Raw genomic sequence first — 49362 nt, 5'->3', positions numbered from 1 at the left:
AACAAGGACCTCGACAATCCTCATTCTTGCTGGTCAGAGGCGCTTTTCGTTTGTCTGACCACCCGTCGGACACCACGCTTCATGAAAGCGCGAGGTTAAGGACCCAGGCCGAACCGGCCAGGCACCGATAAGGCCATAGCCCGTTGCGCGCCCGTTTTCAACAGATTTCGGCCAACCCCGCCGGTACCGGAGGGCCCCCTACTCGGGCCGCCGTCTTGTGCTTGACTGACACTCATGGCCCGAGACGAAGAGATCATCGAATTCGCATCGGCGGCGGAGCTGCAGGATTGGCTCTCCCGCAATTACGCCGCATCCGGCGGGTTCTGGCTGAAGCTTAAGAATGACGCAGCGGGCAAAGGCGCCCTGACGTATGCCCAGGCCCTCGACGTGGCATTGTGCTACGGCTGGATCGACGGCCAGAAAGGCAAGCTCGACGACGCCCACTGGCTCCAGCGGTTCACGCCGCGGTCGGCCCGCAGCCGGTGGTCCAAGGTCAACCGGGAGAAGGTCGCCGCCCTCATCGAGCAGGGCCGGATGCAACCGCCGGGGATCGCCGAGGTCGAGCGGGCCAAGAAGGACGGGCGCTGGGAAGCGGCCTACGCGGGGGCGAAGACCGCCACCGTCCCGGACGACCTGGCGAAGGCGCTGGAGGCCAACCCGGCCGCCGCGGAGTTCTTCAAGACCCTCGACAGCCAGAATCGCTACTCCATCCTCTACCGGGTGCAGGACGCCAAGAAGCCCGAGACCAGGGCCCGGCGCATCGAGAAGTACGTCGGCATGCTGGCCAACCAGGAGAAGATCCACACGTGACCGCACGGCGGCACCCTGCCGCCCAGGCGGCTTAGCCGGCGCCCGGGTTCCCTATCGCAGGCCAGTGACCTGGCAGCGCTCGCGGAACTCGGCTCCGGCGGCCACCGCGCCGTCGGCCAGGACCTGGTCGAGGAGGTGTCGCCGGGGGGCGTAGGCCGCCGAGACTTCCTCGATCGCGCGGCAGCAGCCCTCGATGCGCACGTCGCCGAGCTCGTAGACGACGCGGTCGAGCGGCGGGCAACCGGTCGCCCTGACCGCGTCGAGCAAGCCTCAGCGGCGCAGCCGGTCCACGCCCGGCGGCTGAATGTAGAGGGTGGACACGGTGTCGGCGGGAAGCCCGCCCGGTCCAGCAGCAAGACGCGGTACCCGGTCGCGCCGGTCGAGGTGACCGCGCGCGGGCGATGGCCCTGACCGTACGCACCCGGCCCCGGGCCGGCAGCACAGTATTGAGCGATCGTCAGCGGTCAGTACCGGAGGGTGTGGGCGGTGAGGCCGGTCCTGGCGGCTACGGGCGGATGATGGGCATGATCAGCTCGTCCACCACGGCCACCAGGTAGTCGTCGGGAACCGGGGCCGAGTCGCCGAGGAAGCGCTGCACCAGCATGGCGGGCCCGAGTTCAGCGACCAACGGGCTGAGCCGGCCGGAACGGATCTCGCCGCGCCGCACCCCGCGCTCCAGGATCAGATGGAAGACGTTCTGCCGGGGCTGGAAGACGCGCTCCTGCACCAGGCGGACCATCGGCCCGTCCCGGTCGATCTCGGCCAGAAGGCTCTGCATCGCGCGGCCGACCGGGGAGTTGAGGACCTCCGCCTTCTGCCGCATGTGCTCGACCAGGTCGTCGCGGACGTTGCCCTCGTCGGGCGCGTCCTCGGGCGCGGGCAGGGCGTAGTCGAGCGTGTCGACCACGAGCTCGGCCTTGCTGGGCCAGCGCCGGTAGAGCGCCGCCTTGCCCGTCCGGGCATCGGCCGCCACCCGATCCATGGTCAGCCTGGCATAGCCGACGGCCTCGAGCTGGGTGATCACCGCCGAGTAGATGGCGCGCTCCAGGTCCTCACCCCGCCGGCGGCTGGCCGCCGCCTTCCTGGGCGGGCCCTGGCCTCCGACCGCGGCGTCGGCAGCCAATCCGGCTCCGGACACGGCATCCCCACTTCCCGGACGGCCCGCCCAGCAGACCGATATGAACGATTGCGTTCCCTACTTGCCGCTGCTAGAGTAGCAAACAGTGAACGCTGCAGTTCCTTAAAGCTTCCTCATCCCTGATAAGGCTACCAAATGGCTGTTAGCACCCCCGCAGTCGCAGCCCCGGCGAGCCCGCCCCGGCTAGCGCATCGCACCGGCCTCATGCTGGTTGTCATCGCCATGGCCCAGCTCATGGTAATCCTCGACGCCACCATCGTGAACGTAGCGCTCCCCAGCGTGCAGACGTCCCTGGGGTTCTCCACGCAGAACCTGTCGTGGGTGGTCAACGCCTACACCCTCGCGTTCGGCGGGCTGCTGCTGCTCGGCGGCCGGGTCGGTGACCTCCTCGGCCGCCGCCCGGCCTTCATCGGCGGGATCTTGCTGTTCACGCTGGGGTCCCTGCTCGGCGGCCTCGCCCAGAACTCCGGATGGCTGCTGGGCATGCGCGTCATCCAGGGCGCCGGGGCCGCCATCGTCGTACCGACGGTGCTGTCCCTGATCGCCACCGGCTTCCCAACCGAGCGGGAGCGCAACCGGGCGTTCGCGGTGTTCGCCGGCGTATCGGGCGCGGGCGGCGCGATCGGCCTGGTGGCAGGCGGGTTGCTCACCGAGTGGGTCTCCTGGCGCTGGGTCCTGCTGGTCAACGTGCCCATCGGCGTCGCCCTGGCCCTGGCCGCGCCACTGTTCATCGGCAAGACGCCGCGGAGCGAGGGCCGGTTCGACGTCGGCGGCGCAATCACTTCCACCGGGGGCGTCGCCCTGCTCGTGTACGGCTTCATCCACGCCTCCGACAGCGGCTGGCGGGAGGCCACCACGATCGGCTCGTTCATCGGGGCCGTGGTCCTGCTGGTGGCGTTCGTCTTCATCGAGAGCCGCACCTCGCAGCCAATCATCCCGTTGCGCCTGTTCGCCAGCCGCAACCGCTCGGGCATCTACGCCCTCGGGGTGGCGATGATGGGTTCCCTGATCGGGATGTTCTTCTTCTTAACCCTCTTCTTCCAGAACGTGCTGGGCTACAGCCCGCTCAAGACCGGCCTGGCCTTCCTGCCGCTCAGCGTCTCGATCATCGTCGTCTCCGGCGTGATGATGCAACTCATCCCCAAGATCGGACAACGCCTGCCGCTGGTGGCCGGGACGCTCTTGATCACGGGCGCGCTCATCTGGCTGTCAGCCATCTCCGCCGACAGCGCCTACCTCAGCGACCTGCTCGGTCCCATGCTGCTGTACGGGTTCGGGGCGGGCATGGTGTTCATGCCGATGACCATGGTCGGCGTGTCCGACGTGGAGATGCAGGACACGGGGGCCGCTTCGGGCCTGCTCAACGCGACGCAGCAGATGGGCGGCTCGCTGAGCCTGGCGGTCATCATCACCGTGTACGGCGCGGCGACGAACGGGGCGACGGGCGACACGGCGCACGTCCTGGCCAAGGGCGCCTCGGCCGGCTTCCTGGTCGCGGTGGCGTTCACGGTCGTCGCGTTCGCCCTGGTGGTCCTCCTCGTCCGGCCCGCCGCGAACGCGCCCATGCCGGGGATGATGCCCGGTATGGACGCCGGCACGGACGCGGAGCCCGAGCTCTCGGCGGACGGCTCGCCGTCGGCCCCGCAGGCCAAGAACCTCGATTAGCCGCCGGAAGGACCTGGCTGAGGGGGCGGGTCTGCGGACCCGCCCCCTCAGCCAGGTCCGAGTTGCCGCCTGATCACGGCCTTGAGCACCTTGCCGGTCACCCCGCGGGACGGGCTCGGCCAGGCGCGGAATCGCTCGGGCTGCTCGTGCGGCTTGAGCCGCCCGGCCAGCAAGCCCGGCAGCTCGTCCAGCGCCCGCGGGTCCCGCAGGACCACGACCGCGTCGGCCCCGGCGCCCGGGCACGGCAACCACCGCCGCCTCCAGCACCGCGGGGTGCTCGTACATGGGGGAGCGTGCAACCGCCGCCTTCGGGCCCACACTGCAGCGGACCCCGCTTCCTGCCTCACGCCACGATCGCAGAGCCCCACACCAAGACCGACGGAACGGTGATCTGGCCCAGGTCAGGGGCGTCCCACGCGCCTCTGCGCCAGGGACTTTTTCAGGGACTTTCCGCCGCGTAACGCGGCAAGCCCCCGAAAGATCGGAAAGGGCCTCCGACGCAGGTCAGAGGCCCTTTCCCAGGCAAAGCCGCAGGTAGTGGCAGACGAGTCGGGCTGTACGCCGGGTTCTGTCGCCCGGTCGCCTCGCGGCGGCCGGGGAGACGGCCATCCATCTAGGACCGGCGTTGCCGCCGGCCTCGTGCGGTCTACCCGCGGACTCGGGCGGGCAGCCCTCGAACGTCCGCGCAGGGCCGCGTTCTACCGCGGCCCCTCTTGACCTTGCTCCAGGTGGGGTTTACCTAGCCGCCTGGGTCACCCCAGGCGCTGGTGGTCTCTTACACCACCGTTTCACCCTTACCGAGGACCGAGGTCCCCGGCGGTCTGTTTTCTGTGGCACTGTCCCGCGGGTCACCCCGGGTGGGCGTTACCCACCACCTTGCCCTGTGGAGCCCGGACGTTCCTCGAGGAGATCCAGAAGATCTCCACGCGGCCGTCCGCCCGGCTCGTCTGCCGTGGTGACCATGCTACCTGGCAGGCCTGGGGGCCAGGCTCACGGTGCCGGTCGACCAGGCTCCGCGCCCGAGCGGACCCGGCCCGGCCCGGCCGAGCTCACGCAGGGGCGAACAGCACCTTCGCCGACCCCGGGTCCGCCTGCGTGAGCCGGACCCGCAGCCGCTCCCCCAGCGGCAGTTTCGTCTCGCCGCCCTCGATCCTCGCCACCACCGCCGGGTCCTCCAAATGGACCGTGCCGACGGCCGGTTCGTGCTCCTTCACGTCCACCACGAACGCGTCGAAGACATCGCCGATCCGCTCCTTCAGCAACGCCGCCTCGGCGATGTCGACGCACTCCCGCTCCACCGTGTTGGCGCGCTTCGAGCCCTCCGCCATCTCCTTCGGCAGCACATCGAGCGCGGCCACGGCCCAGTCCGGCGGCTCCTGACCCGCCACCGCCGCCACGCACAGTTCGCCCGCGTACCGGTCGACGAGCCGTCGCAGCGGCGCGGTGCAGTGCGTGTACTCGTCGGCCACCGCCGCATGGACCGCGGGCGAGGGCAGCTCGCCGCCTGTGAAGGCGCTGTAGCCCGCACCCCGCAGCAGGGTGGTGCAGTCCTGCAGGAAGGCGGCATGGCGGGGGTTGTTCGGGTCGAGGGAGCGGACCAGCTCCGCGTACGAGACATGGTGCGGCCAGTCGATCCGCAGGGCCTCGGCCGAGCGGCGCAGCCGCGCCACCGCGCCGCCCGGCGCGGTGGGCAGGGTACGCAGGATGCCGGTGCCGGCCGCGATCATGATGTCGGCCGCGGCCATGCCCGTAAGCAGGGAGATCTGGGCGTTCCAGCCGTCGGCGGGAAGCGGGGCACGGTAGGTGAGGGAGTACGCGCCGTCCCGCTTCACGATCTCCTGCTCGGGGACTTTGAGCGAGATCCCGCCGCGCTCGATCTCCAGCCGTTCCCTCAGCAGCCCGATGTCCTTGAGCAGCGCCACCGGCTCCTCCGCGGTGCCCGCGTCGATCTGCCGCTGGACCGTTGCGTAGTCGAGCTTGGCCCGGCTCCGTACGAGCGCCCGCCGCAGCTCGCTCACGATCACGCGGCCCTCGGCGTCGAGGTCGAACTGCCAGAGCAGCGCGGGTGCGTTGTGACCGGGCAGCAGACTGGCCGCGCTCTCGGAGAGCACGGCCGGATGAAGCGGGATCTTCTCGTCCGGGAAGTAGAGGGTCTGCACGCGGCGGTGTGCCTCGGCGTCCAGCGCGCCGCCGGGCGCGACGAAGGCGGCGACGTCGGCGATCGCGTAGTGGATCCGGAAGCCGTTGCCCCGGCGGGCGAGGTGCATCGCCTGGTCGAGATCGACGGAAGCCGGCGGGTCGACGGTGAAGAACGGGATGTCGGTGGCGTCGTGATCGGGCAGGCGCGGGGCCCTGGCGGCCGACTCCGCTTCCGCGAGGACGTCGGGCGGGAAGCCCTCCGGCATGCCGAGCGTCGTACGCAGCTCCCGGAGGGCGACCCGCAGGGCATCCTCGGCTGCGCCGGTGGTGTGCACATGACGGCGGGGCATGGACCGAGCCTAGGACGGGGTGGGGACCTTGGCACCCCGTACGCTGGCGCGGGGGCCGCACCCCCGCCCCCGTACGTACGAAGGAGACTTGCCGTGCTCGTGCTGTTGCCGCCGTCGGAGGGTAAGGCCGCTTCCGGGCGCGGGGCTCCGCTGAAGCCGGAGTCGCTGTCGCTGCCGGGCCTTGCCGGGGCGCGCGCCGCGGTGCTGGACGAACTGGTCGAACTCTGCGCCGCCGACGAGGAGAAGGCGCGGGAAGTACTCGGCCTGAGCGAGGGCCTGCGCGGCGAGATCGCGAAGAACGTGGAGCTGCGGACCGCGGGGACCCGGCCGGCCGGGGAGATCTACACGGGTGTGCTCTACGACGCGCTGGGCCTCGCGACCCTGGAGCCGGACGCGCGGCGCCGGGCCCGGAAGTCGCTGCTGGTCTTCTCGGGGCTGTGGGGCGCGGTGCGGGTCGGCGACCGGATTCCGTCGTACCGCTGCTCGATGGGGGTGAAGCTGCCGGGGCTGGGCGCCCTCGGGGCGTACTGGCGCGAGCCCATGGCGTCCGCCATGCCGGAGGCCGCCGGTGACGGGCTCGTACTCGATCTGCGGTCCTCCGCGTATGCGGCGGCGTGGAAGCCGAAGGGTGAGGTTGCGGGGCGTACGGCGACGGTGCGGGTGCTGCACTCGCAGATGGTCGACGGGGTGGAGAAGCGGTCGGTGGTCAGCCACTTCAACAAGGCGACGAAGGGTCGGCTGGTACGGGACCTGCTGACGGCGGGCGCCAGGCCGGCGGGTCCTGGCGAGCTGGTGGAGGCGCTGCGGGATCTGGGGTACGCGGTGGAGGCGCAGGCGCCGGGCAGGGCCGGGAAGGCATGGGCGCTGGATGTGGTGGTGAACCAGATCCACTGAGCATTGCGTCGTTGCAGCATACGCAATGACCTTTGCGCATACTGCGTACGCCGGGCAGGATGACGGCATGACCACCGCTGCCCTGCCCACCGTGCTCGACCTCGCGCCGGTCGTCCCCGTCGTCGTCATCGACGACGCCGCCGATGCCGTACCGCTCGCGCGTGCCCTGGTCGCGGGCGGTCTGCCCGCGATCGAGGTGACACTGCGGACGCCGGCCGCGCTGGACGCGATCCGCGCGATCGCGGCCGAGGTGCCGGACGCGGTGGTGGGAGCGGGCACGGTGATCTCGGCGGACGGTGTCGATGCCGCGGTGGCGGCCGGGGCGCGGTTCCTGGTGAGCCCCGGGTGGACGGACCGGCTGCTGGACGCGATGAAGGCGTCGGACGTGCCGTTCCTGCCCGGGGTCTCGACGGCCTCGGAGGTCGTGGCGCTGCTGGAGCGCGGGGTGAGCGAGATGAAGTTCTTCCCGGCCGAGGCGGCGGGCGGCACGGCGTACCTCAAGTCCCTTGCGGGTCCGCTGCCTCAGGCCCGCTTCTGCCCGACGGGCGGGATCTCGCTCGCCGCCGCGCCCTCGTATCTGGCGCTGAGGAACGTGGGCTGCGTCGGCGGTACGTGGATGCTGCCGGCAGACGCGATCGCGGCCAAGGACTGGGCGGGGGTCGAGACACTGGCGGCCGAGGCTGCCGCGCTGCGCGGCAGCCTCGGTCGCGCTCAGGTGAAGTCGAGGTCCACGAAGTCCGCGAGCGGGCGGTAACCGAGGCGCTGGTACAGGGCGTTGCTGGTGGGGTTGGCCAAGTCTGCGAAGAGCAGGACCTGTTCGGCCCCGGCGTCGAGCGCGTCGCGGCTCACGGCGGCGGTGACCGCACCGGCGTAACCCCGTCCGCGCAGCTCGGACGGGGTGTAGACGGGCGAGACCCGGGACTGCCCGGCCAGCAGCGGGGAACGGGCGGCCATGGACACGGGCTGCCCGTCCGTCTCCCACAGGTACAGGCAGCCGTCGGCGATGCGGCGGGAGACGTTCTCGGTCTGGTCCGCGCCGGAGGAATCACCGATGTCGGCGGCGAAGGCGCGCATCCAGGCGGCGGCCCGCGGCACGTCGGCGGCGTCGGCCCGGCGCGCGGCGCCCGGCGGCGCGGGCTGCTGCGGCGTCAGGCTGCCGAGCCGGAAGAGCCGCAGCCGTACGTCGACGCTCCAGCCGTGCGCGCCCGCCCACTCGTCGGCGAAGGCGTACGCGTGTGCCTCACCGCCCTTCACACCGCTGAGCCCGGTCCCGGCGGCCCGCAGCGTCCGCGCCAGCGCGCGGGCGAGCGGCTCGGCCATCGGCCCGAGCAGCGGCGGCCGCGGCGGCGTCTGCACGAACGCGCCCGCCACGTGGCCCCCGTCCCCGTCCCGCCACCATCCGAACCGGGCTGGTTCCGCGTCCCCGTACGCATGCGGCCCGTGCCGCCGCACGGTCTCACTGACGGTGAGCAGGGCGGTGCTGCCGACGGGGTCGCGCGCCAGGTAGGCACCGGCGGCCCGGCGGAACTCGTCGACGTCTTCGGTCAGCTGCCAGGTCATCGCGTCAGCGCAGGTGCGACGTGTCGTTCAGCAGGCGCAGCGATGCGTTGCCGTCCGCGTAGTACGCCACCGCCGAGACCGATGCCGTGGAGAGTTCCATCCGGAACAGCGACTCCGGCGGGGCTCCCAGCGCCAGTCGGACCAGGGTCTTGATGGGCGTGACATGGGTGACCAGCAGGACCGTGCGGCCCTCGTACCGGGCGATCAGCTTGTCGCGGGTCGCCGCGACCCGGCGCGCCACCGTCGCGAAGCTCTCCCCGCCACCCGTCGGGGCGACCTTCGCCGAGGCGAGCCAGGCGGTGAGGTCGTCGCCGTACCGCTCGCGGACCTCCGCGAACGTCAGGCCCTCCCAGGCGCCGAAGTCCGTCTCGCGCAGGCCGTCCTCGACGCGGACGTCGAGGTTCAGCCGGGCCGCGACGGTCTCCGCGGTCTCGCGGCAGCGCTTGAGCGGGGAGCTGACGATCTCCTGGATGGTGCCGCGCGCCGCGAGGGCGGCCGCGACCGCCTCGGCCTGGCGCAGGCCCGTCGGGGAGAGCGAAGGGTCGCTGCCGCCGCTGCCCGAGAAACGCTTCTCGGGGGTCAGGGGGGTCTCGCCGTGGCGGAGCAGCACAAAGGTGGCGGGTGCGCCGAGGTCGGCGGGGCCCCACCCGACGGGCGGTGCGGTCGGCGCGGCTTCGCCGACCCCCGCGGCTCCGGCCACCGGCTCGGCGCGGACCGTGACCGCCTCGGCCGCACCCGTCGCCCCGCTCAGCGCCGCCCTCGCCCTGGCCGCGCCCGCCGTCGCGTCGCCGACCACCCTCGCCGCCTCCGCGTCGCGTGCGTCGAGCTCCGCCGTGGAGCGCGAGGGCTCCCATTGCTTGCCCTTCTTGCCCGCGTCCATCGCCTCGTTGGCCAGCCGGTCCGCGTGCTTGTTCCTCTCCCGCGGGATCCACTCGTACGTGACTTGAGAAGCAGGAAAAACGCGCGCCGCCGCCGCCGCCAGCGGCTTCATGTCCGGGTGCTTGATCTTCCAGCGGCCCGACATCTGCTCGACGACCAGCTTGGAGTCCATCCGGACCCGGATCGACGCATCGGGGTCGAGCGCCTTCGCCGCCTTCAGCCCCGCCACCAGGCCCTTGTACTCGGCGACGTTGTTCGTCGCGACGCCGATGTACTCCGCGGCCTCGGCGAGCGTCTCCCCCGTCTTCGGGTCGAGCACGACCGCACCGTAACCGGCGGGGCCCGGATTCCCCCGGGAGCCGCCGTCCGCCTCGACGACGAACTCCCGCATTACAGACCCGACTCAGAGGTACGGATCAGGATGCGCCGGCAGTTCTCGCAGCGCAGCACCGTGTCCGCAGACGCCGCCTTGACCTCGTTCACCTCGGTGATGTTCAGCTCCAGCTGGCAGCCCTCGCAGCGGCGCTGGTAGAGGCGGGCCGCGCCCACCCCGCCCTGCTGGACGCGCAGCTTCTCGTACAGCTTGAGGAGATCCGCCGGCACGGAGCCCGACACGACTTCGCGCTCCTTGGTGACCGAGGCGACCTCGCCGTCGATCCCCTCCTGCGCGGCGTCCCGGCGCGCGGTCGCGTCGTCGAGCTTGGCCTGGACCGAGGAGACCCGTCCGGTCAGCTCGGCGACACGTTCCTGCACGGACTCACGGCGCTCCATGACCTCGAGGACGACGTCCTCCAGGTCGCCCTGGCGCTTGGCGAGCGAGACGATCTCGCGCTGCAGGTTCTCCAGGTCCTTGGGCGAGGAGACCGCGCCCGAGTCGAGGCGCTGCTGGTCGCGGACGGCGCGCTGGCGCACCTGGTCGACGTCCTGCTCCGCCTTGGTCTGCTCGCGGGCGGTGTCGCTCTCCTCGGTCTGCGCGGCGACCAGCAGGTCGCGCAGTTGCGTGAGGTCCTTGCTGAGCGACTCGATCTCGGCGTGCTCGGGCAGCGACTTGCGCTTGTGGGCGAGCTGCGACAGTCGTACGTCCAGGGCCTGGACGTCGAGAAGTCGGATCTGGTCGGCGGGCGAGGCGTTCAGTTGGGGGCTCCAGAAGAATGGTGGGAGGACCAGGGGTCGGTGACCGTGTGCGAGACGTGGACCCGAAGGCCCCAGCCGTGCCGGTCGGAAATCTCGTCGAGCTGGGCCGCGGCCTGCTCGCACCAGGGCCACTCGGTGGCCCAGTGGGCGGCGTCGACCAGTCCCAGCGGTGAGTGCTGCACCGCCTCGGACGCGGGGTGGTGGCGCAGATCGGCGGTGAGGAACGCGTCCACGCCCGCGGCCCGTACGACGTCGAAGAGGCTGTCGCCGGAGCCGCCGCTGACCGCGACGGTACGCACCACGGCGTCCGGGTCGCCCGCGATGCGGACGCCCTGCGCGGTTGCGGGCAGGCGCTTGGCGGCGCGCGCGGCGAACTCGCCGAGCGTCTCGGGGTGGTCCAACTCACAGATCCGGCCGAGGCCGCGGCGACCGTGCGGGTCCGTCGCATCCGGCACCAGGGGGCGTACGACCCGCAGGTCGAGCGCGCCCGCGAGGGCGTCGGAGACTCCGGGGTCAGCGGTGTCGGCGTTGGTGTGCGCGACATGCAGGGCGATGTCGTGCTTGATCAGGGTGTGCACGACGCGGCCCTTGAAGGTGGAGGCCGCGACGGTCGTCGTACCGCGCAGATAGAGCGGGTGGTGCGTGACGATCAGCTGGGCGCCGAGTTCGATCGCCTCGTCGGCGATCTCCTGGACGGGGTCGACGGCGAACAGCACGCGGCTGATCCCGGCGTCCGGGTCGCCGCAGACCGTACCGACCGCGTCCCACTCTTCGGCCCGCTCGGCGGGCCACAGGGCGTCGAGCGCGGCGAGGACTTCAGACAGACGGGGCACGAGGGAAAGGCTACCTGTCCTCCGTGCCCCTGCGGCCTGCGCTGGTCACTTGGCCAGGAAGGCTGGTCACTTGACCAGGAAGCCCCGGAGGTCGTCGAGGACCTTGTCCGCGGCGGTGACGCCGAGGCCGAGGTACCAGGTCTCGTCCGGGACGTCCTTGGCCTGGCCGGCCTTGACCGCCTTGAGGTTCTTCCACAGCGGGTTGGACCGGGCGGTGTCGCGCTTGGTGGTCTTGGGGTCGCCGTAGACGCCGGTGAAGATCCAGTCGGCGTCCGCGGAGTCGATCTTCTCGGGGCTGATCTCCACGGCGAGGTCCTCGACCTGCTGGTTCGCGGGCCGCGGCAGGCCGGAGTCCTTGAGGATGGTGCCGATGAAGGACGCCTGGGCGTAGAGACGGATCTTGCCCGGCATGTAGCGGACCATCGAGACAGTCGGCTTCTTGGCGTTCTTGGCGCCGATGTCCGTGCCGAGCTGCCTGGCCTTCTTCTCGTACGCGTCGAGCTTCGCCTTCGCCTCGGCGGTCTTGTCCAGGGCCGCGGCGTTGAGGAGGTAGTTCTCCTTCCAGGTGAAGCCCGGACGGATGGAGAAGACGGTCGGAGCGATCGTGGACAGCTCCTTGTACTTGTCGGCGGCACGCAGCTGGCTGCCGAGGATCAGGTCGGGCTTGAGGGCGGCGATCGCCTCGAGGTTGAGGTTGTTGATCGTGCCGACGTTCTTGGGACTGCCGGCTTCCTTCTTCAGGTAGCCGGGGATGCCCTCGTCGCCCTCGGTGGGGGCGTAGCCGACGGGCTTGACGCCCAGCGAGGCGACGTTGTCCAGTTCGCCGACGTCGAGGACCACGACCCGCTTGGGCGCGGCCTTGAGCTCGGTCTTGCCCAGCGCGTGGGTGACGGTGCGCGGGAACTGGCCGGGCTTGGCGTCGGTGCCCATCGCCGCGGTCTTCGCCGCCGCGTCGCCGAAGCCCTTGCCGCCCTGGGCGACAGCCTTCTTTCCGCCGTCGTCAGCCTTGCCGGCGGAGCCCTTGTCCCCGCCGTCCTGGCTGCCGCAGGCGGTGAGGGAGAGCGCGGCGGCAAGGGCGACTGCGGCGGCGGTGCCGCGGATGCGTAGGGACATGACGTGCTCCTGATCCAGTACTTAGGGGAACCTAACTTTATCCACGGCCGCCCCGCTGAGCACAATCGCCCCCTTCCCCTCAGGAGAATCCGGGCATGGCCACCCATATGTGTGAAGTGGTGAGTCACGTGTTGTTCGGCAGGAAGTGCGATACCTAGCTTCGGTGACCGGAGGTGATGCGCCGATGACAGCCTGTGCCATCGAGACCGCCACAGAGGACGGGGCGGTGGGGCGTACGGGGATCACGATCACCGCGGACGGCGCATACGCGGCCCGGCTGGCGGGGGGCCGCGAGGCCCTGTTCCCGGAGCGGTGGACGCTCGGGCCCGAGCCGTACGCCGTGCCGCTGCCGCTGGACCAGCCCGAGGAGCGCGAAGCCGAGGTGCTGCCGCTGGCCGACGGGCGGGTGCTGATCCGGCGGCGGGTGGCGGGACGGCACTCCTTCTCGCTGCTGTACCCGACCGGGCCGGGGACGGGTGAACTGACACTCGGCACCGTCGAGTCGGCGGAGCTGCGGCTGCTTCCGCCCGCGCCGGACGGCAGGAGGGCGTACGCCCTGGCGCCCGGCGCCGAGTCGACCGGGGTCTGGCTGGTGGCGGGTGGGGCGTTCGGCCCCGAGCATGTCGCCGAGGTGCCGGGCCGCTGCTCCGGCGGGGTCTGGCTGGACCGTGAGGGGCGGATACTGGCCCTGGACCGGCAGCTGGCCGGCTGCCCGGTGAAGGCGGTGGCGGTCGATCTGGAGCGGGGCGGGGAGGTGACGCCGCTGCTGCAGATCACGGATGACAGCGACGACCGGCTGCTGCTGGCCGACACGGACAGCGGCCTGCTGCTGATCCGCTCGAACGCGCCGGGCCACGACCGGCTCGGCTGGGGCGTGCTGGGGAGCCTGCGGCCGGTCCGCTTTCCCGAGTGCCTTCGGCTGGCGGACTGCGCGGTGACGCCGTTCGCCGTGCAGCCGGGGCAGGTGCTGATGCCGGAGAGCTGCGCGGTGGCGCTGCGGATCGACGGCGCCGCGGGGACCTGGCTGGGGGTGTGGCGCCCTTCGGGACGGCGGCTGCATCAACTGGCCGCGCCCGAGGGGTGGTTGGCGGGGGCCGGCCTGTGGAGCCGGGAGGGCGTTCTGCAACTCCCGTACGCGACCAGGGCGGTGCCGTGCGGGATGGCGCGGATCGACGGGCCGGCGGACGCGCACGTACCGGATGTGATCACAGATGCGAAGGTGATCACAGGACCAACACAATCGGAATGGCCTGGTGGGGAACCGTCCTGGAGTGCCGGGACTCCTATCGTGTACAAGCCTGTTCCTTTGCAGCAGGCGCCTCTCACCGGCGGCGGGGCCCCTGGTTAAACTCTCGGGCCGGGGCTACGCAGTCGCACCGACCGGACGTCGACGGTGACGGGGTTCGCAGGTGTGGCCGGGGTGCCCTGCGACACGTAATCAGCGATCACAACGGGGTGACTTCCCACATGTCTGAAGCCCGAACCGACACGACCCAGGAGCGCCCGCAGCCTGCGGCCGCAGACCGGGCCGAAGCCGGCGGCGCCGGAAAGCACCGGGGCGGTGCGGCGACGACGGAGGAGTCCGCGACGCCGGCGCACGGCAGGCACCGGCGGCCGGAGGGGATGCGCAGCGCCTGACGCGGGTTCCTGGGGCTCCGCCCCAGACCCCGCTCCTCAAACTCCCCCAGACTTCGTCCGGGGGAACCCCCAAGAGGCTAGGGAATCCAGCCCGTCCGGCGTTTGAGGACAAACCGGCTACCGGACGGCCCCGGTCAACCCCGCTTCAGGCCCAGCACCTCCGCCGCCGCGAACGTCTCGTTCCCCGGGCGGTCCGCATAATGCGGGGTCAGCACCGCATCCAGTTCGTCGTACGAGAACGCCTCCTTCGAAGTGTCGAACTTCGCGGCCACCCTGGGGCGTTCGACGATCGCCACCATCCCGCCGTGCACGACCAGCAGCTGCCCGTTGACCTTCGCCGCCGCGGGCGAGGCCAGATAGCCCACCAGCGGGGACACATGCTCCGGCGCCAACGGGTCGAGCCCGCCGTCCGCCGGTTCCGCGAAGCCGGCGAACACGTCCTGTGTCATCCGGGTCCTGGCGCGCGGGCAGATCACATTGGCCGTGACCCCGTACTTGGCGAGCGCCAGCGCCGTGGAAGTGGTCAGGCCGACGATGCCGCCCTTGGCCGCCGCGTAGTTCGGCTGACCCGCCGAGCCCGCGAGGAACGCCTCCGAGGAGGTGTTGACGATCCGCCCGTAGACCGGTGCTCCGGATGCCTTGGAACGCTCGCGCCAGTGCACCGACGCGAAGTGGGTGGTGTTGAAGTGCCCCTTGAGGTGGACGCGGATCACCGAGTCCCACTCGCTCTCGCTCATCGAGAAGACCATCCGGTCACGCAGGATGCCCGCGTTGTTGACCAGGATGTCCAGCTTTCCGTACGTGGAGACGGCCAGCTCGACCAGGCTGTGGGCCTGCGCGAAGGCGGAGACGTCGCCATGATGGGCGGTGGCGGAGCCGCCCGTCGCACGGATCTCCTCGGCGACCTTCTCCGCCGGGGTCGCCGACGCCTCGCCCGAGCCGTCCCGGCCCGGCCGGCCGTAGTCGTTGACGACGACGCTCGCGCCGAGGCGGGCGAGTTCGAGTGCTTCGGCGCGCCCGAGGCCGCGGCCCGCCCCGGTGACGATCGCGGACAGGCCCTCAAGTGGCAGTGACATCAAAGCCCTTTCAGATCTCGATGCAGGTACGCAGCGCCTCGCCCGTACGCATCTGGGCCAGGGCGTCATTGATCTCGGCGAGCTGCACCCGGTGGGTGATCAGCCCTTCGAGGTCGATACGGCCCGCCCGCCACAGGGCGATGGCCCGTTCGTACGAGGTGAGCACGTCGCCGCCGCCGTACATCGACGGCAGGATCCGCTTCTCGTCGAAGAACAGCTCGAACATGTTGAGCTGGAGGAAGTCGTCCATGGCGCCCGCGCCGACGACGCACAGGGTGCCGCCGCGCCGGGTCGTCTCGTACGCCGTACGCGCGGTGGCGGACTTGCCGACGACCTCGAAGACGTAGTCGAAACCCTCGCCCGCGGTGACGCGCTGCTTGGCGTCGGCCAGTTCGTCGGGCGAGACGGCCTCGGTGGCGCCGAACCTGAGCGCGGCGTCGCGCCGCGAGGCGACCGGGTCGACGGCGACGATCTGGGCCGCGCCCTTGAGCCGCGCGCCCTGGATCGCCGAGATGCCGACCCCGCCGCAGCCGATGACGGCGACCGAGGAACCGGCCGCCACATCAGCGGTGTTGACGGCGGCGCCGAGGCCCGTGGTGACGCCGCAGCCGATCAGCGCGGCGATGTCGAAGGGAACATCGTCGGGGATCGGCACGGCGCAGCCCGCGTCGACGACGACCTCCTCGGTGAAGGTGCCGGTGCCGGCGAAGCCGAATACATCAGAGGGGCTGGCGCCGGGGCGCTTGAAGTTGGGGGTCCCGGCGTTCATGAAGCCCGCGAGACAGAGCTCGGTCTGGCCGCGCTTGCAGGCGGGACAGACGCCGCAGGCGGGCAGCCAGCACAGCAGCACCCGGTCGCCCTGGCTCAGGCCGCTCACACCGTCGCCGACGTCGATGATCTCGCCCGCGCCCTCGTGCCCGGGGATGAAGGGCGCGGGCTGCGGCAGCACGCCGTTCATCGCGGAGACGTCGGAGTGGCACAGCCCGGTGGCCCGGACCCGGATCTTGACCTTGCCGGGGCCGAAGCCCACCGCCTCGACGTCGTCGAGGACTTCGAGCTTGTCCTGACCTATCTCGTGCAGTACGGCTGCGCGCACGGTGCGGCTCCTCTCGTACGGATGGCTATGCGTGTTCGACGATGGTGTCGGCGAGGACCGGCGCGTCGTCCCGCTCCACGGCCGTCACCGATACGTGCACCTGGCTGTCTCCGGCCCACATCCGGATACGCAGGGTCTCGCCGGGGAAGACCACGCCGGCGAAGCGTGTGGTGTACGAGCGGACGCGGCCGACGTCCCCGCCGAGCACCGTGTCGACGACCGCCTTGAGCGTCATGCCGTACGAGCAGAGCCCGTGAAGGATGGGCCGGTCGAAGCCGGCGAGCTTGGCGAACTCGGGGTCGGCGTGCAGCGGGTTCCAGTCGCCGGAGAGCCGGTAGAGCAGCGCCTGGTCCTCGCGGACGGCCTTCTCCACCACCTTGTCCGGCTCGCGGGGCGGGAGTTCGAGGCGGACGGATGGGCCGCGGTCGCCGCCGAAGCCGCCTTCTCCGCGTACGAAGATCTCGGCGTCGCTCGTCCACAGCGGGCCTTCGTCGTCGGCCGCTTCGGTGCGCAGGACGAGAATCGCGGCCTTGCCCTTGTCGTAGACCGCCGCGATCCGCGAGGTCGATACGGCTCTGCCCCTGACCGGGATCGGCCGGTGGACCCGGATGGTCTGCCCGCCGTGCAGTACGGATGCCAGATTGATGTCGAGGCCGGGTCCGGTGAGCCCGCCGATGACGCCCTTGCCCGCGCCCGCGACGGTGGCGAAGCTGGGCAGCACATGCAGCTTCGACTCGAGGGTGTAGCGCAGCTCGTCGGGGTCGGTGGCGGGGGTGCCCGCGCCGAGGCCGAGGTGGTAGAGCTGGATGTCCTTGTGGTCCCAGCCGATCTCGGCGCTGCGGGGCTCGGCGGCGACGGCCTTGGCGGCATCAATGGGCATGAGGATGCTGCTCCTTGATGAGTGGAAGACCTCGGCGCGGCCGTCCGCACCGTCGGCCGCACCGAGGTCGTACGGAACCGGCCCCTGGCCCGTTCTAGAACGCGTTCTAGGAGTCGGTGGCCCTATGTATAACGCAGCCCCCATTACTTGTGAAGACTGCTGACACCATGTCAGAAGTGGCTGTCCATGCGGGACATTTGTCACTGCCGAGTGCGTACATGCGCATCTGCCGGAGCCCTGTGCCCGCTCCGTAGCGTGATCCGCATGACGCAGACGCAGACGCCGGCAGCACAGGTCTCGTACCGTCGGTCCGCGAGGACCGGTGAGCCATGGAGCGGAGCGGTGCTGAAACTGAAGAAGACCGCACGGCCGCCGGAAGGCGTGGGCCCGCCCGGCTACGCCCTGCTGCCGTGGCTGCTGATGGGCATGGGCGCCTTCGCCAACCTGGTGCAGGGCAAGACCCCGAACCCGTGGGTCGGTGGCATCGGCCTGCTGGCCTTCAACTCCCTCTACATCAGCGTGGTTTTCCGCGCCTTCGTGAAGGAGAAGCGGGAAGCGCCCGCCACGATCTGGCTGCTGGTCGCGATGACCGCGATCACCTGCGGTCTGGCGATCGGCTACGGCGGCAGTTGGCTGCTCTTCTTCCCGCTGCTCGGCCTGGCCACCGGATCTGTCGTACGGGGGAAGCCGCTCGGCCCGGTCGGGCTCGGCCTGAGCGCCCTGGCCGGCGTCATCGCCGGGCTGCGGGACGGCTGGGGTGCCGTCGGTGTCGCGTACGGCACGTTCATCTCCTGCATGGTGACCGCCGCGATCCTCGCTCTTTCCGAGACCGTCAGGGAACTGCGCGCGACACGCGAGGAGCTCGCCCGTACGGCGGTGGAGAAGGAGCGGCTGCGCTTCTCCCGCGACCTGCACGATCTGCTCGGCCACACCCTCTCGGTCATCGTGGTCAAGTCGGAGGCCGCCCGCCGGCTGGCCCCACGGGACATGGACGCCGCGATCGTCCAGATCACCGACATCGAGTCGGTCGGCCGCCAGGCCCTCACCGAGATCCGGGAGGCGGTGACCGGCTACCGCGATGGCAGCCTGGCCACGGAGCTCGACCGGGCCCGCGACATCCTCGCGACGGTCGGCATCCAGCCGGTCGTTCGGCAGTCGGGGCCGCCGCTGGAGCCCCCGTCCGAGACGCTGCTGAGCTGGGTGGTCCGCGAGTCCGTCACCAATGTCGTACGCCACTCCAAGGCGTCGCGCTGCGAGATCGAGGTCACCGGAACCCCCGAACGGGTCCATCTGGCGATCACGGATGACGGCCGGGGCGTTGGCTCGGGTACGCCCGGCAGCGGGCTGAAAGGTCTCCGCGAGCGCCTCTCGGCGGCCGGCGGCTCACTGGTGGCGGGCCCGTCGCCCCGGGGCGGCTTCCGGCTGAGCGCGGAACTCCCGGTGGACGCGGTGCGGGACGCGCAGCCGGTGCGCCCGGCTGAGCAGTGTCTGGGCGATCGGTCCGCCATACCCTTGCGCCGTGGAAGAGATGCCCCGTGACCACCGGCCCGCCAAGTCCGTACGTGTCCTTCTCGCCGAGGACCAGGGCATGATGCGCGGCGCGCTCGCGCTGCTGCTCGGCCTTGAGGCGGACATCGAGGTGGTCGCCCAGGTCGGCAGGGGTGACGCGATCGTCGATGCGGCGCTCACCTCACGGCCCGATGTGGCCCTGCTGGACATCGAACTTCCCGGCCGCAGCGGGCTCGACGCGGCCGCCGATCTGCGGGACGAGGTGCCCGACTGCCGGGTGCTGATCCTCACCACCTTCGGCCGGCCGGGCTATCTGCGCCGGGCGATGGAGGCCGGGGCCGCGGGGTTTCTGGTCAAGGACGGGCCGGTGGAGGAGCTGGCCTCGGCGATCCGGCGGGTGCTGACGGGCGAGACCGTGATCGATCCGGTGCTCGCCGCCGCTGCACTGAGCGCCGGGCCGAGCCCGCTCACCGCTCGCGAGCGGGATGTGCTGAACGCGTCGGTGGACGGTGCGACGGTCTCCGACATCGCGGCGGCGCTGCATCTGTCCGAGTCGACGGTACGGAACTATCTGTCGTCGGCGATCGGCAAGACGGGCACGCGCAACCGCATGGAGGCGGTGCGGGCGGCGCGTCAGCAGGGCTGGCTGTAGGCGCCCGCGGCGGGCTTGTTCCCCACCCCGCCCTCCCCCTACGGCCTGGCGGCCGTGGGAGGTACCCCCATCCCGAATCGGGGTTCCGCCCCGGCCCCCGCGCCTCAATCGCACGGCTCCACCCTCCGCGGCAGCCAGAACAGCATCAGCACCGCCGCCACCAGCAGCAGCCCCGTCCCCGTGCGGAACGCCAGCGCGTATCCGGCCGTAAGTGCCTGGGGGTCGGTGCCGCCCGCCGTGCGGGCCGCCGCGACCGTGGAGAGGGTGGCCAGGCCCAGCGCACCGCCCATCGTGCGGGAGGTGTTGATCAGTCCCGAGACCAGCCCCGCGTCGCCCGGTGCCGCGCCCGAGATGGCGAGCGAGGCAAGCGGGGTCGTGGCCAGTCCGGCGCCGGCCATCATGAGGATGCCGGGGCCGAGGATCGTGATGAGGTAGGTGCCTTCCGCGGTCATTGTGGACTGCCAGCCAAAGCCGGTCGCGGCGACCAGGGCGCCGATGGCCGCGACATTCCTGGCGCCGGCCCGCACCATCAGGCGGGGCGCGAGCTTCGAGCCGACGATGACACTGACCGAGCTGGGGATGAGCGCCAGGCCCGCCTCCAACGGCGTGTAGCCCAGCACGTTCTGCGCGTACACCGTCATGAAGAACCACATGGCGAACGTCGCCGAACCGCACACGAACATGGCCACGTTCGCCGCGGACACCGCACGCGAGCGGAACACCTTCAGCGGCATCAGCGGCGCGCTTGTCCGCGCCTCCACTGCCACGAAGAGCGCCAGCACCGCGAGCCCGCCGAGCAGCGGCAGCAGCGTGCCGGGCGCGGTCCAGCCCGACTCCTCGGTCTGCACGATGCCGTACGCGACCGCCGCGAGGCCGCCCGTGACCAGCACCGCGCCCGGCAGGTCGAGCCGGCGGCCGTCCCCGGCCCGGCTCTCGGTGAGCCAGATCGCCGCGCCGATCAGGACCAGCGCACCGACCGGCACGTTGATCAGCAGCACCCAGCGCCAGGACAGCAGGTCGGTGAGGACGCCGCCGACGAGTCCGCCGGCCGCGCCGCCCGCCGCGCCCACCGCCGTCCAGGTGCCGATCGCCCTGGTACGGGCCGGGCCCGGCGGCACGGCCGCCGTCACGATGGTCAGCGTCGCCGGCGCGAGCACCGCCGCGCCCAGGCCCTGCACGGCCCGCGCCGCGACCAGCTGCCAGCCCTCCTGAGCGAGCCCGCCCGCGACGGACGCGGCGGTGAACAGCCCGAGCCCGGTGAGGAACATGAGCTTGCGGCCGAAGATGTCCGCGGCCCGCCCGCCGAGCAGCATGAACCCGGCGAAGGCGATGGAGTACGCGTTGAGGACCCACTGCAGCCCCGTGGTGGAGAGCCCGAGATCGGCGCGCATCGAGGGCAGCGCGACATTGACGACGGACACGTCGAGGACGACGAGGAACTGGCCGGCGCACGCGGCGAGGATCACCGCCCAGGTACGCATCGGGCGAGAGGCGCGGGTGGACATCGCTGTCTGTGCGGCGGGCTCTGCGGTGCCTTCGGCGTCCGGGGCGTGAACCATGACCGTCATGGTCTCAGCCGCCGTGCGGCCCATACATCCGGATATCGATGTACGGGCCACGGCCCCGCGGACCTAGGACCTTCGCAGCAGCGTGACGACCGCCGCCCCGCCGAGCCCGATGTTGTGCGCCAGCCCCACCCGCGCGCCCGCCACCTGCCTCACGCCCGCCTCCCCCCTCAACTGCCACACCAACTCGGCGGCCTGGGCCAGCCCGGTCGCGCCCAGCGGATGCCCCTTGGAGATCAGGCCGCCCGAGGGGTTGACCACCCACCAGCCGCCGTATGTCGTCGCCCCGCTCTCCACCAGCTTCCCGGACTCGCCGTCCGCGCACATGCCCAGCGCCTCGTAGGTGAGGAGCTCGTTGACGGAGAAGCAGTCGTGCAGCTCGATGACGTCGACGTCCTCGATGCCGAGCCCCGAGTCCTCGAAGACCTGCCGACCGGCCGCCCGCGACATCGGCTTGCCCACGACGTCGATGCAGGAGCCGGCGGCGAAGGACTCCTCGGTGTCGGTGGTCATCGCCTGGGCCGCGATCTCCACGGCCTTGTCGTGCAGCCCGTGCTGGACGACGAACCGCTCGGAGACGACGACCGCGGCGGCCGACCCGTCGGAGGTGGGCGAGCACTGGAGCTTGGTGAGCGGCCGGTGGATCGTCTTCGCGGCGAGGATCTCGTCGACCGAGTAGACGTCCTGGAACTGGGCGTTGGGGTTGTTCGCCGAGTGCTTGTGGTTCTTGGCGCCGACGGCGGCGAGCTGCGCCTCGGTGGTGCCGTACCGCTCCATGTGCTCGCGGGCGGCGTTGCCGAAGATCTGGGCGGTGGGGGGTGTCATCTCGAAGCCGTGCGCGGCCGCCATGACCCCGTAATGACGCGCGACGGGTGACGTGGCGAAGTCCCCGCCGTCCGCACCCGCCCCCAGGGCCCCGCGCGTCATCTTCTCGAAGCCGAGCGCCAGTACGCAGTCGCTGATGCCGCCCTCGACGAACTGGCGCGCCATCATCAGCGCCGTCGACCCGGTCGCGCAGTTGTTGTTGACGTTGTAGACGGGCACGCCGGTCAGACCGAGTTCGTACGCGGCCCGCTGGCCCGCCGTCGAGGCCTGGAAGCAGTACCCGACGGGCACCTGCTCGACGAGATCGTACGAGATCCCCGCGTCGGCAAGCGCCTGCGTCCCCGCCTCCTTCGCCATGTCCCAGTACTGCCAGTCCCTCGACTCGGGCTTCTCGAACTTCGTCGTCCCGACCCCGACGATGTACGCCTTCATGGTCTTCCCTCTCAGTCCCTGGGCAGGCCGAGGATGCGCTCGGCGACGACATTGAGCTGTACCTGCGTGGTGCCGCCCGCGATGGTCAGGCAGCGCGACATGAGAAAGCCGTGCACGGCTCGCTCCCCCGCGCCTTCGTTCAACGCGCCCTCGGGACCGAGCAGTTCGAGGGCGAGCTCCGCGATCTTCTGCTGGTGGGCGGTCTGGACGAGCTTGCGCACGGAGGCGCCCGCGCCCGGTTCGAGTCCGGACACCTGCTGCATGGTGGTCCGCAGACCGATGCAGGCGAGGGCGTGCGCCTCGGCGGCCAGCGCCCCGATGCGCACGCGGTACGCGCCGTCCAGACCGGACGCCCGCGCGAGCAGCGCTTCGAGACCCGTGTCGAAGGTCAACTGATCGGCCATATGGACGCGTTCGTTGCCGAGGGTGTTGCGGGCGACCTTCCAGCCGTCGTCGACCTGCCCGACCACGGCGTCGTGCGGGAGCAGCGCCCCGTCGAAGTACACCTCGTTGAAGAGGGATTCCCCGGTGATCTCCTTGAGCGGCCGGACGTCGATGCCGTCCGTCCGCTTCATGTCGACGACGAAGTAGGTGAGCCCTTTGTGCTTGGGCGCGCCGGGGTCGGTGCGGGCGAGCAGGATCCCGTAGTCGGCCTGGAGCGCGGCGCTCGTCCACACCTTCTGCCCGGTGATCCGCCAGCCGTCCTCGGTCCGCTCGGCCTTCGTGCTCAGGCTCGCCAGGTCCGATCCGGCGCCGGGTTCGGAGAAGAGCTGGCACCACAGCACCTCGCCGCGCAGGGTCGGCAGCAGGAAGCGTTCCTGCTGGGCCGGGGTCCCGTATGCGATGAGCGAAGGCACCACCCAGGTCGCGATCCCGAGGTCGCTCACCTTCACAGCGGTGGCCAGTAACTCCTCCTGTACGACGAGCTGTTGGACTGCTCCGGCGTCCAGGCCGTACGGCTTCGGGAGGTGCGGGGCGGCGTACCCGGTGGGGGCGAGGGCACGGCGGGCGGCGGCCGGGTCGAGACCCCGGACCCCCTCGACGGCCGTCCGGGCCGACGTCCGGTACCTCTCCGCCTCCGCCGGCAGCTCCAGCCGCAGCTCGCGCCGTGCCCCGCCCGCCGCGAGCCGGACCGCCCGCAGCCGGTGGCTGTCGCCGGGCCCCAGCAGCTGCCGCGCGACCAGGGCCCGGCGCAGATACAGATGCGCGTCGTGCTCCCAGGTGAAGCCGATCCCGCCGAGCACCTGGATGCAGTCCTTGGCGCAGGAGTAAGCGGCGTCCAGCGCGACACTCGCCGCCAGCGCGGCCGCGAGTCCGCGCACCTCTTCGGTCTCGTCGACCGCCCGTGCCGCGTCCCACGTCAGCGCGTGGGCCTGCTCGACGCGCACCAGCATGTCGGCGCACAGATGCTTGACCGCCTGGAACTGCCCGATGGGCCGCCCGAACTGCTCGCGCACCTTCGCGTATTCGGCTGCCGTGTGCAGCGCCCAGGCGGCGGTACCGCACGCTTCGGCCGCGTACAGCACGCAGGCGAGGTCCCGTACGAGACCGGTGTCGATGTCCAGCACGCGGTCACGCGGCACGGTCACGCCGTGCGCGGTGACCTCGGCGGTGGGCCGGATCGGGTCGGCGCTCTCGTGTACGCGGACGGTGAGCTGGTCCGCGTCCACCGCGAGCCAGGCGGTCCCGGTGTCGAGTACGAACAGATCGGCCTGCCCGCCGCCGAGCACGGGCGGCGCGGTGCCGTCAAGCCGGTAGCCGTCCGGAGTCCGGTGGGCGGTGAGCGTCCCCGGACCGAGCGCGACGGCCGCGATGTGCTCCCCCGACGCGAGGGCCCCCGCCAGATCGGCTCTGCCCGCGCGGGCCAGTACGGCGCAGGCGAGCACGCTGGACAGGTACGGCCCCGGCAGCGCCGCCCGCCCCGTCTCCTCCAGGACGACGGCGAGGTCGAGGACTGTGCCGCCCCCGCCGCCCTCCCGCTCGGCCAGCTGCACCCCGAGCAGCCCCTGCTCGGCCGCGCCGTCCCAGTAGCCGGGCCGCCCTGCGGCCCCTGCGCCGGTCGCGTCGAGCAGTTTTCGTACAGCCTCGGGCGGCACGGCACGCGCCAGCCAGCCGCGCACGGACCGGGCCAACTCCCGCTGCTCCTGCGTGATTCCGAGGCCCATGGCCAGGCAGACTAGAACATGTTTCAATCTGATGGTAGGTCAGATACACGGGTTCTTGGAGCCGGCCCGCGCAGGGTGGTCGCCGCGGGGCCGGCCCCCTCCCTCACCCGTTCAGGCCCGAGCAATGGCAACGGGACATATGCCCCCTTAGCGTTACAAACCAAGTGATCGGTCCGCCACAGATTGCGGATCGCCCCTAACAGGAGGTCTGGAGTTGAAGCGCTCCATAGTTCTCGCTCTGGCAAGCGTCCCGATGATGCTCGCAACCGGCATGGCGTCCACAGCCCACGCGACCGACGACACGGACGGATCCGGCGGAAAGGTACAGGCGACGGTCTACGTCGGCGACCCCGTCGACCTGGTTACGAACGAAAATGTGACCGCATGGGTCCAGTGCCCCACCGGCGCGACCGCGCTCGGCGGCGGTGGCCTCACCGACGGCACCGACGCCACTACTGCCTTCCTCACGGACTCCATCCCCATTGACGCCGGCGGCGCCCCCGCAGCCGAGGGAACAAGCGCGACCGGCTGGTCCGTTTCGGCGACGCATCTTGACCCCGACTCCACCCTGACGGCGTACGTCGTCTGCCAGGAGAAGAAGAGGGACTGACTCAGCACTGCGGAGGGCGTGCCCAGCACGCCCTCCGCACAGTGCGACGCCGGATCAGGCCCCTGAGATGCCGCCCTCGGCGGCGGCCGTGACGAAGGCCGCGAAGGCGGCGGGGGTGACGGCGAAGGCGGGGCCGTCGGGGTTCTTGGAGTCGCGGACGGCGATACGGCAAGGCTGGGCGGCGACCTCGATGCAGTCGCCTCCGGTGTTGCCGCTGTACGAGGACTTGCGCCAGGCGGCGGCGCCGAGCGGGGCGCACTCGATGCAGTCGCCGCCAGTGCCTCCGCTATAGCTGGACTTACGCCACGGCGCGCCGGTCAGGTTCTGGTTGGTCCCCATAACGTTCCTCCCGTACGCGGGCGATCAGTGCCGCCGAGTCCTCCACAGAGAGGGCTGCGGCCTGCAGATGATCGTAACGGTGCGCACAGTCCCTGACCGTCTCCGGGTTGGCGGTCACATGGGCCGAGCCGTAGCTCTCGGCGTAGACGATATCCGGGTCTCCGTCGAACCTCAGAACATTGAACGACCCGACCGTCGCCGGGTGTTGACCGGCATCGAAGGGAAGCACCTGAATGCGGACCTCACGTCGATCCCGGAAGCCCAACAAATGGAGGAGTTGATTCCGCATGATGTCGCGACTACCGAAGGGCCGGTGCAGCACCGCCTCCTCCAGCACCACCCATACCAGCGGCGGGCGCTCCCGGTTCAAGATGCGCTGGCGCTCCATCCTCGCGGCCACCGCCTCATCGAGCCTGTCCGACCAGCCCGCCTGGAGCACCGCACGCGCGTAGTCGGGGGTCTGCAACAGCCCGTACACCAACTGCGCCTGAAACGTAGAGATGTACGCCGCCTTCGCCTCCATCTCCGCATACGCCTGGAACCAGCTCGGCAACTGACTCCGCAGCACCAGCCCCACCAGCCGCGAGAACACCCCTCCCGTCCCCAGCGCCGCATCCACCCGTTCCGAGAAGTCCCTCGTCGGCACCTTCCTCGCCGTCTCGATCTGGCCGATCAGCGACGCCGTACAGAAGACACAGCCGCCGAGCTCGCCCTGCTTCAGCCCGGCGTCCTCTCTCAGGCGGCGCAGTTCGGAGCCGTAGTAGTCCAGCGGCGATGCGCTGGGATCGAGGTCGCGGATATTGACCACGCGGGCGGTCACCCCCAAGCTCACGCCTCGCGGCGTTCGTTTCCGTTCGTAGCCGAGCGTAACCACACCACCGCACGCTGGTGACATGAATCACGTAACTGACTGCTCACCAGCGGCAATTAGCGACAGCTACCGCACAGGCTTCACCCTCGGTGAGCACTCGGCCCGGCATCTGCGGCGCATCCTGCGGACGTTCCTGACCCGCTGGGAGATGGCCACGCTGACCGACGCCGCCGAGCTGGCCCTGACCGAGCTGGTCGCCAATGTCGTACAGCATGTGCCGGGCAGGCGCTGCACGCTGCTCATCCTGCGACGGCCGGACGGACTGCGGGTCGAGGTCTCCGACGAGCACCCGCACTGCCCCCGCCCGGTGCGCCCCGAGTGCAGAGGCGACGAGCTCGACGAGGGCGGGCGGGGGCTGCTCCTTGTCGAGGCCGTGACCGACCGCTGGGGCACGCTGCCACTCCCAGGAGGCAAGACGATGTGGTTCGAGTGCGACGCGTGAGGCACGATGGGCGGCCGGACACCCCGTACGACCAGGAGGAACCATGGCCGCCGCGCCCAAGCCGGAGACCCTCGCCGCCTTCGAGGCCGCCAAGGGCTTCATGCCGGTACGGGAAGGGCTCGCCCTGTACGCCGCCGCCACCGAGGCGGGCGGTCTTGGCCTGCCGCTGCTCGAGGTCGGCACGTACTGCGGGCGCTCGACCATCCTGCTCGCCGACGCCGCCCGCGAGGCGGGCACGACGGCCGTCACGGTCGACCACCACCGGGGCAGCGAGGAGCAGCAGCCGGGCTGGGACTACCACGACCCGGAGACCGTGGACCCCGAGATCGGCTGCATGGACACGCTGCCCACCTTCCGCCGGACCCTGCACAAGGCCGGTCTGGAGCAGCACGTCATCGCGGTCGTCGGCCGTTCCCCGCAGGTGGCGCGGGTCTGGGGCACACCGCTCGGCCTGGTCTTCATAGACGGCGGCCACACCGATGAGCACGCGGGCGGGGACTACGAGGGCTGGGCGCCGCACGTCGCCGACGGCGGCCTGCTGGTCATCCACGACGTCTTCCCCGACCCGGTCGACGAGTGGACCGGCCAGGCCCCGTACCGCGTCTACCTCCGGGCACTCGCGTCCGGCGCGTTCTCCGAGTTCTCGGCGACCGACTCGCTGCGCGTCCTGCGGCGTACAGGGCCGGGGATCTGAGCCGTCCCGCTAGCATCGCGAGGGTGTCGTACGACGAGAACCAGCCCTCCACCCGTTCGCGCCGCATCGGCCGCGGCAATCTGACCATCGCGATCGCCGCGCTGGTGCCGACCGCCCTGGCGGGGTGGCTGGTCTGGAAGGCGATTGGCGGCCCGGAGGACAACGAGCCTCCGAAGGTGCTGCCGACGCCGAGTCGGCAGACCACCGCGGGCAAGCCGGGACCTGCCCCATCGCCTTCGCCGCCCGCCTCCTCCCCCGCCGCCTCGTCCGCTCCCTCACCCTCGCCCTCCTCGAAGGGGAGCGCGTCGGGGCCGCTGGCCGGCAAGGTCGTGGTCGTCGACCCGGGACACAATCCCGGAAATTTCCGGCACACGAGCGAAATCAATGAACTCGTGGATATCGGAACCAATCGCAAGGAATGCGACACGACGGGCACGGCCACCAACGACGGCTACACCGAAGCCGCATTCACCTTCGATGTTTCACAACGTCTTCGCACACTGCTCGAGAAGCAGGGTGCGACGGTCAAATTCACCCACACCAACGATCGCCCGTTCGGTCCTTGCGTGGACGAACGGGCGCGCATCGGCAACAAGGCCGGGGCTGACGCCGTCGTCTCCGTCCACGCGGACGGCTCGGGCGTCGGCAACCGCGGCTTCCACGTCATCCTTCCCGCCCTGGTCAAGGGCGGTGCGGCGGACACCGCGAAGATCGTCGCCCCGTCCCGCGACCTCGGCGAGCGGATCGCCGGAAAGTTCGTGCGCGCAACCGGCAGCGCCCCCTCCAACTACGTCGGCGGCGGCACCGGGTTGGACGTACGCGAGGATCTCGGCGGCCTGAATCTGTCCACCGTGCCCAAGGTGTTCATCGAATGCGGCAATATGCGTGACCCGAAAGACGCCGCCCTGCTGAAGAGTTCGAGCTGGCGGCAGAAAGCGGCGCAGGGAATCGCGGACGGGATCGGCAGTTACCTCCAGAGGTAACAGTGCGATACCCGGCAGACGGCCGGATCGGGCAGACGATAGATTCACCTCTACGATGGGGAGTCACCCCCGAGCTCCGCGCCGTGCACACCGCCACACCGGCGGCAGCGACGACCGCCCCGATGAGACGACCGACGAAGGACTTTTACGTGAACATCCGCTCCCTGACCCGAGGTGACGGCGTGGTGATCGGAGCAGCGGTCCTGCTGTTCATCGCCTCGTTCCTCAACACGAGCGACTGCTCCGGCTCCCTCTGCGACGCTGTCCCGAACACCTGGGAGTTCTCGCCGATGGGGTGGGGCAGCTACTTCCCCGGCGTGGTCGGCGCAGCGCTGATCGTGGTCAACCGGGGGCTGCCCCAGCCTCGCAAGATCGCGGGCCTGGACCTCGGACAGCTCGGCGTCACCCTCACCGCCGCTTCGGCCTGGGTCATCCTCATGTGGATGTTCGAGGCGGAAAACGCGGGCAGCGCGCTCATCCTCGGCCTGATCGCGGCCCTGCTGATGGTCGCGGGTGCGTTCGCCACCCCGCTCGTCCCAGTCCTTCAGGCCCCGCTCGTCGGCGCCCCGAAGCAGGCCGCGAACCCGTACGGCGCCCAGCCCGGCGCCCCCGGCGGCTACGGCTACCCGGGCGCCCAGCAGCAGCCCTACGGCGCGCAGCCGGGTCAGCCCCAGCCGTACGGCGCCCAGCCGCAGCCGGGTCAGCAGCAGGCCCCGGCCGCGCCACAGCAGGCCGGCGGCGCCGCCGACTTCACGCCGTTCTGGTTCGCGGTTCCGGTGGCCCGTCCGCTGTACGGCGAGGACGGTTCGCCGACCCCGATCGCCGAACTCGCGCCGGGCACCTGGTACCTCGCGGTCGAGCAGCGCGGTCCGGGCCTCATCGCCCAGACGCAGGACGGCCGCCGTGGCGTCCTGCAGGACGCCACGGGTATCCAGCGCGGCTGACGCACACGGTCGTTCAGCGGCCCCCCGCCCTTCCGGGCGGGGGGCCGCTGCCGTACCCTGACGCCCCGTCAGAAACATACGGCTGGAGGGGACCCGGTATGCGACTCGGCCTTGCTCTCGGCTACTGGGGCCGCGGCCCCGACCCCGGCCATCTGGAGCTCGCCCGGGAGGCCGAGCGGCTCGGCTACGACTCGGTGTGGACCGCCGAGGCCTGGGGTTCCGACGCCTTCACCCCCCTCACCTGGATCGCGGCGCACACCTCCCGTATCCGGCTCGGCACAGCGGTGGCCCAGATGGCCGCCCGCACGCCCACCGCCACCGCGATGCACGCGCTCACCCTGGACCATCTCTCCGGCGGCCGGATGATGCTCGGGCTTGGCCTGTCGGGGCCGCAGGTGGTGGAGGGCTGGTACGGCCGCCCCTTCCCGAAGAGCCCGCTGACGGCGACCCGCGAGTACGTCGACGTGATCCGCCAAGTCCTCAGGCGCGAGGCCCCTGTTGAGCTGGCGGGCCGCTTCCACTCCCATCCGTACACCGGTGAGGACGGCAGCGGTCTCGGCAAGCCGCTCAAGCCCATCACGCATCCGCTGCGTGCCTCATTACCCGTCCTGCTGGGCGCCGAAGGGCCGAAGAACATCTCCCAGACGACGCGCATCGCCGACGGCTGGCTCCCGTTGTACTGGTCGCCACTGCGCACGGACGTGTACGAGGCCTCCCTCACCGAGCTGCCCGACGGCTTCCTGATCGCGCCAATGGCCCGCGCCAAGGTCTGCGACGACGTCGCCGAGGGGCTGCTCCCGGTCAAGGCGATGCTCGGCTTCTACATCGGCGGCATGGGCCACGCGGCCCGTAACTTCCACGCCGACCTGATGGCGCGCATGGGGTATGCGTCCGAGGCCGGGCACATCCAGCAACTGTTCGCCGACGGCCGCCGCGAGGAGGCCGTCCTCGCGGTCCCCGACGCCTTCGCCGACGAGATCTCACTCGTCGGACCGCGCGGCCGGATCGCGGAACGGCTTGAACTGTGGCGCAAGGGCCCGGTCACGGACCTGCTGGTGACCGCGCCGGACCCGCATACGCTGCGGGTGCTGGCCGAGCTCAACTCGTAACTGAATTCCGGGGCTCGGCGAACGTCCAGGTTTCACACGCTCACAAGCGGCAACCCGATGCGCATGAGCCTTAGTCATCGGAACGGAACGCTGCAGGCCGCGAAGGTCATCACGATCGTGGCCGATGTCATGGCCGTCATCCTCGGCCTCTGGATCCTGATGTACCTACTGGACGCCAACCGTGCCAACGACCTGGTGAGCTTCATCCAGGACGCGGCGCGCTGGCTGGCCGGCTGGTCCTACGACCTGTTCACGTTCGACGAGGCGTGGGCGAGGGTGGTGGCCGGGTATGGGCTGGCGGCGGTCGTGTACTTGTTTGTGGGGCACGCGGTGGCGGGGCGGTTGCGGAGGTAGTGGGGGGCGGCCGCTGCGCGGGGCTTGTTCCCCGCCCCGCCCCTGCCCGTAACCGGGGCTCCGCCCCGTACCTCGCTGCTCAAACGCCGGAGGGGCTGAATGTTCAGCCCCTCCGGCGTTTGAGGACACGCGCGAAGCGCATACGGGGGTCTGGGGCATACTTCCTACCGCATCCCGGGACCTGCGGCATGACGCAGTTCTTACTACCACCCCGTTTTCCGCCGCGGGCTGTCGACACGTCCGCCCCTCGTGTTCGCGACCGGGATGCGGATGTCGGTAGACATTCGTTAACCGGGCCGGGCGAAGAGCCGGTCGCTGGCCTGGCGTGGGCGATCTTGGGAGATCATCAGGAGCCACGCCGGGTGTCTACCAGCCGCACCACACCGTGCTCCCGTTGTCGCTGAGGAGGTCGTCACGGACCCACCCCTCGGTGTTGGAGTGGTCGTCCCGCACGTAGGTCCAGGTGTAGGTCGAGTTCTGGCGCGTCCAGCAGTGGTAGTCCAGGCGTTCCCATGCGTGGACGCCTCCCGTGATGGCGCAGAGGGTCGAGGAGCCCGTGCGCTGGTTAGCCCCATTGCCCGTGAACTCCCACGAACTACCGTCCTTGTCTCCCGGGGACACCCCACAGAGGGCCTCTGCGGAGGCAGGCGAGGCCGCCGCAAGGCCGAGCAACGGGGTGATCAGCCCCAGGACGACGGCTGATGACAGTAGGGAACTTTTCCTATTCATGAACATGCCATGATCGTATCATCGAAGCACCCCGTAAGCCCACGCCATATGGGGTGGTAGTAAGAACTGCGTCATGAGCCGCAGGTCCTGGGATGCGGTAGGAAGTATGCCGTCCTGAGTAGAGGGGATCAGCACATCCTCGCTGGTCATCGACGTGCTCTGCGGCAGGCCATGACAGAGAAGAACCTTTCCTTCCCGCAGCCTCAACACCGTAGCCAGGTCAGCCTTGCCCCGGGAAGGGGCGGGTAGGGGAACAGCCCCGCCGCAGGCGGACCATCAGCAGCAGTCCGGTGCCAAGCCCACCGGCAGCCGCTCCCCGCCGAAGACCGCCGTCGTCGCCTCGTCCCCGCCCAGTGCCGCCACCGCCAGCAGCAGCGATCCCGCCGTCCAGGTGGTGAGTTCCTCCGGCCACATGGCCCGGTTTCCCTCGAAGACGTACCCCGTCCAGTACATGCCGCCTTCGGCACGCAGATGCTGGACGGACTGGAGGATCTCCAGCGCCCGGTCGGACTCGCCCATCACCCACAGGGCCAGGGCCAGTTCGCAGCTCTCACCGCCGGTCACCCAGGGGTTGGGCAGCACGCACCGCACCCCGAGGCCGGGGACCACGAAATCGTCCCAGCTCTGCTCGATACGCGACTTGGCATCCACGCCCGTCAGCGCGCCGCCGAGGATCGGGTAGTACCAGTCCATGGAGTAGCGGCTCTTGTCGAGGAAGCGCTCGGGGTGCCTGCATATGGCGTGCGCGAGCGCGCCCGCCGCCAACTCCCAGTCGGGCTGCGGCTCTTCGCGCTCCTCGGCGATCGCCAGCGCGCAGCGCAGCGCCTGGTGGACCGACGAACTGCCGGTCAGCAGCGCGTCGTTGACCGCGGTGCCGTCCGCCTCCCGCTTCCAGCCGATCTGGCCGCCGGGCTGCTGCAGCTCCAGTACGAACTCGATTGCGGCGAACACGGCCGGCCACATCCGGTCGAGGAACATCTCGTCGCCGGTGGCGAGGTAGTGGTGCCAGACGCCGACGGCGATGTACGCGCAGAAGTTCGTCTCGCGGCCGCGGTCGGTGGGGCGGTCCGCGTCGCCGTCGTGATAGGCGGCGTACCAGGACCCGTCCTGGTTCTGGTGCCGCGCCAGCCACTCGTACGCACGGGCCGCGGCGTCGTGCTCGCCCGCCGCGTCCAGTGCCATCGCGGCCTCGGTGTGGTCCCACGGGTCGAGGTGATGCCCGCGGAACCACGGAATCGCGCCGTCCTCGCGCTGCGCGGCGAGTACCCCCGCGACCGTCTCGGCGGCTTCCTCCGCGGTGAGCACCCCGGGCAGGACGAGGTGCTCCGTACGGCCCGGAGAGGTCACTTGGCGGCCGCCGCAGGCAGGTGCGGCTTGGTCGCGTACGCCACGAAACTCTTGCCGATCAGCGGGTTGAGCGCCTGCTCGGCGAGGCGGGTGGCCAGTGGCTTCTTCATGATGTCCCAGACCAGCAGCTGGTGGTACGCCTTGACCGGCAGGGCCTTGTCGTTGTCCACGCCGAAGGCGCACTTGAGCCACCAGTAGGGCGAGTGCAGCGCGTGCGCGTGGTGCGTGCCGTACGGCTTGAGCCCGGCCTCCCGCATCCTGCCGAGCAACTCGTCGGCCTTGTAGATGCGGATGTGGCCGCCTTCGACCTCGTGGTACGCGTCGCTGAGCGCCCAGCAGATCTTCTCGGGGCCGTAGCGGGGGACGGTGACGGCGATGCGCCCGCCGGGCTTGAGGACCCGCACCATCTCTGCGAGCACGCCCTTGTCGTCCGGGATGTGCTCCATCACCTCGGAGATGATCACGACGTCGAACGACTCGTCGGGGAAGGGAAGGTTGAGTGCGTCGCCCTCCATGGCGGTGGCGGTGGCGCCCTCGGGCGCCTCCCCGGCGTCCTTCATCGCGGCGAACCACTTGGCGACCTCGCGGATCTCCTCGCCGTTCTGGTCGAGCGCCACGACCTGCGCACCGCGCCGATAGCACTCGAACGCGTGCCGCCCGGCGCCGCACCCGAGGTCGAGCACGCGGTCGCCTGCGGCAAGCGGAAAGCGGGAGAAGTCGACGGTCAGCACGAGGTCGGCCTGCCTTCGAGGTCGGAGGAACCAGTTCCTGTGGCCGCGGAGCGGCGAGCACCCTGGACGGACCGTGCCCAGGAAGTACGTTGGGCCGCGGAGCGGCCGGGATTCGGGCCCGCGGAGCGGACAGGGGCCTGCGGCTGCCCCGTCACCGGGGCACCCCCGCGGCCCGCGGCACCGCGAACGGCCTGGGCGTGCTTCGTCACCGGGCAACTCCTGTGGCCGCGGAGCGGGCGGGGGACGGGGCCGCGGAGCGGACCGAAGGCTGCCGGGACGCGATCGCCTCGCGGTAGTGCTCCGCCGTGCCGATCGCCGCCTGGCGCCAGGTGAACCGGGCCAGCACCCGCTCCCGGCCCGCCGCCCCCAGCCGTACACGCAGCTCGGAATCGCCCAGCAACCGGCCCAGCGCTGCCGCCAGCGCCCCCGCATCACCCGGCGGCACCGCCAGGCACGTCTCCCCGTCCGGCCCGGCCACCTCCGGAATCGCACCCCCGGTCGTGGCGACGAGCGGCGTCCCCGTCGCCATCGCCTCGGCCGCCGGCAGCGAGAAACCCTCGTACAGCGACGGCACACATGCGATCTGCGCGCTCCGTACCAGGTCGACCAGTTCCGCGTCCGTGATCCCCTTGACGAACTCGACCGCGTCCTCGAGCCCGTACCGCGCGATGAGCTGCGCGACCGGCCCGTCCTCCGCGCGCTTGCCGACGACGACGAGATGCGCGGCGGGGTTCTCCGTACGGAGCTTCGCCAGCGCCTCGACCAGGTGCACGAGGCCCTTCAGCGGAACGTCCGCGCTGGACGTGGTGACGATCCGGCCGGGAACCTCCGCGACCGCCGGGTTCGGCGACCACAGGTCCGTGTCGGCCCCGATGTGCACGACGTGGACGCGATCGCTCCGCACCCCGAGGTGGTCCACGATCTCCTGCTGCGAGGAGCCGGAGACGGTCAGCACGGACGGCAGCCGCCGGGCCACCCGCTTCTGCATCCGGGTAAAGCCGTACCAGCGCCGCACCGACGCCCGCCGCCGCCAGCCGTCCGCGGCGTCCAGCTCCAACTGACGGTCGACCGTGATCGGGTGGTGGATGGTGGTGACCAGCGGCGCACCGAGGTCGGCCAGCAGCCCGTACCCGAGCGTCTGGTTGTCGTGGATGACGTCGAACTGCCCGCGCCGCACGGCCAGATGACGCCGGGCGCGCAGCGAGAAGGTCAGCGGTTCGGGGAAGCCACCGGTCCACATCGTCGCGACCTCGACCGCGTCGATCCAGTCGCGGTACTCACCGCGCTTCGGCGTACGAAACGGGTCCGGGCTCCGGTAAAGATCCAGGCTGCCCAGCTCGGTGAGGGGCACGCCTTCGTCCAGTACGGGATAGGGCTGCGCGCCGATCACCTCGACGCTGTGGCCGAGCCGGGCGAGCTCGCGCGAAAGGTGCCGCACATAGACGCCCTGGCCGCCGCAGAAGGGGTTGCCCTTGTAGGTGAGGAGCGCGATTCGCAGCGGATCGTCACCGCCGGACGGGCGCCCGGACGACCCCCCGGACAGGCCCGAACGAGGGCCGGCCTCTATGGCCTCAGCGGTCACTCACGGCCCCCTTCTCGCTGCGTTTTCGCCGGAGCGTAACCGCTCACGCTAATCTAGAACAAGTTACAGACTTGATCGTTCAAGGAGCTTCGAATCTACCGGCAGGTAGCGCGGCTGTGAGGGCCCGGATCAGGTGATTCGCGCCACGAGGGGCACGCTGCCATGCTGTGCGATCCGGACTCGCACATGGAACGGGACATATGAGAGCGGAAGCCAAGTCTGCGGGGGCCTCGTTGCCGCCCCTGACAGAACGCCAGGAGGCGCGTCGGCGCCGCATCCTGCACGCCAGTGCGCAGCTGGCCAGCCGAGGCGGCTTCGACGCCGTGCAGATGCGCGAGGTCGCCGAGTCCTCGTCCGTCGCGCTCGGCACGCTCTACCGTTACTTCCCCTCCAAGATCCACCTGCTGGTCGCCACCATGCAGGACCAGCTCCAGCACATGCACACGACGCTGCGCAAGCGGCCCCCGGCCGGGGACACCGCGGCGGAACGGGTCGCCGAGACGCTGATGCGGGCGTTCCGCGCGCTCCAGCGGGAGCCGCATCTCGCGGACGCGATGGTGCGGGCGCTGACCTTCGCGGACCGCAGCGTGAGCCCCGAGGTGGACACGGTGTCCCGGCAGACGACGGCGATCATCCTGGACGCGATGGGTCTGGAGAACCCGACGCCGGAGCAGCTCTCCGCGGTCCGCGTGATCGAGCACACCTGGCACTCGGCGCTGATCACCTGGCTCTCGGGCAGGGCGTCGATTGCCCAGGTGAAGATCGACATCGAGACGGTGTGCCGCCTGATCGACCTGACGGAGACTCCGCCCGGCCGGGCTGGAAAATCAAGCCCGTCCGGCGCTTGAGGAGCGGGGTTCGGGGCGGGCAGGAAAACAAGCCCGCCACCGACGTCTAGCCCTCCGGCGGAAAGACCGGCTCCCCGCTCTCCAGCACCCTGATCGCGATCGCCTCCACCGGGCAGTTCTCCGCCGCCGCCAGGAGCTGCTCATTGGCATCGGTGTCGGCGGTCTGCGGATGCGACTGCCGTGCCGAGTCCAGCGCGAACCCGTCCGGCGCGTGGCTCACGCACATGCCCGAGCCGATGCAGACGCTCCGGTCGACCTCGACGTGCCAGCGGTCACCCATCACTTACTCCCGTACTCGGCCGGCAGATGGATCATCTTGTGCTCCAGGTACGAGCCGTACCCCTCGGGCCCGAACTCTCGCCCCAGGCCTGAGTTCTTGTAGCCACCGAACGGCCCGAGCATATCGAGGCTGAACGTATTGACGTTGTATGTCCCGGTTCTGACTCGCCGAGCGAAATCGACGCCGCGCTCGACGTCCGCGGTCCAGACGCTGCCGCTGAGCCCGTAGTCGGAGTCGTTCGCGATCTTCGCCGCCTCGCTCTCGTCCCCGTACGGCAGCAGACAGATCACCGGCCCGAAGATCTCTTCGCGGGCGATGCGCATCGAGTTGTCGACCCCGCCGAAGAGCGTCGGCTCGACGTACCAGCCCCGCTCCAGTCCGGCCGGGCGCCCGCCGCCGGTGAGGATCTTGGCGCCTTCCTCCTGGCCGATCCTGATGAAATCGAGCGAACGCTGCTGCTGGCGCCTGGCCACCAGCGGCCCGACCTGCGTCGCCGCGTCGAGCGGGTCGCCCACCACCAGCGCGGAGGCCGCCGCCGCGAACGCCTCGGCGATCTCGTCGTAGCGGCTGCGCGGCGCGAGGATACGGGTCTGGGCCACGCACGCCTGCCCGTTGTTCATCCACGCCGCGGGCACGATCCCGGCGACCGTCGACTCCAGGTCCGCGTCCGGCAGGATCACCGCCGCCGACTTGCCGCCGAGCTCCAGGGTGACTCGGGTGAGATTGCGCGAGGCGACCTCCATGACCCGCTTGCCCGCGGCGACCGACCCGGTGAAGGACACCTTGTCGACGCCGGGGTGCCCGACCAGATACTCGCTCACCTCCCGGTCGGCGGGCAGGATCGACAGGACACCCTCCGGGAGCCCGGCCTCCTTGGCGATCTCGCCGAGGATGTACGAGTCGAGAGGCGACTCGGGCGAGGGCTTGAGCACCACGGTGCAGCCGGCCAGCAGCGCCGGGCCCAGCTTGGCGGCGGCCGTGAACTGCGGGACGTTCCAGGGCACGACGGCCGCGACGACGCCCACCGGCTCCCGTAGCACGAGGATCGGCCCGAGCACTCCGGCCCGCCGCTCCTCGTGCGGATAGTCCCGCGCGACCGTGATCGCCGCGTCCCACACCATCATCGCGCCGAGCGCCTGGGCGAGGACGCTCCAGGAGTACGGGGAGCCGTTCTGCGAGCTGATGGAGCGGGCGATCTCCTCGTGCCGTACGGCGATCGCGTCCTTGATCCGGCTCACCACCGCGATCCGCTCATCCAGCGTCGCCCGCGGCCAGGGCCCTTCGTCGAAGGCCTTGCGAGCGGCGGCCACCGCCCGGTCGACGTCCGCGCGGGAGGCGTGCGGAACGCGCCCGATGACGTGCTCGGTGTGGGGCGAGACGACCTCGATGACGTCGCCGCCGAGGGGATCGGTCAACTCCCCGCCGATGAACAGCTTTCCGTGTTCCACAAGCTCGGTCATGGCTGCTGCCTCCCGCTGCCCGGCGCTTTCTGACACTGTTTCAGAACTGATATCAGTTCTAGTTATAGGGAGCAATGGCCATGACGAAAGAGCCCCCGACCAGCGATTTCCCAACAGGGCGGGGGCTGCTTGAGCTGCGCGGCGTCGTCGCGGAACCGTGGGGCGGGCGCTTGCGGGCCCGCCCGTACATCGCGTCGGCTGCCTGCCGCGTACTGCTCGGCATCGGGTGTGCGCACGTGCGGAGCGTGAAGCCGGGGTCAAGGCAGTCACCGCTGGTGGCCTCGCCTTCGTCCTGTGCTGGGAAGGGGGAGCACGGCTGGGGCGATGCATGCGCTCCGAGTGCTCCCGGGCATTTGTGGACACGTCCAGGAACGGGCGACGGCGTTATTGCACAGCACGCTGCGAAAACACCGAAGCAGTGAAGCGACATCGTTCCCGGCGCTCACGCCTGAAGCCTTGACTCGGACCGTCAGTCGCTTGGCCGGCCGATTCTGCTGGTCATGGCACGCCAAGGCCGGTGCCGATGCTTGGATATGACGTACAGGCATCCGTTGGCGAGTGGAGCGAGTATGTCCGATCTGAAAGAGGAGCTGCACCGCAAGCTGCAAGCCGGCAGGGCAGGGCTGCTGTCCAAGCTTGACGGCTTGAGCGAGTACGACCTGCGCCGACCCATGACACCGACCGGCACCAACTTGCTCGGCATCATCAAGCACCTGGCCGGCGTGGAGTACGAGTACCTTGGCGCTTCGTTCAAGCGGCCGTCGCCGGAGACCATGTCGTGGATCGAGGACGGCTCGCTGTGGGAGGGCGCCGACATGTGGGCGACACCCGACGAGTCCAGCGAGTACCTGATCGGGCTCTACAACCGCGCCTGTGCGCACGGCGATCAGACCATCGCGGATCTGGACCTGCAGGCCCCCGGGTGGGTGGCACACTGGCCTGAGGAAAGGCGCGACACGACCTTGGGCGTCCTGCTCATTCGGATGGTGGCCGAGACTGCCCAGCATGCCGGCCATGCAGATGTCGTCCGCGAGCTCATCGACGGGCGGGCCGGTCCTGATCATGACGCTTTCGGGGACGAGGCTTGGTGGCGGGAGTACGTTGCTGCGATCCAGACGGCTGCGGACTCATTCGCGACAGGCGTTCACGCCGTCGGTCATGGGGCCGATGGGTCGTGACTCAGTCGGTCAGGCCGCGTGCGGCGTTGGCATTGGCATTGGCGGGCGACGGCCTGGTGTCGTCAGAGCCCTGCGTCAGCTCGCTTGGGCGAATACGGCCTGCAGGAAATCCTCAAGGATCTCGTTGAAGACATCCGGTCGTTCCATGTTGGGGTAGTGCGCGGTGCCTTCGACGGTTGCCGCACGGCCGTTGGCGACGGTGCGTACGAGGCGTTCGGCCATGCCGATGAGGTCGTCTCCATCGATGCCGCCATTGATGGCCAGCACCGGGATCGTGATCTTCGCTGCTCGTGCCCAGGTATCGGTCACGGGCACGGTCCAGTCATGTTCGGTGCTGGTGTGCTTGGCGATCGTCCGTGTGGTCATCTCGCGCAGCCGTCGCACGACCTTCTGGTCGACGTCGTCGAGCATGCGGTGCGGGCCGGCCGCGGACAGCAGGGCGGCGTTGATCCAGCCGTCGGCATCGCCGGCGGCCAGGGCACGAGCTTGCGCGGCGAAGATGTCCTTGGTCCAGGAGTCGTGGAATTCGGGCTCACTGGTTCCGCCGCCGCTGACGACCAGAGCATGGACCAGATCGGGGTGCTCCAGTGCGGTGTCGACCGCGATGCTCGCGCCCATCGACAGTCCGACGAGGACCGCGGGACCGACGTCGAGGTGACGCAGCAGCGCGGCGAGGTCGTCGGTCTGACGGAATGGTCTGCTCGCGTTGGAGGATCCGCCGTGTCCGCGGGCGTCCGGTGCGATCACCCGGCAGTTCCGCGCGAGGACCGGCGCCTGGTCATCCCACATGCTGTGGTCCAGGTAGCCGCCGTGCAGCAGCACCAGCGGCCGGCCCGCCCCGACGTCGCGGTAGGCGAGGTGGCCGTCCTCGGTCTCGAACGAGAACATGTCAGAAGCAGCAGTCATGACAACCAAGGTGCCATCTTCCTTGGGGATTGGCAACCAAGGTGTCATCCTGGTGGGGTGACCGACACCGACCCGCCCCTCGCACCCGATGACCTCGCCCACCGGCTCACGGAGGTGTTCGACCTCGTGGGTCCGCTGTACCGACGCGTGCAGCGCAAGGTGGAACAGGCCGCACCGATCGAGGGACTGTCCGTCGGCGTGCGCGCCGTCCTGGACCTGCTCCGCGAAAACGGACCCATGACCGTCCCGCAGATGGGCCGCGCACAGGCGCTGAGCCGACAGTTCGTGCAGCGCATGGTCAACGACGCCGCAGCAGGGCAGCTGGTCGAGATCATCCCGAACCCCGCTCACCAGCGGTCTTCGTTGATCCGGCTGACCGACCGGGGCAGGGCGGCTATCACCGCTGTGATTGCCCGCGAGCATGCTTTGCTGCGTGAGGTGGACGGGGACCTGACCGACGCCGACGTGACGGCTTGCGTACGGGTACTCACGAGGATGCTTGAGCTCTTCGACAACGTCGATGTGAACTGACTTGCGTCGATGCCTTTCAACCGGCGGCCGCGTGCTCGGCCGGCTCAGGCGTTGGGACGCTTGCCGTGATTGGCCTTCTTCTTCTTGCGGCCGCGTCGCTTGTTCCCTCGCTTAGCCATGGCGCACATCTCCCTCATTCAGGACTTTCCACACCTCCGCCAGTCTAGATTCGGCCCGAGGTGTCCGCATCAGCGGTTTCGCGGCCACAGCGCCTACCGACTGGGCCGTCCCCGGGGCGCGCGAGGTTGACCAACACCGACAGCCCATGACAGTCAGCCGAGGCATCGCCGCAGGTCAGTCAACTCCCCAGGAACAACGGTCGACTTGGGCGACCATTGGAACCAGTTCTAGTTATAGTGAGCAATGGCCATGCCGCCGAAGAGAGATGAGAGCCTCATGACGCAGGTGACCGACCACGGCGGGGGCGTCTGGTCCATCGAGGTGCCCATCCCGGACAACCCACTCGGTCACACCCTGGTCCACCTGCTCGACACCGACCGCGGCCCCGTCCTCATCGACACCGGCTGGGACGACCCGACGTCCTGGGACACCCTCACCGCCGGCCTCGGCTCGCTCGGCGTCTCCGTCGCCGAGATCCACGGCGTCGTCATCACCCACCACCACCCCGACCACCACGGCCTGTCCGGGCAGGTCCGCGACGCCTCCGGCGCGTGGATCGCGATGCATGCCGCCGACAGCGCGGTGGTACGCCGCACCCGCGAGGCCGAACCCGGGCTCTGGCTCGACTACTTGGCGGACAAGCTGACCAGGGCGGGCGCCCCCGACGCGCACATCGAGCCGCTGCGGGCGGCCCGCGCCTCGGGCCGGATACGTACGCTGCCGGGGCTGCGCGCGGCCTTGCCCGACCGGGAGATCGTCCCCGGCGAGCTCCTCGACCTGGCGGGCCGACGGCTGCGCGCCATCTGGACCCCGGGCCACACCCCCGGCCACGTCTGCCTCCACCTGGAGGAGACCCACCCGGCGAACCGGCCGGGCCATGGCCGGCTCTTCTCCGGCGACCATCTCCTGCCCGAGATCACCCCGCACATCGGCCTGTACGAGGACCCGGACGACACCACCGTCACCGACCCCCTCGGCGACTACCTCGACTCGCTGGAGCGGGTGGGCCGCCTCTCCCCTGCCGAGGTGTTCCCGGCGCACCAGTACGCCTTCCCCGACGCGGCCTCCCGGGTACGGGAGTTGCTCGCCCATCATGAGGAGCGCCTCACCGGCCTGCTCGCCCTCCTGGCCGAGCCGCTCACGCCCTGGCAGGTCGCCGAGCGGATGGAGTGGAACCGGCCCTGGGAGCAGATTCCGTACGGGTCACGGAACATCGCGGTCTCGGAGGCGGAGGCGCATCTGCGGCGGCTGGTGAAGCTGGGACGCGCGGAGGCGCTGTCGGGCAGTGTCCAGACGAAATACGTGGCGGCGTAGGCGTATCGGAGAGCAGGCGATCCCAGCGGTCCCGCGGAGCGCCGTACGGACGGCCGCCGGGGGGCCGCGGGACCGGCCTCGGTTGTTACTGGACAGACAGCGGCACGGGGTGGATTTCGCTGGCCGGGTGACCGGTTCGCTCGTGTATGCGCTTCACCGCTTCCGCGGAGGGCGCCTCGGACAGGCAGTACACGACTCCCGCGTCGGGGTCGGCCCACGCCCGCTCGAAGTGCACTCCTTCCTCCGCCTCGATCTCCAGGTCCGCCCGGTGTGCCGCCGAGAGCTGCTCGGCCGTGATGCCCTCCATGCCGTGGTGGACATCCATAAACGTGGTCATCGCCCGCCACCTCCAGCCGTGTCGTCGGTCATGGGCTTCGGCACGGATGAGGAGGCGCGTCGTCCCGCCCTGGTGCCGGAGTCCTCCTCCCACCATCGTGCGCCCGCCACCTCCCTGAGGCGACCCGGGTTGCCGCCTCATCCGTGCTCGGGTGTCCGCCCCACTCCCAGCCGGTGACCGGCCGGTAGATACATGGGCGAGTCGTCATCATGCCCGTACGGGGGGAAGCCGGTGCAAATCCGGCACTGACCCGCAGCCGTGAGCCGCCGTCGCAGGCGGTGAGTCGGAATGCCCCGTACGCGGTCGTGACCGGCTCGTTGCCACCGGAACCGCCAGTGGCAGGCACCGTCGAGGCATACGGAGCCGAGCCCTGGTGCCTCAGCGTGCCTGTGCCCGGCTCCCGCAGGAGAGGCCCAGCCCGCCATGACCACCGTTCGCCGCAGCGCCGCAGTGCTCGCCGCCTCCGCCGTACTCGGCATGGCCATCGCCTCGGCCGCCGCACCGGCCGCGATCGCAGCGCCGACCCCGGCTCCCTCCACCGTGCTGCCGTCCGGCCTGTACGGCACGGGCGATCCGACCTACGACGGCGTCTGGCGGCAGTCGCTCGCGCTGCTCGCGCAGGACACGGTGGGCGTCAGGCCCGCCGCGAAGGCCGTGGACTGGCTGACCGGTCAGCAGTGCGACAGCGGGGCCTTCCCCTCGTACCGCGCCGACGCAACCAAGCCGTGCGACGCGAAGCTGCCGCTGGACTCCAACGCGAGCGCGGCCGCCGTGCAGGCGCTCGCCGCGCTCGGCGGGCAGGACGCCACCGTGAAGAAGACGGCCGGCTGGCTGAAGTCCGTCCAGAACGCCGACGGCGGCTGGGGTTACAACCCGGGCGGGGCCAGCGACGCGAACTCCACCTCCATAGTGATCGGCGCGCTCGCGGCTGCGGGCGAGACGCCGGACGCAGTGAAGTCGAAGGACGGCAGGACGCCGTACGACGCGCTGCTGACGTTCGCGCAGCCGTGCGGCGGGAAGGACGGCGGCGCGTTCCTCTTCCAGCCGAAGCAGCCGGGGATGGTCGCCGACTCCACCGCGGCCGCGGTGCTCGGTGCGCACGGCAAGGGCTTTGTCGTGACCGCGGGCGCGAAGGACGCGAAGGGCACGGTCTGCGAGAAGTCGACGACCGTCGAGGGCGCGGCGCACAACGGCGCGGCGTATCTGGCGGCCGCGCTCGCCAAGACCGGCCATCTCAACACCCCGCCTATGCCGGGCGCGACGGACCCGGCCGAGAAGCCGGACTTCGGCAACACGGCGGACGCGGTCGTCGCGCTGACCGCGCAGGGCCTGGGCGACCAGGCGAAGAAGCCGCTCGCGTGGCTGCAGCAGAACTCCGCGGCCTGGGCGAAGGAGTCGGGCCCGGCGGCGTACGCGCAGCTGATCCTGGCGGCGCACGCGGCCGGCGCGGACCCGAAGTCCTTCGGCGGTACGGACCTGGTGGCGGCCTTGAACGCGACGGGCCCGGCACCGGAGAAGTCCGCGGCTTCCGAGAAGCCCGAGAAGGCCGAGAAGTCCGACTCCGGCTCGGACGCCGGGGTGTGGTGGATCGTCGGCGCGTTCTTCGTCGCCAGCATCGGCGCGGGCATCCTGTTCAGCGGCCGCCGCAAGAACCAGCAGCACTGATGCGTACGCGACTGCTCGCCCTGGTCCTCGCGCTGGGCACCGCACTGACGGTGCTGGGCGCGGGTCCGGCGCAGGCGGCCGGCTACCGCTACTGGTCGTTCTGGCAGAGCAGCGGCGGCACATGGACGTACGCGACGCAGGGCCCGGCGACGGCGAAGCCCGCGGACGGCTCGGTGAACGGCTTCCGGTTCTCGGTGAGCGAGGACAGCGGGGATGCGGCGCAGCCGCGTACGGCTGCGGACTTCGAGGCGATCTGCGGCGGTACGCGGCCGAAGCCGGGCGCGAAGCGGATCGCGCTCGTCATCGACTCCGGCACGCAGGCGGACGCCCCGTCGGGCGAGACGCCCCCGGCGTCACGGGTGGCGTGCGCGCAGGTGCGGCCGGACGCGACGACCGCGGAGGCGCTGGCGGAGGTGGCGAAGCCGCTGCGGTACAACAGCCAGGCGCTGCTCTGCGCGATTTCGGGCTACCCGGAGACGGGCTGCGGCGAGCAGGTCGCGGCGACGGAGCCGAAGGCCTCGGCCGCGCCCAAGGCAGGCGCCGCCGACGACAGCGGCCCATCGATCGGCATAGTCGCCGGCCTCGGGGCGATCCTCGCGCTGGGCGCGGCGGCTGTGTGGCAGTCCCGCCGCCGCAGGTACCCCGGTCCGCGGTGAGCGTGGGCCAGGGGGCGTTGATGGTTGCTCTCCGGTGGGTGGCTTCGCGGGCGAACCCCGACAGGACCGCGCCCCGCACCCCCGCGCCGCAGGCGACCCGCGTCCGCCACCCCCGCAGACTGCGGCTCCGGCTCCGGGTGCCCGAGGCGAATCGGAGCAACGCCGTTCACGCCGGGGCCTGGTGGCTGTGGGCCCTCGGGCTTGCCACCGCCGCGTCCCGGACCACCAACCCCCTCCTCCTCGGCCTCCTCGTCGGCGTCGCCGGATACGTCGTCGCCGCCCGCCGCACCGACGCCCCCTGGGCCCGCTCCTACGGCGCCTTCGTCAAGCTCGGCCTCGCCGTACTCGTCATCCGGCTGCTCTTCTCCGTCTTCCTCGGCTCCCCGATCCCCGGTACGCACACCCTGTTCACGCTGCCCGAAGTGCCGCTGCCCGACTGGGCGAAGGGCGTCCGCGTCGGTGGCCGGGTCACGGCCGAGCAGTTGTTTTTCGCTCTGTACGACGGTGCCAAGCTGGCGACCCTGCTGATCTGCGTGGGCGCCGCGAATGCGCTCGCGAATCCGGCGCGGCTGCTCAAGTCGCTGCCGGGTGCCCTGTACGAAGTCGGCGTCGCCGTCGTCGTCGCCATGACGTTCGCGCCGAACATGGTCGCCGACGTCGTACGCCTGCGTACCGCCCGGCGTCTGCGCGGCCGCCCCACCGGCGGCATCAAGGCGATCGCCCAGATCGGACTGCCCGTCCTGGAGGGCGCGTTGGAGCGCTCCGTCGCGCTCGCCGCCTCGATGGACGCGCGCGGATACGGGCGTACCGCCCAGGTCCCGCCCGCCGTACGCCGGACGACGACCCTCCTCACCCTCGGCGGGCTCCTCGGCGTCTGCCTTGGTTCGTACGGACTGCTGGCCGCCGCGGGCGCGTCGTACGGTCTGCCGCTCCTCGTCGCCGGGCTGCTCGCCGCGCTCGCGGGCCTGCGCCTCGGCGGGCGCCGCTCCGTACGCACCCGCTACCGCCCCGACCGCTTCGGCCCGCGCTCCTGGCTGGTCGCGGGGTCCGGCGCGGCCGTCGCCGCGCTGCTGATCAGGGCGGGTACATACGCCCCGGAGGCGCTGCACCCCGGCGTCGTACCGCTGACCGCGCCGACGCTGCCGCTGTGGCCCGCCGCGAGCGTACTGATCGGCCTGCTCCCCGCCTTCGTGGCACCGCTCCCCTCGAAGGAGACCCCGTGATCCGCTTCGAAGACGTATCGGTGACGTACGGCAAGAGCGACAGCGACGCCGACGCGCCCGCCATCCGTGGCATCGATCTGACCGTCCCCGAGGGCGAGTTGGTGCTTCTCGTCGGCCCGTCCGGTGTGGGCAAGTCGACGCTGCTCGGTGCCGTCTCCGGGCTCGTCCCGCACTTCACCGGCGGCACTCTCCGCGGCCGCGTCACCGTCGACGGCCGCGACACCCGCACCCACAAGCCCCGCGAACTCGCCGATCTCGTCGGCACGGTGGGCCAGGACCCGCTCGCCCACTTCGTCACCGAAACGGTCGAGGACGAGCTGGCGTACGGCATGGAGTCGCTGGGTCTGGCCCCCGAGGTGATGCGCCGCCGCGTCGAGGAGACCCTCGACCTCCTCGGCCTGGCCGAGCTGCGCGACCGCCCGATCGCCACGCTCTCCGGCGGTCAGCAGCAGCGCGTCGCGATCGGCTCGGTACTCACGCCGCACCCGAAGGTCCTGGTCCTCGACGAGCCGACGTCGGCGCTGGACCCGGCGGCGGCGGAGGAGGTGCTGGCGGTGCTGCAGCGTCTGGTCCACGACCTCGGTACGACGGTCCTGATGGCCGAGCACCGCCTGGAGCGGGTCGTGCAGTACGCGGACCAGGTCATCCTGCTGCCCGCGCCCGGGGAGCCCCCGGTGATCGGGGCGCCGGCGGAGGTCATGGCGGTCTCACCGGTGCATCCTCCGGTGGTGGCGCTGGGCCGGGTGGCGGGGTGGGACCCGCTGCCGTTGTCGGTACGGGACGCACGGCGTCGGGCCGGTGCGCTGCGGGAGCGCCTGGCGGGTCTTTCCCCCACCCCGCCCCTTCCCGTAACCGGGGCTCCGCCCCGGACCCCGCGCCTCAATCGCCGGCGGGGCTGGATGTTCCGCCCGGAAGGGCCGGAAATTCCAGCCCGTCCGGCGGGAAATCAAGCCCGTCCGGCGATTGAGGACTGGGGGTCCGGGGGCGAAGCCCCCGGTAACGGGAAGGCGGGGGGCGGGGAGAAAAACGCTCCCGACAGCTCGGGCGGCCCGCTCGCCGAGGTTCGCGCGCTCCGCGTTCGCCGCGGGCGCATCGAGGCTCTCAGCCGCGTCGACCTCGCCGTCGCCCCCGGCGAGACCATCGCCCTCATGGGCCGCAACGGCGCCGGAAAGTCCACCCTCCTCGCCGCCATCGTCGGCATGGTCGAGCCCACCTCCGGCACCGTCCTCGTCGGCGGCCGCACCCCCCACCGCACGCACCCCCGCGAGCTCATCCGCCAGGTCGGCCTCGTCCCGCAGGAGCCGCGCGATCTGCTGTACGCGGACACGGTGGCCGCCGAGTGCACGGCCGCCGACGCCGACGCGAACGCCGCCCCCGGCTCCTGCCGGGCCCTGGTCAGCGAGCTGCTGCCCGGCGTGCCGGACGCGACCCACCCCCGCGACCTCTCCGAGGGGCAGCGCCTCGCCCTGGCGCTGGCCGTCGTGCTCACCGGCCGGCCCCCGCTGCTCCTCCTCGACGAGCCGACCCGCGGTCTGGACTACGCGGCGAAGGCCCGCCTCGTCGGCATCCTCAGGGCCCTGGCCGCTGAAGGGCACGCCATCGTCCTGGCCACCCACGACGTGGAGCTGGCGGCCGAGCTCGCGCACCGGGTGGTGATCCTCGCCGACGGCGAGATCCTCGCGGACGGCCCGACCCCCGAGGTCGTCGTCTCCTCCCCCGCCTTCGCGCCCCAGGTCGCCAAGGTCCTGGCCCCGCAGCAGTGGCTGACCGTCGCCCAGGTCCGGGAGGCGCTATGACCACGCCCCAGGCCCGCGCCGTACGCCTCGGCCCCCGCTCCATCACCGCCCTCGCCCTGATCAGCGCGATCGGCGTCATCGCCTTCGGCTGGCCGCTGCTCGCCGACGCCGACTCCGGGCTCGCACACTCCGCAGACGCCCCCTGGCTCTTCGCCGCGCTGCTCCCGCTCCTCGTGGCCGTCGTCGTCGCGACGATCGCCGACACCGGAATGGACGCCAAGGCGGTGGCGATGCTCGGCGTGCTGGCCGCGGTCGGGGCGGCCCTTCGCCCCCTCGGCGCGGGCACCGCGGGCCTGGAGCCCATGTTCTTCCTGATGGTGCTGAGCGGCCGGGTGCTCGGCCCGGGCTTCGGCTTCGTACTCGGCTCGGTCACGATGTTCGCGTCCGCCCTGCTCACCGGCGGTGTGGGCCCGTGGATGCCGTTCCAGATGCTGTCGATGGGCTGGTTCACGATGGGCGCGGGGCTCCTGCCGGGCCCGGACCGGCTGCGCGGCCGCGCGGAGCTGCTGATGCTGGGCGCGTACGGAGCGGTCGCCTCGTTCGCCTACGGCACCGTGATGAACCTCCAGGGCTGGACGTACATCGGCGGCCTCTCCTCCGGCATCTCCTTCCACCCCGGCGATCCCGTCCACGAGAACCTGGTCCGCTTCCTCACCTACTGCGCGGCGACCTCGTTCGGCTGGGACCTGGGCCGCGCGGTGCTCACCGTCGTACTGACCCTCACCATCGGTTCGACCCTCCTCAAGGCGCTGCGCCGAGCCACCCGACGCGCCAACTTCGAGGCGCAGGTCACATTTCAGACCCCTGAGAGGGTCCCTCCGGGGTGAGCCGCCCCACACGCCTTTGGCCAGTACCAAGCGAAATAGTAGACGTCATCAACCCGGACAAACCCTCACATCTATTCCCTGACCTGCACGAATGTCCCCTGTCAAGCCCCGGAGCGTTTCACCCCAGGTGCGAGCTCGGCTAGTAACAAGGGTCGTTGCGGCGGCGCGAGCAGCTCGCTAAAACTGGTCCAGTCGCAAGGCGCCCCGTGCTCGTCACCGAGCCCAACGCGCCCTTCAGGCGGCCGGGTTCCCCCTCGTACACACGAGATTCCGGCATGCCCGCGTGACCGCCCTGTACCCGACGTTAGGTCTCTCTGTGTCTCGCTCGATCATCCGCCGCATCGCCAACCGTCCGAAGGCCGCCTTTGTCGGCTCCGCGCTCGTGGTGAGCTCCGCCGCCATGGTGCTCGGTGCCAACCCGGCCACCGCCGCTGAGGCTCCCGCCTCGCCGTCCGGGTCCCCCAAGGCGATCGCCCAGAAGATGATTGGCGACGAGGCTCAGTTCCAGTGCTTCAGCAAGATCGTGTCGCACGAGAGCGGCTGGGACGTGAACGCGTCCAACCCGTCCAGCGGCGCGTACGGCCTCGTCCAGGCGCTGCCGGGCGGCAAGATGGCCTCCGCCGGCGCGGACTGGAAGACCAACCCCGCGACGCAGATCGAGTGGGGCCTGGACTACATGAAGTCGCGCTACGGCAGCCCGTGCGGCGCGTGGGCGTCCTGGCAGGCCAAGGGCTGGTACTGATCCAGCCCACCCCCTGGGGCTCCGCCCCGGACCCGCGCCTCAAACTCCCCCAGACTTCGTCCGGGGGACCCCCACGAGGGTGAAATTCTCCGGCGATTGAGGACGCAGGGGGTCGTAGGGGGACGGCAGTCCCCCTACAGGCGCTGAATGATCGTGCCCGTCGACAGCGCCCCGCCCGCACACATCGTCACCAGCGCAAACTCCTTGTCCCTGCGCTCCAGTTCATGCAGCGCCGTCGTGATCAGCCGCGCCCCCGTCGCCCCCACCGGATGCCCGATCGCGATCGCGCCCCCATTGACGTTGACCTTCTCCAGGTCCTGCTCGAAGACCTGCGCCCAGCTCAACACCACCGACGCGAACGCCTCGTTGATCTCGACCAGGTCGATGTCCT

At 70.9% G+C, this 49362-nt stretch carries 53 protein-coding genes, 1 other RNA gene and 1 riboswitch (1 of these 55 running past the window's edge); of the genes, 26 read left to right on the top strand and 28 right to left on the bottom strand.

Features of this window, described 5'->3' with window-relative positions:
* Positions 1-234: 234 nt before the first annotated feature.
* On the top strand, positions 235-810 hold the full coding sequence (locus tag ACZ3H8_RS34835) for a YdeI/OmpD-associated family protein (RefSeq protein ID WP_467408599.1): 576 nt from the start codon (positions 235-237) through the stop codon (positions 808-810).
* 51 nt (positions 811-861) lie between these two features.
* On the opposite strand, the gene ACZ3H8_RS34830 is transcribed toward ACZ3H8_RS34835, so the two are convergent.
* Both ACZ3H8_RS34830 and ACZ3H8_RS34825 read right to left on the bottom strand, forming a co-directional pair.
* Entirely contained in the window at positions 862-1077 is a 216-nt protein-coding gene (locus ACZ3H8_RS34830; RefSeq protein WP_467408597.1) for a hypothetical protein, read from the bottom strand.
* A gap of 238 nt (positions 1078-1315) precedes the next feature.
* Positions 1316-1948 carry a TetR/AcrR family transcriptional regulator gene (locus ACZ3H8_RS34825; protein WP_467408595.1) on the bottom strand — a complete coding sequence of 211 codons (633 nt, stop codon included), beginning with the start codon at positions 1946-1948 and terminating at the stop codon, positions 1316-1318.
* Between the two features lie 204 nt (positions 1949-2152).
* Here ACZ3H8_RS34825 and ACZ3H8_RS34820 point away from each other — a divergent pair, with 204 nt between their 5' ends.
* Positions 2153-3613: an MFS transporter gene (locus tag ACZ3H8_RS34820; RefSeq protein ID WP_467408593.1), complete on the top strand. Its 1461-nt coding sequence runs from the start codon at positions 2153-2155 to the stop codon at positions 3611-3613.
* Positions 3614-3660: 47 nt separating this feature from the next.
* Here the strand turns inward: ACZ3H8_RS34820 and ACZ3H8_RS34815 are convergent, their stop codons facing one another.
* The 3 genes from ACZ3H8_RS34815 to ACZ3H8_RS34805 form a co-directional block, all read right to left on the bottom strand.
* A complete protein-coding gene (locus tag ACZ3H8_RS34815; protein WP_467408591.1) occupies positions 3661-3861 on the bottom strand; it encodes a hypothetical protein in 201 nt (66 codons plus the stop codon).
* Positions 3862-4154: 293 nt separating this feature from the next.
* Positions 4155-4559, bottom strand: an RNA gene (gene rnpB / locus ACZ3H8_RS34810) — RNase P RNA component class A.
* A 103-nt stretch (positions 4560-4662) separates the two neighbouring features.
* On the bottom strand, positions 4663-6102 hold the full coding sequence (locus ACZ3H8_RS34805) for an RNB domain-containing ribonuclease (protein WP_467408590.1): 1440 nt from the start codon (positions 6100-6102) through the stop codon (positions 4663-4665).
* A 93-nt stretch (positions 6103-6195) separates the two neighbouring features.
* On the opposite strand from ACZ3H8_RS34805, the gene yaaA reads away from it, so the two are divergent.
* Together yaaA and eda are read left to right on the top strand one after the other, a co-directional pair.
* Complete coding sequence (yaaA, locus tag ACZ3H8_RS34800) at positions 6196-6996, top strand: peroxide stress protein YaaA (protein WP_467408587.1); 801 nt, start codon at positions 6196-6198, stop codon at positions 6994-6996.
* 67 nt (positions 6997-7063) lie between these two features.
* On the top strand, positions 7064-7750 hold the full coding sequence (gene eda, locus ACZ3H8_RS34795; protein WP_467408586.1) for a bifunctional 4-hydroxy-2-oxoglutarate aldolase/2-dehydro-3-deoxy-phosphogluconate aldolase: 687 nt from the start codon (positions 7064-7066) through the stop codon (positions 7748-7750).
* Here eda and ACZ3H8_RS34790 read toward each other — a convergent pair.
* The 5 genes from ACZ3H8_RS34790 to ACZ3H8_RS34770 form a co-directional block, all read right to left on the bottom strand.
* Positions 7708-8556, bottom strand: coding sequence for a GNAT family N-acetyltransferase (locus ACZ3H8_RS34790; protein WP_467408585.1), 849 nt, complete (start codon positions 8554-8556; stop codon positions 7708-7710). The genes eda and ACZ3H8_RS34790 overlap by 43 nt on opposite strands.
* 4 nt (positions 8557-8560) lie before the next feature.
* The gene (locus ACZ3H8_RS34785; RefSeq protein WP_467408582.1) at positions 8561-9826 is read right to left on the bottom strand and encodes a bifunctional RNase H/acid phosphatase; all 1266 of its coding nucleotides are present in this window, start codon (positions 9824-9826) and stop codon (positions 8561-8563) included.
* A complete protein-coding gene (locus tag ACZ3H8_RS34780) occupies positions 9826-10569 on the bottom strand; it encodes a zinc ribbon domain-containing protein (protein ID WP_467408618.1) in 744 nt (247 codons plus the stop codon). Before ACZ3H8_RS34780 ends, ACZ3H8_RS34785 begins: the two co-directional genes overlap by 1 nt.
* Positions 10566-11402 carry a Nif3-like dinuclear metal center hexameric protein gene (locus tag ACZ3H8_RS34775; protein ID WP_467408581.1) on the bottom strand — a complete coding sequence of 279 codons (837 nt, stop codon included), beginning with the start codon at positions 11400-11402 and terminating at the stop codon, positions 10566-10568. Before ACZ3H8_RS34775 ends, ACZ3H8_RS34780 begins: the two co-directional genes overlap by 4 nt.
* Positions 11403-11468: 66 nt before the next feature.
* Positions 11469-12515 carry an ABC transporter substrate-binding protein gene (locus ACZ3H8_RS34770; RefSeq protein ID WP_467408578.1) on the bottom strand — a complete coding sequence of 349 codons (1047 nt, stop codon included), beginning with the start codon at positions 12513-12515 and terminating at the stop codon, positions 11469-11471.
* A 184-nt stretch (positions 12516-12699) separates the two neighbouring features.
* On the opposite strand from ACZ3H8_RS34770, the gene ACZ3H8_RS34765 reads away from it, so the two are divergent.
* Both ACZ3H8_RS34765 and ACZ3H8_RS34760 read left to right on the top strand, forming a co-directional pair.
* Positions 12700-13863, top strand: a complete 1164-nt coding sequence (locus ACZ3H8_RS34765; RefSeq protein ID WP_467408576.1) for a hypothetical protein — start codon at positions 12700-12702, stop codon at positions 13861-13863.
* Positions 13864-13982: 119 nt separating this feature from the next.
* Positions 13983-14153, top strand: coding sequence for a hypothetical protein (locus ACZ3H8_RS34760; RefSeq protein ID WP_467408575.1), 171 nt, complete (start codon positions 13983-13985; stop codon positions 14151-14153).
* A 134-nt stretch (positions 14154-14287) separates the two neighbouring features.
* On the opposite strand, the gene ACZ3H8_RS34755 is transcribed toward ACZ3H8_RS34760, so the two are convergent.
* From ACZ3H8_RS34755 to ACZ3H8_RS34745, 3 genes are read right to left on the bottom strand one after another with little or no spacing between them, the layout of a single operon-like run.
* Positions 14288-15229 carry a 3-oxoacyl-ACP reductase gene (locus tag ACZ3H8_RS34755; RefSeq protein ID WP_467408573.1) on the bottom strand — a complete coding sequence of 314 codons (942 nt, stop codon included), beginning with the start codon at positions 15227-15229 and terminating at the stop codon, positions 14288-14290.
* A gap of 10 nt (positions 15230-15239) precedes the next feature.
* Positions 15240-16325: a Zn-dependent alcohol dehydrogenase gene (locus tag ACZ3H8_RS34750; RefSeq protein WP_467408571.1), complete on the bottom strand. Its 1086-nt coding sequence runs from the start codon at positions 16323-16325 to the stop codon at positions 15240-15242.
* 25 nt (positions 16326-16350) lie between these two features.
* Positions 16351-17205, bottom strand: coding sequence for a MaoC/PaaZ C-terminal domain-containing protein (locus tag ACZ3H8_RS34745; RefSeq protein WP_467408569.1), 855 nt, complete (start codon positions 17203-17205; stop codon positions 16351-16353).
* A 264-nt stretch (positions 17206-17469) separates the two neighbouring features.
* Between ACZ3H8_RS34745 and ACZ3H8_RS34740 the strand changes: the two genes are divergently transcribed.
* A complete protein-coding gene (locus ACZ3H8_RS34740; protein ID WP_467408567.1) occupies positions 17470-18744 on the top strand; it encodes a sensor histidine kinase in 1275 nt (424 codons plus the stop codon).
* Complete coding sequence (locus tag ACZ3H8_RS34735) at positions 18734-19366, top strand: response regulator (RefSeq protein WP_467408616.1); 633 nt, start codon at positions 18734-18736, stop codon at positions 19364-19366. The genes ACZ3H8_RS34740 and ACZ3H8_RS34735 overlap by 11 nt, the downstream gene beginning before the upstream one ends.
* A 104-nt stretch (positions 19367-19470) precedes the next feature.
* Here the strand turns inward: ACZ3H8_RS34735 and ACZ3H8_RS34730 are convergent, their stop codons facing one another.
* From ACZ3H8_RS34730 to ACZ3H8_RS34720, 3 genes are all read right to left on the bottom strand, one after another.
* Positions 19471-20871 carry an MFS transporter gene (locus ACZ3H8_RS34730; protein WP_467408614.1) on the bottom strand — a complete coding sequence of 467 codons (1401 nt, stop codon included), beginning with the start codon at positions 20869-20871 and terminating at the stop codon, positions 19471-19473.
* Between the two features lie 126 nt (positions 20872-20997).
* On the bottom strand, positions 20998-22188 hold the full coding sequence (locus ACZ3H8_RS34725; RefSeq protein ID WP_467408566.1) for a lipid-transfer protein: 1191 nt from the start codon (positions 22186-22188) through the stop codon (positions 20998-21000).
* Positions 22189-22199: 11 nt separating this feature from the next.
* Entirely contained in the window at positions 22200-24353 is a 2154-nt protein-coding gene (locus tag ACZ3H8_RS34720) for an acyl-CoA dehydrogenase (protein WP_467408564.1), read from the bottom strand.
* A 271-nt stretch (positions 24354-24624) separates the two neighbouring features.
* On the opposite strand from ACZ3H8_RS34720, the gene ACZ3H8_RS34715 reads away from it, so the two are divergent.
* Positions 24625-24963, top strand: a complete 339-nt coding sequence (locus ACZ3H8_RS34715; protein WP_467408562.1) for a hypothetical protein — start codon at positions 24625-24627, stop codon at positions 24961-24963.
* A 54-nt stretch (positions 24964-25017) separates the two neighbouring features.
* Here the strand turns inward: ACZ3H8_RS34715 and ACZ3H8_RS34710 are convergent, their stop codons facing one another.
* Together ACZ3H8_RS34710 and ACZ3H8_RS34705 are read right to left on the bottom strand one after the other, a co-directional pair.
* Complete coding sequence (locus tag ACZ3H8_RS34710; protein WP_467408559.1) at positions 25018-25302, bottom strand: DUF397 domain-containing protein; 285 nt, start codon at positions 25300-25302, stop codon at positions 25018-25020.
* On the bottom strand, positions 25262-26110 hold the full coding sequence (locus ACZ3H8_RS34705) for a helix-turn-helix domain-containing protein (RefSeq protein WP_467408613.1): 849 nt from the start codon (positions 26108-26110) through the stop codon (positions 25262-25264). Before ACZ3H8_RS34705 ends, ACZ3H8_RS34710 begins: the two co-directional genes overlap by 41 nt.
* 85 nt (positions 26111-26195) lie before the next feature.
* Here ACZ3H8_RS34705 and ACZ3H8_RS34700 point away from each other — a divergent pair, with 85 nt between their 5' ends.
* The 6 genes from ACZ3H8_RS34700 to ACZ3H8_RS34675 all read left to right on the top strand — a co-directional run bounded on the left by ACZ3H8_RS34700 (position 26196) and on the right by ACZ3H8_RS34675 (position 30699).
* On the top strand, positions 26196-26615 hold the full coding sequence (locus ACZ3H8_RS34700; RefSeq protein WP_467408557.1) for an ATP-binding protein: 420 nt from the start codon (positions 26196-26198) through the stop codon (positions 26613-26615).
* Between the two features lie 43 nt (positions 26616-26658).
* Positions 26659-27309 (top strand): class I SAM-dependent methyltransferase, encoded by a 651-nt coding sequence (locus tag ACZ3H8_RS34695; protein ID WP_467408555.1) that lies wholly within the window; start codon positions 26659-26661, stop codon positions 27307-27309.
* A 14-nt stretch (positions 27310-27323) separates the two neighbouring features.
* Positions 27324-28292 carry an N-acetylmuramoyl-L-alanine amidase gene (locus ACZ3H8_RS34690; protein ID WP_467408612.1) on the top strand — a complete coding sequence of 323 codons (969 nt, stop codon included), beginning with the start codon at positions 27324-27326 and terminating at the stop codon, positions 28290-28292.
* Between the two features lie 149 nt (positions 28293-28441).
* Positions 28442-29236 carry a hypothetical protein gene (locus ACZ3H8_RS34685; RefSeq protein WP_467408554.1) on the top strand — a complete coding sequence of 265 codons (795 nt, stop codon included), beginning with the start codon at positions 28442-28444 and terminating at the stop codon, positions 29234-29236.
* Positions 29237-29334: 98 nt separating this feature from the next.
* A complete protein-coding gene (locus ACZ3H8_RS34680; RefSeq protein WP_467408552.1) occupies positions 29335-30345 on the top strand; it encodes an LLM class F420-dependent oxidoreductase in 1011 nt (336 codons plus the stop codon).
* A 63-nt stretch (positions 30346-30408) separates the two neighbouring features.
* On the top strand, positions 30409-30699 hold the full coding sequence (locus ACZ3H8_RS34675; protein ID WP_467408551.1) for a hypothetical protein: 291 nt from the start codon (positions 30409-30411) through the stop codon (positions 30697-30699).
* A 366-nt stretch (positions 30700-31065) separates the two neighbouring features.
* On the opposite strand, the gene ACZ3H8_RS34670 is transcribed toward ACZ3H8_RS34675, so the two are convergent.
* The 4 genes from ACZ3H8_RS34670 to ACZ3H8_RS34655 form a co-directional block, all read right to left on the bottom strand.
* On the bottom strand, positions 31066-31428 hold the full coding sequence (locus ACZ3H8_RS34670; protein ID WP_467408548.1) for an SH3 domain-containing protein: 363 nt from the start codon (positions 31426-31428) through the stop codon (positions 31066-31068).
* 276 nt (positions 31429-31704) lie between these two features.
* Positions 31705-32775, bottom strand: a complete 1071-nt coding sequence (locus ACZ3H8_RS34665; RefSeq protein WP_467408547.1) for a prenyltransferase/squalene oxidase repeat-containing protein — start codon at positions 32773-32775, stop codon at positions 31705-31707.
* Positions 32772-33506 carry a class I SAM-dependent methyltransferase gene (locus ACZ3H8_RS34660; protein ID WP_467408544.1) on the bottom strand — a complete coding sequence of 245 codons (735 nt, stop codon included), beginning with the start codon at positions 33504-33506 and terminating at the stop codon, positions 32772-32774. The genes ACZ3H8_RS34665 and ACZ3H8_RS34660 overlap by 4 nt, the downstream gene beginning before the upstream one ends.
* Before the next feature lie 205 nt (positions 33507-33711).
* Complete coding sequence (locus ACZ3H8_RS34655) at positions 33712-35088, bottom strand: glycosyltransferase family 4 protein (protein WP_467408542.1); 1377 nt, start codon at positions 35086-35088, stop codon at positions 33712-33714.
* A gap of 200 nt (positions 35089-35288) precedes the next feature.
* Between ACZ3H8_RS34655 and ACZ3H8_RS34650 the strand changes: the two genes are divergently transcribed.
* Positions 35289-35936, top strand: coding sequence for a TetR family transcriptional regulator (locus tag ACZ3H8_RS34650; RefSeq protein ID WP_467408539.1), 648 nt, complete (start codon positions 35289-35291; stop codon positions 35934-35936).
* Positions 35937-35982: 46 nt separating this feature from the next.
* Here the strand turns inward: ACZ3H8_RS34650 and ACZ3H8_RS34645 are convergent, their stop codons facing one another.
* Positions 35983-36216 carry a ferredoxin gene (locus tag ACZ3H8_RS34645; RefSeq protein ID WP_467408538.1) on the bottom strand — a complete coding sequence of 78 codons (234 nt, stop codon included), beginning with the start codon at positions 36214-36216 and terminating at the stop codon, positions 35983-35985.
* Complete coding sequence (locus ACZ3H8_RS34640) at positions 36216-37676, bottom strand: aldehyde dehydrogenase (RefSeq protein ID WP_467408537.1); 1461 nt, start codon at positions 37674-37676, stop codon at positions 36216-36218. The genes ACZ3H8_RS34645 and ACZ3H8_RS34640 overlap by 1 nt, the downstream gene beginning before the upstream one ends.
* Before the next feature lie 157 nt (positions 37677-37833).
* On the opposite strand from ACZ3H8_RS34640, the gene ACZ3H8_RS34635 reads away from it, so the two are divergent.
* Positions 37834-38136, top strand: a complete 303-nt coding sequence (locus ACZ3H8_RS34635; RefSeq protein WP_467408535.1) for a CGNR zinc finger domain-containing protein — start codon at positions 37834-37836, stop codon at positions 38134-38136.
* 109 nt (positions 38137-38245) lie between these two features.
* Entirely contained in the window at positions 38246-38854 is a 609-nt protein-coding gene (locus ACZ3H8_RS34630; protein ID WP_467408534.1) for a DinB family protein, read from the top strand.
* A 75-nt stretch (positions 38855-38929) separates the two neighbouring features.
* Here ACZ3H8_RS34630 and ACZ3H8_RS34625 read toward each other — a convergent pair whose 3' ends face one another.
* Positions 38930-39760, bottom strand: a complete 831-nt coding sequence (locus tag ACZ3H8_RS34625) for an alpha/beta fold hydrolase (protein WP_467408531.1) — start codon at positions 39758-39760, stop codon at positions 38930-38932.
* A 57-nt stretch (positions 39761-39817) separates the two neighbouring features.
* Between ACZ3H8_RS34625 and ACZ3H8_RS34620 the strand changes: the two genes are divergently transcribed.
* Positions 39818-40291 carry a MarR family winged helix-turn-helix transcriptional regulator gene (locus ACZ3H8_RS34620; RefSeq protein ID WP_467408529.1) on the top strand — a complete coding sequence of 158 codons (474 nt, stop codon included), beginning with the start codon at positions 39818-39820 and terminating at the stop codon, positions 40289-40291.
* Positions 40292-40335: 44 nt separating this feature from the next.
* Here ACZ3H8_RS34620 and ACZ3H8_RS34615 read toward each other — a convergent pair whose 3' ends face one another.
* Positions 40336-40410 (bottom strand): 50S ribosomal protein bL37, encoded by a 75-nt coding sequence (locus ACZ3H8_RS34615; RefSeq protein WP_099504217.1) that lies wholly within the window; start codon positions 40408-40410, stop codon positions 40336-40338.
* 277 nt (positions 40411-40687) lie between these two features.
* Between ACZ3H8_RS34615 and ACZ3H8_RS34610 the strand changes: the two genes are divergently transcribed.
* Positions 40688-41725, top strand: a complete 1038-nt coding sequence (locus ACZ3H8_RS34610) for an MBL fold metallo-hydrolase (protein WP_467408526.1) — start codon at positions 40688-40690, stop codon at positions 41723-41725.
* Between the two features lie 85 nt (positions 41726-41810).
* Here the strand turns inward: ACZ3H8_RS34610 and ACZ3H8_RS34605 are convergent, their stop codons facing one another.
* The gene (locus ACZ3H8_RS34605; RefSeq protein ID WP_467408525.1) at positions 41811-42062 is read right to left on the bottom strand and encodes an SCO4226 family nickel-binding protein; all 252 of its coding nucleotides are present in this window, start codon (positions 42060-42062) and stop codon (positions 41811-41813) included.
* Between the two features lie 221 nt (positions 42063-42283).
* Positions 42284-42356, top strand: a riboswitch (cobalamin riboswitch).
* Between the two features lie 129 nt (positions 42357-42485).
* Here ACZ3H8_RS34605 and ACZ3H8_RS34600 point away from each other — a divergent pair.
* From ACZ3H8_RS34600 to ACZ3H8_RS34575, 6 genes are all read left to right on the top strand, one after another.
* Positions 42486-43727 carry a prenyltransferase/squalene oxidase repeat-containing protein gene (locus ACZ3H8_RS34600; protein WP_467408522.1) on the top strand — a complete coding sequence of 414 codons (1242 nt, stop codon included), beginning with the start codon at positions 42486-42488 and terminating at the stop codon, positions 43725-43727.
* Positions 43727-44383, top strand: coding sequence for an SCO2322 family protein (locus ACZ3H8_RS34595; RefSeq protein WP_467408520.1), 657 nt, complete (start codon positions 43727-43729; stop codon positions 44381-44383). Before ACZ3H8_RS34600 ends, ACZ3H8_RS34595 begins: the two co-directional genes overlap by 1 nt.
* Positions 44384-44403: 20 nt before the next feature.
* Complete coding sequence (locus tag ACZ3H8_RS34590) at positions 44404-45606, top strand: energy-coupling factor transporter transmembrane component T (RefSeq protein ID WP_467408518.1); 1203 nt, start codon at positions 44404-44406, stop codon at positions 45604-45606.
* A complete protein-coding gene (locus tag ACZ3H8_RS34585; RefSeq protein WP_467408517.1) occupies positions 45603-47402 on the top strand; it encodes an ABC transporter ATP-binding protein in 1800 nt (599 codons plus the stop codon). The genes ACZ3H8_RS34590 and ACZ3H8_RS34585 overlap by 4 nt, the downstream gene beginning before the upstream one ends.
* Positions 47399-48229, top strand: a complete 831-nt coding sequence (locus tag ACZ3H8_RS34580) for an ECF transporter S component (protein WP_467408514.1) — start codon at positions 47399-47401, stop codon at positions 48227-48229. The genes ACZ3H8_RS34585 and ACZ3H8_RS34580 overlap by 4 nt, the downstream gene beginning before the upstream one ends.
* Positions 48230-48545: 316 nt before the next feature.
* Positions 48546-48971 (top strand): aggregation-promoting factor C-terminal-like domain-containing protein, encoded by a 426-nt coding sequence (locus tag ACZ3H8_RS34575; protein WP_307663761.1) that lies wholly within the window; start codon positions 48546-48548, stop codon positions 48969-48971.
* 134 nt (positions 48972-49105) lie between these two features.
* On the opposite strand, the gene ACZ3H8_RS34570 is transcribed toward ACZ3H8_RS34575, so the two are convergent.
* Positions 49106-49362: the end of a steroid 3-ketoacyl-CoA thiolase gene (locus ACZ3H8_RS34570; protein ID WP_398993575.1), read on the bottom strand. It continues 913 nt past the right edge of the window; only the last 257 of its 1170 coding nucleotides appear in the window; the start codon falls outside the window, past its right edge; the stop codon is at positions 49106-49108.

The organism is Streptomyces sp. NPDC002868, assembly GCF_055563295.1.
The sequence above is the reverse complement of the archived record's forward strand: the minus strand, read 5'-3'. Positions and strand labels throughout refer to the sequence as shown.

Bases quoted from the DNA above. Each gene is read 5' to 3' on its own strand.
- ACZ3H8_RS34835 (WP_467408599.1), top strand. From the start codon at position 235: ATGGCCCGAGACGAAGAGATCATCGAATTCGCATCGGCGGCGGAGCTG.
- ACZ3H8_RS34820 (WP_467408593.1), top strand. From the start codon at position 2,153: ATGCTGGTTGTCATCGCCATGGCCCAGCTCATGGTAATCCTCGACGCC.
- ACZ3H8_RS34805 (WP_467408590.1), bottom strand. From the start codon at position 6,102: ATGCCCCGCCGTCATGTGCACACCACCGGCGCAGCCGAGGATGCCCTG.
- eda (WP_467408586.1), top strand. From the start codon at position 7,064: ATGACCACCGCTGCCCTGCCCACCGTGCTCGACCTCGCGCCGGTCGTC.
- ACZ3H8_RS34790 (WP_467408585.1), bottom strand. From the start codon at position 8,556: ATGACCTGGCAGCTGACCGAAGACGTCGACGAGTTCCGCCGGGCCGCC.
- ACZ3H8_RS34785 (WP_467408582.1), bottom strand. From the start codon at position 9,826: ATGCGGGAGTTCGTCGTCGAGGCGGACGGCGGCTCCCGGGGGAATCCG.
- ACZ3H8_RS34770 (WP_467408578.1), bottom strand. From the start codon at position 12,515: ATGTCCCTACGCATCCGCGGCACCGCCGCCGCAGTCGCCCTTGCCGCC.
- ACZ3H8_RS34765 (WP_467408576.1), top strand. From the start codon at position 12,700: ATGACAGCCTGTGCCATCGAGACCGCCACAGAGGACGGGGCGGTGGGG.
- ACZ3H8_RS34760 (WP_467408575.1), top strand. From the start codon at position 13,983: ATGTCTGAAGCCCGAACCGACACGACCCAGGAGCGCCCGCAGCCTGCG.
- ACZ3H8_RS34755 (WP_467408573.1), bottom strand. From the start codon at position 15,229: ATGTCACTGCCACTTGAGGGCCTGTCCGCGATCGTCACCGGGGCGGGC.
- ACZ3H8_RS34745 (WP_467408569.1), bottom strand. From the start codon at position 17,205: ATGCCCATTGATGCCGCCAAGGCCGTCGCCGCCGAGCCCCGCAGCGCC.
- ACZ3H8_RS34740 (WP_467408567.1), top strand. From the start codon at position 17,470: ATGACGCAGACGCAGACGCCGGCAGCACAGGTCTCGTACCGTCGGTCC.
- ACZ3H8_RS34735 (WP_467408616.1), top strand. From the start codon at position 18,734: ATGCCCCGTGACCACCGGCCCGCCAAGTCCGTACGTGTCCTTCTCGCC.
- ACZ3H8_RS34730 (WP_467408614.1), bottom strand. From the start codon at position 20,871: ATGTCCACCCGCGCCTCTCGCCCGATGCGTACCTGGGCGGTGATCCTC.
- ACZ3H8_RS34725 (WP_467408566.1), bottom strand. From the start codon at position 22,188: ATGAAGGCGTACATCGTCGGGGTCGGGACGACGAAGTTCGAGAAGCCC.
- ACZ3H8_RS34720 (WP_467408564.1), bottom strand. From the start codon at position 24,353: ATGGGCCTCGGAATCACGCAGGAGCAGCGGGAGTTGGCCCGGTCCGTG.
- ACZ3H8_RS34715 (WP_467408562.1), top strand. From the start codon at position 24,625: ATGGCGTCCACAGCCCACGCGACCGACGACACGGACGGATCCGGCGGA.
- ACZ3H8_RS34710 (WP_467408559.1), bottom strand. From the start codon at position 25,302: ATGGGGACCAACCAGAACCTGACCGGCGCGCCGTGGCGTAAGTCCAGC.
- ACZ3H8_RS34700 (WP_467408557.1), top strand. From the start codon at position 26,196: ATGAATCACGTAACTGACTGCTCACCAGCGGCAATTAGCGACAGCTAC.
- ACZ3H8_RS34695 (WP_467408555.1), top strand. From the start codon at position 26,659: ATGGCCGCCGCGCCCAAGCCGGAGACCCTCGCCGCCTTCGAGGCCGCC.
- ACZ3H8_RS34680 (WP_467408552.1), top strand. From the start codon at position 29,335: ATGCGACTCGGCCTTGCTCTCGGCTACTGGGGCCGCGGCCCCGACCCC.
- ACZ3H8_RS34675 (WP_467408551.1), top strand. From the start codon at position 30,409: ATGAGCCTTAGTCATCGGAACGGAACGCTGCAGGCCGCGAAGGTCATC.
- ACZ3H8_RS34670 (WP_467408548.1), bottom strand. From the start codon at position 31,428: ATGAATAGGAAAAGTTCCCTACTGTCATCAGCCGTCGTCCTGGGGCTG.
- ACZ3H8_RS34650 (WP_467408539.1), top strand. From the start codon at position 35,289: ATGAGAGCGGAAGCCAAGTCTGCGGGGGCCTCGTTGCCGCCCCTGACA.
- ACZ3H8_RS34645 (WP_467408538.1), bottom strand. From the start codon at position 36,216: ATGGGTGACCGCTGGCACGTCGAGGTCGACCGGAGCGTCTGCATCGGC.
- ACZ3H8_RS34640 (WP_467408537.1), bottom strand. From the start codon at position 37,676: ATGACCGAGCTTGTGGAACACGGAAAGCTGTTCATCGGCGGGGAGTTG.
- ACZ3H8_RS34630 (WP_467408534.1), top strand. From the start codon at position 38,246: ATGTCCGATCTGAAAGAGGAGCTGCACCGCAAGCTGCAAGCCGGCAGG.
- ACZ3H8_RS34625 (WP_467408531.1), bottom strand. From the start codon at position 39,760: ATGACTGCTGCTTCTGACATGTTCTCGTTCGAGACCGAGGACGGCCAC.
- ACZ3H8_RS34610 (WP_467408526.1), top strand. From the start codon at position 40,688: ATGACGCAGGTGACCGACCACGGCGGGGGCGTCTGGTCCATCGAGGTG.
- ACZ3H8_RS34605 (WP_467408525.1), bottom strand. From the start codon at position 42,062: ATGACCACGTTTATGGATGTCCACCACGGCATGGAGGGCATCACGGCC.
- ACZ3H8_RS34600 (WP_467408522.1), top strand. From the start codon at position 42,486: ATGACCACCGTTCGCCGCAGCGCCGCAGTGCTCGCCGCCTCCGCCGTA.
- ACZ3H8_RS34595 (WP_467408520.1), top strand. From the start codon at position 43,727: ATGCGTACGCGACTGCTCGCCCTGGTCCTCGCGCTGGGCACCGCACTG.
- ACZ3H8_RS34590 (WP_467408518.1), top strand. From the start codon at position 44,404: ATGGTTGCTCTCCGGTGGGTGGCTTCGCGGGCGAACCCCGACAGGACC.
- ACZ3H8_RS34580 (WP_467408514.1), top strand. From the start codon at position 47,399: ATGACCACGCCCCAGGCCCGCGCCGTACGCCTCGGCCCCCGCTCCATC.